A 57,671-nucleotide genomic window follows, 5' to 3' on the forward strand; every position below is an offset into this window, starting at 1 on the left:
AATTCCAGAGAATGCTCGATAGTATCCCTGAAGAAATAACTCAATTAGAAACTCAAGTTGAAGATTTAGAAAAAAAATTAGCTGATCCTAACCTTTATCAAAATAACCCAGATAAATTTTTGCTATTTTCTAAGGAACTTGAAACATCAAAACTTAGAATAGAAGAATTATTTGATACATGGCAAAAAATTGAGAACCGAAATATATAGTCATTTACAATGAGGTTTGAGCATAGAAAAAAGCGACAATAGCATCATAAGATTTACCAACAGGATATTTTATACGCAAACTTCATTGTAAATGACTATAGTAAAAACTTTCAAAACAATCTTTGATAGATACTCAAACAGGTGTAACAGATGTAGACTTAGATTTTATCTTATTGCTTCAAAATTTATAACTTTATACTCTAATTCATAGTTTTGAAAGATGCTAATTCATTTTTACCTTAATACTTTCTTAGTTTATTGTCTAACTTCTATATTTCTATTTTATTATAGCAAGATCATTATTGTATGAAATGAAAGTTAACTAATAAATTTGTTTAGATTTATCAACTGATCAATAGTTAAAGAATACTTCAATTTAATAGTAACAATTACTTGAAACTTTTTATTAAAAAATGGTAATGTCATATCTATCTCAGTATCCCCTTTGGTAATATTAGTGCTGGTAATTACATTTATTACTTCATCTAAATCTTGTTCATGATTTATAGTTAATTGCAGGTGTTTATCAAGATCATTTTTAATGGTTTCAATATCTTTAAACTCAGTAGCTACAATTCTAATACCACCTTCATCCTTGAAAACATCACATTGAGCTATCACTAATGATCCTATTTCTAATAGCGCTCCATACTTACGCAATATTTCTTCATCAAAAATTTTCACTTCAGAATTTCCACAACTATCAGATAATTTAATTATATTAAATTTACCTCTTGGCGACATTCTAGAATTTTTTTTCTGCACTATGCCAGCAATTTTAACTGCTGTACTTCCAGATTTTAATGTTGTACTTAAATACTTAGAATTAATGACTCCATGCTTAGCTAAGAACGATTCATATGGAGCAATTGGATTACAAGTCAGAAATGATCCCAATACTTCAAATTCTTTCATAGCTTTTTCATGCAGCGAATATTCAGATATTGGACTAAGCACGTCTTCTACTGTGCTAGTAATAAAACTGAACTGATGAATATGCTTTGCCTGTTTGCTAGCATAGTTGTTAATACGATCTATGCTAGCAAATAATTGGTGGCGGTTAACTGGTTGCTGAAAATCATCAAAACAGCCTGCATATATTAAGCTTTCAAATACTTTTCTACTAATAGAATAAGAATCAGTTCTTACAGCAAAGTCTAAAATAGTTTTAAATTCCCCTCTATGCAATCTTTCTTCAACTATTATCTTACCTATATTAGGAGTAACATTTTTAATTGCACCTAAAGCAAATATTATTGCATTATCTGCTGACATACTAAAATATTCTTTAGATTTATTTATATTTGGAGGTATAACCTTTATACCTAATTGTTTAGCCTCTTGAATAAATAAATCTATTTTATCTTGATCATTAATATCAAGGTTTAAGCAAGCAACTAAAAATTCTGTTGGATAATTTGCTTTTAAATATGCAGTTTGATATGAGATTACTGCATATATTGCAGCGTGAGATTTATTAAATCCATATCCAGCAAATTTTTCTACTTCAGCAAAAATACTTTCAGCTTGGTTTTTACTAATACCATTTTCTATAGCTCCATTAATAAAAATTACTTTTTGATTTTCCATTTCAGATTTAATTTTTTTAGCCATAGCCTGACGTAAAAAATCAGCTTTACTAAGGGTATATTTAGCAAGAACCCTTGCTATTTCCATTACTTGTTCCTGATAGATAATGGTTCCATAAGTTTCTTTTAAGATAGGCTCAAGTTTTGAGTGTAAATAATTAGGCTGCAACCTACCATGCTTACAATCAATATATGTTCGAAGATTATCCATTGGACCAGGACGATATAATGCACCGAGAGCAATCAAGTCTTCAATACAGTCTGGCTTCAATCTCTTTAAAGCATCTTGCATACCTGAACTTTCAAACTGAAAAACACCTATAGTATTTCCGTTAGAAAGCAGTTGATAAGTTAACTTATCATTAAAATTTAAATTGTTGATGTCAAAGTTAATATTCTTATTCTTTAATAATTCTAAACATTTAGAAATAATTGTAAGAGTCTGTAGGCCCAAAAAATCAAATTTGATTAGTCCAGCTGCTTCTAAATATTTCATTGAATATTGAACTACAGGAATCTCTGAATTTTTATCTTTATATAGAGCTATTGTATCAATTAAATTTTGTCTACCAATTACTATACCAGCAGCGTGTACAGAAACATGACGATGTAACCCTTCTAACTCTAAAGCTGTTTTGATAACATCTTGAATTTGAGCTTTACGATTACTAATTAGATCTTGATATTCATCATGCATTTGTTGAAATTCTGATGCTAAGCTATCTAAATTTAATTTTTGGCAGTAACTAATTACCTTCTGATAAGTAGATTCAGACTTGATGATATCTATATAATCTTGTATATCTTGCTTGTTATCAAGTTCCTTAATTAGATTTAATTGCTCACCTTTTATATTAATATTATTAAGTATTTGTTGAATTTTAATATAATTTTGACTTTGCCATTTATCTAAGAGTTTTAAATATCTAGTATCTACATTAATTAATGCTTCAAAATTATACAAATCATTTCCTGTATATGCATTATTAAGTTCATTAACTTTATCAATAGCTTCTTGTAATGTCACAGGACGTACTGCATTAAATGGAATTAATGAAGTAATATAATTAGCATAATTATAACCTAATCCTAGTGCACGAGCTACGTCTTTTACTACAGCTTTTGCTTGCAATTTCCCAAAGGTAATAATTTGCCCTACTTTACCCTCTCCATATTTTCTTCTAACATAATTAATAACCTCGCCCCTTCTTTCTTGACAAAAATCAATATCAAAATCAGGCATTGATACTCTTTCTGGATTTAAAAATCGTTCAAACAACAGACCAAATCTTATTGGATCAAGATTGGTAATTCCTAATCCCCAAGCTACTACTGAGGCTGCTCCTGATCCTCTAGGATTAACAGATATATTATTTTCTTTACTCCATTTTATAAAGTCAGAAACTATCAGAAAATATCCAGAAAAATTCATACTGCAAATAACGCTAAGCTCGTAATTCAGCCTATCAAAATATATTTTTTTTTTATCTTCAAATTCTGCAGTTGAATAATTTTGGAATTGTAGCTTTAACTTTTGAGATAATCCTTCTTCAGACAATTGTCTAATAAGTTTATTCTCTTCATCAGCATCTTTAGCAAATTTAGGCAATAATGGTTTTTTGGCCTCTAACATAAAAGATATACGCTGAGTTAAATATACTGTATTTTCAATAGCTTGAGGTAGATCCCAAAATGTTTCAATCATCTCATTCTGAGACTTAAAATAACATTGATTATTTATTTTAAACTTATCAATTTCAATATTTGGATTGCAAATCTTCATTAATACTTCATGTGTAGCGTACTTTTCTCCTTCATCAAATAAAATATTATTTGTTGCTACTAAAGGTATATTTAGTTTTTGTGCTAACTGAACATAGCTTTTTTCAATAGCATAGATCTGTTTGCTAGTAATTCTGTTAATTTCAAAGTAAAAGCGATTACCAAATATTGTTTTGAATTTTTTGGCATAATTTTCTGCTAATACAAAATTTTTTTCAAATAATAAATTGCCAATAATTCCGTAAAAATAACCAGATAGAACAATAATACCTTCGTTATAAGTAAATAAATCATCTAGTGTAACATGATTAATAGTAGTTCTATCATTTTTAATATAAGGAAAGCTTGCTAATTTAAGTAAGTTTTGATACCCTGCTTTATTTTGAGCAATTAACAATATCTCGCTATATTTGGGGCTATCATTCTGGCCATAATACTGAATATTTAATATTATACCATGAATTGCTTGAATACCTTCCTTTGCTGCTGCAAGAGCGAATTCTAAAGACCCAAATAAATTGCTCTTATCAGTAAGAGCAACTGCTGGCATTTCATATCTTTGAGCAAGAGATAATATTTTTTGTGTTGATAAAGTACTTTCCAACAATGAGTAAGAACTTTGTACTCTTAAATGAATAAACTTAGCATTCATGTTTCATTGACCCAGGATAGACTATATTAACTGTAATTCCATCCCCAGTTATTAAATCATCAATAGTAGTAAAATTAGTAACAATTGAAAAATCATTACTGTTGGTTACCAACTTCAAATCATCTACAAGATCACTTGGTAATTGCTGATAGCTATCACTATCATATTTTACTTGTAATAATGATATTGGGGCTTTTACTGATAATTTTTTTGCTGATTTTGATTTTCTTACTAATGTGAGAATATTAATAGCTAGATCTCCAGTAGTTAAAATTAACTCATCGTTATAAAAGTTTTGCGCCAATGGCCATTTATTACTGCTATGAATTGAACCATTGCATAAATTATTGGATTGATAGATAGCTGCATATAACTCTTCAGTAATAAAAGGCATAAATGGAGCAAAGAGCTCTAAAATAGTTTTTAATCCCCAAAATACACTATAAATTGCACTTTTTTGATATTTGCTGCTATGATCATATATTCTTGATTTAACTAGTTCAAGATAGTTATCACAGAAGTCTTTCAAGAAAAATTCTTCGATATGTAATCTAGCAGCAGCATATTCATAATTGTTCAACAAGTTTGATGTATTGTTGACTGTATCTTGCAATTTACTTAGCATCCATAAGTCAGTAGTACAGCTTATAACCTTTTTTTCAACGCAATACTTAGCTGATATCAAAAACTCTGCAGCAAGTTTGCCTGTAATATGCTGTAGAATAAATCTAGCAGCATTCCATAATTTATTTACTAATTTTTTACCAATGCTAATAACCTGCTCTGATACTATGCAATCATGTCCAAGTTGAGAAGTTAATGCCCAATATCTAACTGCGTCTGCTCCGTAACGTTGAATTAATTCAGTTGGTAGTATAATATTTCCTTTAGATTTTGACATTTTTTTTCTATCATCAGCTAAGCACCAACCACTTATCATAATTTTAGACCAAGGCAAGCTATTTTGATGTAAATAAGATTTTACTATAGTATAAAAAGTCCATGTTCTAATTATCTCATGAGCTTGAGATCTTAAATCAGCAGGAAATAGTTGATTATGTCTAGTTGAGTCAATAGTTAAATTAGATGAGATACCATGGCTAGATAGTTGTGGAGATAATGAGCTTGTAGCCCAAGTATCCATAACATCAGAATCTGGAATTACTTCATCTTTACTATACCCAGCTGGTAAATCATATAATGGATCAACAGGTAGTTGAGATATATCAGCAAAGATAATTTTGCCCTCCTCGCCTACTCTCTTTGAATACCATACAGGAAATGGTATACCAAAGTAGCGTTGCCTACTAATGCACCAATCCCATGCTAAACTATTAATCCAATTATCAAGTTTAATCTTCATGGATTTTGGATACCACTCTAATTCTTGTGATTTTTGTAGCAAAGCATCTTTATGTTCTACAACTTTGATAAACCACTGAGGAGCCATAACTATCTCTAGTATAGCCCCTGATCTTTCTGCTTGCTTAACAGTTTGAGATATCTGTTCATGTTTTATAATTAGTTGATTATGATGTAATAACTCCACAACTTTGTTTCTAGCTTGAGCAATTTTCAGGCCAGTAATTTGATTGTAATATTCTGTAAATTTTGCTTGATTTTGGCTAGTAAATGTAAAGTCTAGAGGTTTAACTTTGCCATAATAATCAATAATAATTCTAGTAGGTAGATTATGTTTTCTCCACCATGCAACATCTTTAGTATCACCAAATGTACAGCACATTACCAATCCACTGCCTTTATTTATATCTACTGTTTCCTCTGCAAGTATTGGCACTACTGACTTAAATAATGGAGTAATAGCAAATTGGTTATGCAAATGCTGATATCTGTTATCATTTGGGTTAAAAAATATAGCACAACATGCAGGCAACATTTCTGGTCTAGTAGTAGCAATTTGTAACTTTAGTTCACTGTTGATAACTGCAAAAGAAATGTAATACATTGATGTTATTCTTTCTTTATCTTCAACATCAGCTTGAGATAAAGCAGTTTGATCAATGCAATCCCACAATACTGGCTGATGATTGCGATAAACTTGATTTTTATTAACCAAGTCAAGAAATGACATTTGTGATATTTTACATGACAATGAACTAATGGTTTGATACTTTAATGACCAATCTACTGATAGCCCAATTGCATTTAAAAATTTACAAAACTCTCCTTCCTTTGCTGTTATAACTTCCTGGCACATTTTAATAAAATCTGGTCTTGCCATATTAGCAGCACGGACATTTTTTATTTTTTCAACAAATCTTTCAGTAGGTAAGCCATTATCATCAAACCCAATTGGGAAAAATATATTTTTCCCAATCATTCGTTGATATCTAACAATACAATCAAGTTGAATAAAATTCATTGCATGCCCAATATGCAAATCGCCAGAAACTGTAGGCGGAGGAGGATCTACAATAAATGTTTCCTTTTTTGAGATAGCAGGATTCCATTGGTATATTTTTTTTTTCTGCCAATCATTTTGCCACTTTGGTTCATTTTCTAGATAGTTGTAATTTGCTGACAATTCGGCCATAATTTTCCTTTACATTTGATAGATATGATAAATGACTACTTTTTTAAGGATAATATACCAATTTAATCTTTTAATAAAGCTATCTCGTTTAAACAATCCAGTTGGTATTTTTTTGTTATTTTTTCCATGTTGTTTTGGAATGGGATTAGTTCCATTAGAACAAGTCAAATATAACAGTTTAGTTATTTTTTTCATTGGTAGTATATTAATGCGCAGTTTTGGCTGCATAGTAAATGATATTGTAGATAAAGATATTGACTGTCGAGTTGCTAGAACTAAACTTCGTCCACTTGCAAACAATCAAATAGCAGTTACTAGTGCAGTGATATATCTAATAGTTATATCAATGGCTGCATTAATGCTGCTAATGCAACTATCAGATTTAGCAATTATTTTAGCTATTTTAGCATCAACATTAATCTTTATTTACCCATTTATGAAGCGTCTTACTTATTATCCTCAGGTTATTTTAGGTATTACTTTTAATTCTGGAGCTTTGATATCGTATGCTAACGTCACTAATAATTTAACTATAGCAAGTGTTGTAATGTATATTGGCTGTATTTTTTGGACTATTGGTTATGATACAATTTATGCCTTTGCAGATGCTGCTGATGATGAAAAGATAAAAGTTAAATCTTTAGCGTTAGTGCTTAAAAATAACAAGTATAAGCTATGGATTTTAGCATCACTATATCTTATATTTATCAGTATGTTCGTTGAATCAATATTATTATCTGCTTTTAAATTATCAATTTTTGCTGTGCTATTTATAGTTGCTGCTACATGCTTATTAATGTGGCAAATTGCTACATTAGACGTTACTCAACCACTGAATTGTTTAACACGGTTTAAAGCAAATACTATTGTCGGATTGCTGCTTTTTATAGCTATGATTTTGCTATAATAACACAAGTTTGATATAAGAAATAAGACTGCATGTAGTAACTCTTTATATTTTTTATTAAAGCTACTTCAAAATATCCTTTTTTAAAGCCCACAAAAGTTATTTCTATATTTCTTTTTTATCAACATATTAATATTTAACTAAAAAAACCCACAGCAAGATTTTTTTATAAGCATTAAAATAATAACATATCATAATATTATCTATGCTATATTATGATATGTTGGCTTTATAAAATAAAAATGGAAATGCTATAAATTAATAAAGATTTAAACATAAGACATTTCTACTGTTGCTGCTGTTGTATCCTTAGCACTGCTTCCTATGACTTCATCATATATAAGATCATGTATATTATCATGATGCTGATGAATTATCATATTATCGCCATTTGTACTGTCTTTTTCCATTAAATTACTAGGATTAGTATTTTCATCTATGTATTTTTTAACAACAACACAATCATTCTTTTTGCTTCTACAGAAAAAGAATACTATTAAAGCAGTAGCAATAACACCTACTGCTACTCCTGCCGCTGCTCCTGCCCCTGCTGCTATAGAAGTTTCTGCAGTATTTTCACTGTCATCCATCATATTTTGGATATTTTCTACTATCCTCTCAACATTGCAGTTTGGTATTATTTTACATGTACCTTCACTCCATTCTTGAAGTCTGTCATATAAACTATTATTATCTCTGGTGTTATTAAATAATCCAGTAACAACTATACCTTTACCATTTATTCCAGATGTAAGATCACCAGGTATGATTAAACTTGGATGGTCAAGACAAGTTTGTCTCCCGCAATTGCGAAGATGATATAAAACTTTAATATCCTTATTATTATAAGAATCTTCAGGAGGATAATTAACAAAAATAGAGTTACAAATTTCGTAATATTCCATAACCTTATTAGTGCTTTTAACAAATAATTGCCTAACTCTTGGACTAAGAAGACAAGTCCTTACATTAGAAAAATTACTTGTAATATTGTTAACAGTGCTTACTACGGCACTATAAATGTCTTTCATTGTAACCACCCTATAATTGAATTAAAAAATATACTAACTTTTAAGTGAGGGATGGTATACCAATATTTAATAAGTGTCAATGAGTTTATTTAGTTACGATTTTAATAGCGCTGTGTAAAGCATCTCTATATTTAGTCTTAGATTTTGACATTATTTTCCTATGTTGGTTTTTTCAATCTTTATTGTTAACAGAGCTAAACTATATAGTTATAGTTATTATTGTTGACCTTTTAATTGTTATATAATATGTTACTAAACAATTTTAATGTTTAAGTGTATTTAGTTGCACGCTTTAAAATATTCAAAAATAATTTTTAAAGCTTAAAGATCAATTTTAATAAAAATATTCCAATGCGTTTTATTATTCTTCTTTTTTCTTTTGTAGTTGCAAATATAAGCATTTGCTTTGCTGTACCAGATACAATAATTGATGTCATAGCACCAAGTTCTAAAGGTAGTGAATTAAATCTACAATTAATAGAAGATTACTTAGAATCTATAGGTGTAAAAGCTAATGTTCCAGAAAATATCTACAGTGATAATGAACCATTGTATTCTAATACAGATGAGTTTAGAGCTGAAAGTTTAGTTAAAGCATTAACTAATCCGAAGAGTATAGCTATTTGGTGTATTAGAGGAGGAAGAGGAGCTAGTAGGTTAATTCCATATCTGGAAAAGCTACCTGACGATGTAAAAAAGAAGATTGCGCAAAATAAAAACAGAAAAATTCTGATGGGATTTAGTGATATTAGTGTTTTACATATTTATTTACAAAATAAGTATGATTGGAGCACTTTGCATTCTCCAATGCTAGAGCAGATAGTAGACAATAAAATCTCTCAGGATTCTATTGATAAATTAGAACTATTAATCTCAGGATACCGCAATAATATCAAATTCAATCTAAAAATGATTGATAATGGTATTGAATTAAATGATGGTATATTAGAATCGAAGGTTGTTGGCGGTTCTATATCATTAGTTAGAGCTAGCATAGGCACATGCTGGCAAATAGATACAAAGGATAAAATCCTGTTTTTAGAGGAAGTAGAACCTGACCCAGCTCTACTAGAGCTCAGACTAGAGCATTTAAAGCAAGCTCATATTTTAGATGAAGTACAAGCCGTCATTTTTGGCGATATACTATGCACCAACGATGAACAGTTATTAGAATTAGTCAAGCACAGATTTGCTCAAAGCGTAAACTTTCCTGTATTTACACTAAATGGCATTGGGCATGCTCGTACTAATTACCCTTTACCTCTTAATACTCGAGCTGTCATTAATCATATTAAAGGCAATCGTTTCTCTATGACAGTAGATATGCCAGCAGAATGGCGTAGAAGATAAAGTATTGTACTAGAGGGTTTGTTCTTTTAAAAGGAATTAGGTCAGTTATTCTATGATTATGTTCTTTTTGATATCATGATTTTGCTTTTATAGCTTCTATTTCGTTTTGTAATTTTTTCCAATCATATATTTTTCTATTAATTTCATTACTTGTTTTCTTAAATCATACGGATATGCTGCTCCCATAGTTTTCTTCTATTCGTTTTATTTTTTCTTTACTATACATAACTATGTGAGGTTATATAGCAAAACTCTATAAGCCAATTATAATAATACAATGTTAAGATGTAACGAAAAAGTAATTAGTATGAAATATACTATAAATTTTTGGAAAAAAGGCTCCGAACAATAAAGAAAAGAGAGAAAATTAGTTTTGAATCAGTACCAAAACATTTTTGGATAGGAAAGAATACAGTATTTGTATCGAGTAAAAACTTTGATGATGAATACTACTATATTCATTAATTTAAAATTGAAGTAATTAAATAATAACTTATTAATTTTTAAAATTGGATTAAACTTATAGTCTGTAGTATAGTTTTTATTTAATAGCAAATACTTTTGTAACAATAAGAAATATTTTTAAGCAGCATTATCAACTATCAACATATATATTAAGATGTGTATAAAATTTTGTTGATTGAGAGTCATTATGATTTAACACTTTGCCAATTATAGTTATTGATATTCCAAAATTTGCCATCCAACTACCAACAGTTCTTCTAAGATCGTGTATCCTTAAATTTTTTAATCTAGCCCTTTTACGAGCTTTTTTCCATGCTATATTTATGTTCTTTAAATGTCTACTATTTCCTCTTTGTCCAGAAAGTACACAATCACTTTCTGATGAATATGGATACTGTTTTAATTTTTCTATTAGATCTCTTTCGAAACTGGTTAAGGTAGATCAAAATTATAAATGCCAGAGATCAAATTAAATCTATGATCGAATCTTTTACGTCTATTTCGATATTTGTCAGCAATAATTTTGAACCGTTTTAGCATACCAATAACTTTTTCATTGACAACTCTTTCTTCTTCTAATCTACGATTATTCTTTTTATCATTTTTAGTTAAAGGATTTTTCTTGTTTTTTTTATTTGGTAATTCAGAATTATTGTGAATTTTTTGTATACTTTGATATCCTGTATCAGTAATCACTTTAACCTTAGGATTGATAAGAATTTTGGATTTCTTAAATAATCTAAAGTCATGTTTTTTACAGTTAGAAAAATCTGTACATATTACTTGGTGGGTTTTCTTGTCTACCACTATTTGAGTTTTTAGTGTATGCCTTTTCTTCTTTCCTGAATAATAGAATTTTTGTTTTTTTAGGTCTTTCTATAGGCCTCTCAGTAGCATCAATCAAGACTACTTCATAATTCATATCACTCTTCATTAAAGCTTTACAACCTGGAAGAGCAAAGTTTGCGTGTTTAACTAGGGTGTCTTCTACCCATTTAACAGCTTTATATGCTGAACTTTCACTAATCACATAGTTCTGGCCTATATGGAAATAAGTACGGTATTCTCTAAGGTATTCTAAGACCATCAGCAACTGTTCCTACAAATTGAGCTTATTTTTACACCCACCTTTTGATTTCTTAAGACTATCAGCCTTCCTCAAAATATCTACCATCTTTGAAAATATCCACTTCCTTACTCTTTGTTAATCGTCGAAATTTTTCATCCTTTAACTCTTAACTCTTTAATCTGATCGAATTTCATTATTACTTCAAATTAGATTTTTATAACACTATTCTACATCATTGTCTGGTTTCAAAAGAAGTCTATTATATTAATCGACCTCTGTATTCAAGTCAATACATGCGCCATTAATTTGGTTACCACTATCAGTAGATGCATAATTATAGCATATAAATGAAGTTAAACTTGGGGCTGATGTTTCATACAGTGGACTTATTATATCACTGCATGCATAAACACTATAGTGTACGAATGACTGTAACCATTCTTCAGCATTTTTATGTTCTATAATAATACCATCGTTACCTGTAGAACTAACATTTTGTAATTTCTCTTCTTCAGAAGCATCTAATTCTACTATATCGTCACCCCAATGTTTTACGTCAACTACTTCACACTCTTCAAAATTACTCAAACCATGAGAATGAGCTGTTATAGATACTTTTTGAAGTAAATTAGATGCTTTGTTAATTGTGTTAGATACTTTATGAAATGCATACGATATTTTGTTAAATCCAAAACTAGAAGCTAGCATGTTTCCTGCTGCATCAAATGGCTTGCATAATTTTTTAAGATTATCTGCAGCCCAGCTAATATAACCATCATTATTAAAAACCTTTTTTTTTGGTATTACTAACTTTGGTGGTTCTGCAGCAAACTGATCATTAGCACTGTTTACAAGATTCGGCACTGCATTAAAAACTTTGCAATTCTTAGCCAATGAATAAATTTTTTCTCTATCTACAGTAGAAAAATATTTATTTTTAACTGCATACTCTACAACTGGATTTGAGCCTGGATTGTCAAAAGTACGAGATTCAATAAATTCAAGATTTCGAGATACAATCTCAGCCGCCGTTAAATCTGAAACCACTGCTCCAAGAGAATGACCGCTAGTGCTATATTTATAACCTTCTACACCAATCTTGGCGACTATTTTATCAATAAAAGCTTTCATTGGCTTTATCTTTGAAATATCACCATGCATATACACACCTTTTAGATCATCTCTCAGATCGTTTACATCTTTAACATCTGTACCTGCAGTAGCAACATGAATTTCATTGGTTTCTTCATTAAGAAAAGCTACTGCTTTGTAGCCATACATATTAGTATCTTTATAATCTGCAGAATTACATAATATCTTCCACCCTGTACCCTTAATTGCTGCTTCAGTTTCTTTAACTCTTTCACCATAAGTAGAATAACCAACTTTATAAGCAAGCCTAATAGCTGAGTTTATAAACTTATGATTACAAATTGTTGATTTTAAAGATTGATTAATAGGCATATTTTAAATAATGTTTTGTTTGTTAATAATTTAGTTATCTTATTACCCATATTACGAGTAATTCATAGTTTAATATCACAAGCGAAATATATCCATTATTTTCTTTTAAAATGAGTAAAAAAAACTTAATTAATGTATAAAAGTCGCATATGGTTCTTATGCCTTTAGGCTGGGTTTTTATCCATTAATTCTAATACTTCTGCCTTATTAAATCCTGAGTTTGATATTTTGATATAAGGAAACAGGTTAAAGTATATTTAGAATAACGATGACAAGAATAGATTAACACAGATACCGTATTAAGAATCAAGAAAAGAAATAATAATTTTATAAAAAAGATGTAAGTTTTTATAAAATTATTATTTCTGATGAGTTGAAATATTCGGATTAAAAGGATAATTGTTCTTCAAGACACCATAAATAATATGTAATAACATGATCTATAGGAAAAATTGGTCTTCTAAGGTAGATAGTATAAGTATGAAGATTTATATAGGTTTGGCATAAAAATTTTTTTCAACCTATTTTCAACCTTTTGAACAAAAATTTGATGGTAATTTGTAAAAAAATTATTTTCTAAAACACCTACTATAGCTGTATTTTTGGAGATGAAAAATGCGCCCTGTAGTATTCGATTTTTTAACTAATAGTTGTACTATTTTAAAAAAAAATAGTAACAATAATGACACAATATTTTATAACTTTATTGGAAATATCATTCCGCCAGAATGGAGAAAGCTAACTGGAGATAATGGAAAAGCGTTAAGCAAAACATCTAAACAGCTTTTATCATTTATAGTATTTAGACTACATATCTATTACAACAAAGATATAGATGAATTACATGAAAGTTATCAGCTTTATGAGGATAAGCTTAATGTTTGTCAAAGAAGAGTTAGGCAATGCTTAGTAGAATTAAGAGATGCAGGTTTTATTGAAGTTGAAAATAGGACAATAATTAAAGACAATGTTAAGTTACGTAATGTCCCTTGCATAAAAATTCTGAAAAATTTTCAGCACTATAGTGAAAAAGGAAAAGAAGAAAATATAGCCTTACCAGAAAAAAAATTTCGTCCCAACCTGAAAGAAATTTCAGGTCAACCTGAAACTTTTTTCAGGGACATATATAGATATATAAAAAAATCTAAAATATCTAGATCTACTGAAGGTGAGTTAGTAGAGAATAAAAAAAATGAAAATGAAGAACAAAATTTTCAAAATGTTGATGATTTTGAAAATGATATACGAATTTCAACTAAAAATTGTAATCAAGACATTGAATCACTAATAACAAAAATTCTCAAGTCTTCGAATGGTAAAAAAGAATGGTTCAAAAGGTACAGGCTAGAAGAGTTTTACCCACTAACACCAGAAGATGCAGTTGCACTGCAACACAAGTCTGATAGAGCTTTTAACATATATTTTATCAACAAATTACTATTAAAGCTAGCAGATCAATATTCGAATTATCATTTTGGCTGTAAGGCATCAGTTCTAAACTATATGGCAAAAGCGTTAGCGAATGAATTACGAACTACTGATCAGGCAAATAGTGACAACTTTAGATTTGATAACGTAGAAAAATCTAATAAGGAAAAATATCTTACTCAAATTGAAACAAGCGCAAATCTTAGTAAGGAAAGTCAGTTGAAGCATAAAATTGCTGGTTCTTTTGAAGCAGCTATGGCTTATCAAATTTTGACTTCTTGTAGTTTTGGGCCAGCAGTTCGAACTAGGTTTTTTGTTAAGTTGCTTAAAAATATCACACTAACAGAATGTGATAGATCAAAGATATTACAAGCTGTACAAGATGTATATGGATACGAAATTCAAGAATTGCAAGTTACACCATTTGAGCAACCTACAACTGTTTCACAGAAACAAATCAATGAAGAAGAGTATCTCTTGAATATCAGTAAACAACTGGGCTCTAACTCGACTTGGTACAAGGTACGAGAATCTTTGATTAAAAGTTACGGTCAAGCTATCGATAAATCATGGTTTATCAAATTAGAAGTTATAAATGAAGATAATGTTAGTAAAAAAATATTCATTAAAGCTAAAACAGAATTTGAAGATAGTTACATCAGAGAGAACTATCTGAAAGATCTTGAGTCCGCTTTTAAAGCTCAAGGATTTTCTTTTGAGTTAGTTAAGTTTAGTAATTTTAATAAAATTTAAAGGGTGATATGGAAAAAGATCTTGCAAAGATTGCTCCAAGTAATATTCAGGCAGAGCAAATGATACTTGGGGCAATTCTGATTAACAATCGTGCGCTATATAACATTAACGAATTTTTACTGCCGGAACATTTTTATGAACCATTACATGGTAAAATATACAAGTCAATTAATCTCATTATTAGTAAAGGAATTAGTGCTACTGTAATTTCGCTCAAAAATATGCTAGGCAATGAACCCTCATTTGATGAAATAGGTGGAGTAGAGTATCTAGCTAAACTTACAACTTTAGCATTAAGTATAGTTAATGTTAATGAGTACGGCAAAATAGTATATGACCTTGCGCTGCGGCGTTATTTAATTGAAATTGGAGAAAAAATAGTAACAAATGCGTATTCTTCTACTTTAGCAGATACAGCTATAACTCAGATCGAAACTGCTGAATCTCAATTATATGATCTAGGTTCAAGAGGAACTTTAAGTAAAGGATTTATAAAATTGCAAACTTCAATTGAAGAATCATGGACATCAATTTCATCTGCTATTAAAAATAAAAACTCTATTAATGGTATCAGTAGTGGACTACTTGACATTGATTCAAAGCTTGGAGGATTTAAAAATTCTGACCTAATAATATTAGCTGGCAGACCTTCAATGGGTAAAACTGCTTTAGGAGTTAACTTAGCAATAAATGCTTGTAAATATTTTTTATCATCATCTACTCAACAAAATAGCAAAGTTTCTAATATAACACCATCAGTTGGATTCTTTTCTTTAGAAATGTCATCTCAGCAAATCTCAACTCGAATTCTTTCTATAGAATCAGAAATTAATAGCTCTGCATTATTTAACGGTAAAATAAATGAACAAGATGTTGATAAGTTAAAGACTGTACAAGATGAAATACAAAAGTGGAATTTTTTTATAGATGATGCTCCGGCAATCTCGATATCTGCAATTAGATCTCGAGCTCGTAGACTTAAACGTACACATAATTTAGCAATATTATTTATTGATTATTTACAGCTAATAAAAATTGATAACAGAGTGAGTCAGTATAATCGAGTGCAGGAGATTTCTGAAATTACTCAGAGCTTAAAAGCTCTTGCTAAAGAGCTCAATATTTCAATAATTGCGTTATCTCAATTATCTAGAGCTGTAGAACAAAGGTCAGATAAAAAGCCTATTCTCTCAGATCTAAGAGAATCAGGCTCAATTGAACAGGACGCCGATATTGTAATGCTTATATATCGTGACGAATATTACTTGTCTAGATCAGAACCGAATCCAGGTACTCCAGAATACACAGAATGGGTTACAAAACAAAATAAATGTTATAACACTGCTGAAATAATTGTTGCTAAACACCGTAATGGGCCAGTTGGTACAGTGAAGTTGTACTATAATAGTAGGTATTCTAAATTTGGCAATATTGTTAAAAACTCTCAGCAATGTTAATAAACGCTAGATTATGCATAAGATGAAAAAATGCTTATTCAAAAAAAATTACAGCAAAATTTTACTCATTAACACCAGAGATATGTAACTCAAGATTGGTTTTTGGCATCGTGATAACTGAATTCAAAAAATTTATAATTTAATTTGCCTCTTTTCCAGTTTTTATCTGGGATTGGAGTATACAAAAAGTTTAAATTATGGTATAATTTATTAATAACCATTTGGAGGTGGCCAATGATAGATTTTTATAGTGAGAGCTTAATAAATAAGCTGTTCAGAACCAACATAAGATTTAACACCAAAATTGATCTTGATAAAGTTGAAAGAGCAATAAAATATGCTAAAAAATATCATGGTCAGCAAAAGAGAGATACTGGAGAACTCTACTACACACATCCATTGAAAGTAGCGTACATGGTATCAGACTACAGCTCTGAAACAGATACAATTATTACTGCAATACTACATGATACACTTGAAGACACAAAACTAACTAAAGAAAGAATAAGGTACGAATTTGGTGCTAATATTGCAGAACAAGTTTCAGACCTTACCAGAGTTAGGGATAATAAGAAAATCAGTGCTATGGAAATGATACAAATATTACGCAGCCAAAATAAAACAGAACTATTACTGATCAAGCTTTTTGATAGATTCCATAATATTACAACTATATTCATCAAACCTCCTCACAAAAGGCAAGAAATAATATTTGAAACGCAGCAAGAATTTATAGCTCTTGCTGAATACCTTAAACTACCAGAGATTGGAGAACGCTTAAGCGAATATTGTAAACTTCATGCTAGCTAATGAGTAAATAATTGAGAATGAAAGGATTAAATATATGATATTAAAATCTAAGACTAAGTATACCTTACATAGCGCTATTCAAGATGGTGATATTAAAAAAGTGAAGCAGCTTATTAATAAGGATATTACACTTGTCAATTCAAAATATAAAGATGGCACTACTGCTTTATCTGTTGCTTTGAAATATAAGAATCTACCTATTGCTAAGATTTTGTTGAACAATGAAGCTAACGTAAACGCACAAGATAATGATGGGCACACTGCTTTACATCTTGTTGTTGAAACAATTCAAGTATATTATGAATTTTTCGAAAAATATCCTACCTATTGCAATGATCATATAGCATTACTGCTAAAATATAATGCTGATGTAAATATCGAGAATAATCAAGGTAATACACCTTTATCTGATGCTGTTGAATGCAAATGTGTAGAACCTTTAGCAATTATGCTAAAACATAATTCTACTGGTATTAATAAAAAATATGATGAAGGAGAAACACTACTACATATTGCTGTTCGTAATAAAATCATAGATATTATAGAGCTTTTGATTGATTATGGTGCTGATATTGATGCAAAAGATGATAACGGCATGACTACTATAGATTATGCTGCTAAAAGCGGTAATGCAGATATATTCAACTTTCTAACGGAACAATGGGTCCCATGGTATTAGGTTTCAACAGATAGCTAATATGTTAATGCTAATAAAGAGAAGTTAATATGAATGTTTTGAAATCACTTTTACAACCGTGTTATGCTGTTATATTAGCATTCGTTGTATTATCTTCACCATCGATATGTACAGCGAATAATAATGTAAACTTCAATGCTTTCAAAGATAGTATTGATACTTCACAATTCTATATAAAATTTTCAACTGGTATTGCTACTAACTACGACACATTAGAAGCTGGAATTGGTTATAGATTAAATCGGCACAGAATGGATGTAAGATTAGGATTTATGTGTCATCACAACTGTAGAGATAACTTTGTTCAAGGAAATTATTATTACAATATAATTGAAGGTAACAAAGCATCAATTTTTGTTACAGGTGGCCTAGTATCAGTTCTCAAGTCTTATAGTGATATTGGAGTAGACTTGGGAGTTGGTACAACAATAAACTTATCAAGAGATACATATTTAGACATTGAATGCAGCACAATTGCTAACTATAGACCACTTCCTATTCATATACGATTTGGATTGCAGGTTCACATTTAATAACTAGCAAGTTTTATAGTTAGTAATGATTAGTTCATTAACAGGATTGCGTTGTTCATTGATTGAGTATACGACTGTAACGGTATTGATATTAAAATCTTTGTATAAGTCTCTAATAAAGGCAGTATTATTATTTGAGATCATAATCTTAACACCTTTATTTGTTAATTCTTGGACAAAATCCCGTAATCTAATTTGATCTTTTTCATCAAATGGAAGTCTAGTGTAGAACCTTTCTCCAGATTTATGGTAAGGAGGATCGAAATAAACAAAGTCATTTTGTTGAGGCTCTATAAATGAAAAATCTGTAGCATAAATTGATACACCATGTAGAAGGCTGCTGCATTGGTTTATTCTAGATGCAATGTGGAGTTTAATGTAGCATTCACCAGAAAATGTTTGAGCAGATTGTCCATTTTTGTAGACTCTATAAATTCCTCTAAAAGAATATTTATTAAGATATATAAATTTTGCGGTAATTTCATTCGGATTATTACTATATTTGTTTTTAACTTTATAATAATAATCCTTCGAATGATGTTTGTGATATAAACTCAGTAATCTATTGACCTCATTAGGATTATTTTTAACAGCATTATAGCTAGTAATTAAATCGAGATTGATGTCAGACAAAAAACATTGTTTAAAAAGATGCCTAACTTGAAAAAATAAAGCACCGCCACCAAGGAATGGTTCATAGTAATTATAGTGTGGACCTTGAGGAAGATGTTCTATTAATTTATTAACAATTCTTCGTTTACTACCAATCCAATGAAGAAAAGGCTTAGACTTATTAGCAACAGCTACTGACACATGAAGTTTAATTAATTTCTGTTAGTTGAATCTCTATTGAGATTATACCAGAAAACAGCTTGTAATGCTAGTAATAATAACGCTTACAAGACTTTTTATGTATCCTTTTTGAATAAGATTTATTATTGATTATAACCACAAGTAAGGAATGTAATAATTTTACATCAACATTAGATTATTATGCAAAAATTTAGCCTGTAAATTAAAAGATTTTAATAGACTAATAAAAATTATAATGCTACTCTATACCTTGTATTATCTAGGTTTTAGAACTTTGATAATACTAAGCTGAAGATTAAATAGAATAAAGAGTTGAACTTTTTACTTTAATCTTCAGAAACCATTTTTTACATAAAAACAGTAGGGGAATTCTATGTCTCTTGGAAACGAAGGTCAACAGAAAAATAAAAGTATATTTAATAAAAATATACAGTCAAAACTGTTACTAAGACATCTAGCAGCTGGTGATAAAGAGCTTTTAAAACTTACACATCAAATTAAAACACTAAACTTAAATATAATAGATGTATTCAAACAGCTCAAAAGTGAGTCAGAAGATGTTAGAACACTTCAGTCCGAAATAATAGAAAATAAAAAATCAACATTAAGGGAAGCCATATGTCATATACCAATCAGCTTAGCTAACAGTTAGCTAAGCTTGCTATTTTAAATTTCTAAAAAAACAAAGTTAATAAACTTAACCATAGGAGAATAATATGGAAAATAACAATATATATTTGATTCAATATATTAGGCATATAGTAAATAACTGCAATAAAACAAAGCAGAATATAGTAGAACTAGTAGGATATAAGCAAGATGCAATAGCAAAAATAACAGATACGTTAGGCTCACTTGATGAACTAATAAATCATCTAAATGATAAAATTTGTGTATTTAGAAAAAACATAGAATCAAAGAATGTAGAACTAGAAAATTTTAGCCTACAAACCTTTGTAACGGATGCTGTTGCTAGACTAAAAGCAATTGCTGAAGATGATAGAATAGATCTAAAAAGCAATTTTCAGGCTAATATAAAAGACAGTATTATTGGAGATAGTTTACGAATAAGAGCTGTACTAAGCCAGTTAGCTGAAAGTGCTATTATACATGGCACTAAATGTACAACGATTAATATTTGTGTTCATTTATTACCTTCTAAAGATGGAAAAACAGATTCAAAAGATAAAATATTACAATTTTTAGTACAAAGCACAGGCCCTAGCATTCAGAAAGAAAAATTGCAAAAGATGAATTCTGAACTAAGCAATTCGAATTTAACAAAACATCAAGAGCTAGGACAAGGGTTGGTGTTTATAAAACAGCTTACACATCAAATGAAAGGAAATCTCAAAATAGATCAAGGAAGTAACTACATATCTTCTTCGTTTGAAGTGCCAATTCAATTATATACCTAAATTAGGATGCAACTATGCAAACGGAAGCCATATGTGATATACCAGTCAGCTTAGCTAATTGTTAGCTAAGCTTGCTATTTTAAATTTCTAAAAAAACAAAGTTAATAAACTTCACCATAGGAGAATAATGTGGAAAATAACAATAATGATCTAAATGATAAAATTTGTGTATTTAGAAAAACCATAAAATCAACGAATGTAGAACTAGCAAAATTTAGCCTACGAAAAATGCTAAATGGTACTATTGCAGCAATCAGATTAATTGCTGAAGATGAAAATATAGAGCTAAGGGAAAAAATAGGAAATGACATATACGATATTATTACTGGAGATAGGTTTCGAATAAGAGCTGTACTCACTCAGTTAGTTGGTAGTGCTATTATGCATAGTACAAATAGCAAAGTTAGAGTTAGCATTGATTTTTTGCCTCCTAAAAATGAACAATCGAATTCAAAAGATAGAATATTGAAATTTGTAGTGCATAGCGTAGGAGCTGGCATTTCAAAAAACAAATTACAAGAGATGAACTCTGAATTAAAAAAACCACACTTAATTAAGCATCAAGCATTAGATTCAGGGTTAGAACTTATCAAACATCTTACATATGAAATGAAAGGAAGCATTAAGATAGAGAGTAAAGAAGGGCATTATACAAAGTTTTTAGTCAGCATTCCGATACAAACTAGTAATTTAAATTCGCAACATTAGTCAAATGGAGAATATTATGAAAAATAAAAAAAGAATATCAATACAACAAAAGACATTTCTCAAGATGTTTGGACAATTCATCTGCCACCTATTTCAATTAAGTTAGTATCTACAGCTAAGGAAAGAAATATTTATCTTTGTACCGAAAATATGAATGCAGATAACTATATTAAAATGAAAATAAAGCTACAACAAGCGGAAGATTATCTAGAGGAAGCTGAGTCAATGAAGCAATATTGTATAGATTTGATTCAAAAAATTAAATATACGTTTGATCTTACTACTGCTAAAATCCAAGATCTAGCAGATGATCTACTATGTTGGCAAAATGATTTCAAAGAAAAGGAATATAAAACTACTAGCTTAACAAGAATACTTAATTGTGTTGCTAACCTACAAGACTGCTGTAACAGTATAGTTTACTCACTTAGAGACCAAATTGAGCTTCAAAACGTACATTTAAAAAAATTTAGCATACAAAAACTATTGAAGGATACAATTAGTTCGCTGAAAGAAATTGCTGAAGATAGAGAAATATCGCTCAGTTACAATGTTCAGGACAACATAAATGACATTGTTATTGGAGATAGTTGTCTATTGCAAACTATACTTAGTCAATTAATAAGTGGAGCTATTAGAGTTAATAAAAGCTGTAAGGTTGATGTTATAGTTATGTTATTTATTGCACCGTATCGAAAGGAAAACGAAAAAGACAAAATATTAAGATTCATAGTACGTGATAACGGAAAAGGTATTTCACAAGAAAAACTACAAGAAATAAATGCAAAATTTACTGATTTGCATTCAATTAGAGTATCCAGAAATATTAGACTCGAGTCTAGGATTTACAAATTACATTGTTAACAAACTAAGTGGAAAATTAGAGATAAAGAGCGAGGCAAATAAGTTCACAGCTATTACTTGCGATATACCAGTACAACTTAATTAAAAGATATGGAAGCATTTTATGAGTCATACTATAAAATCTGGAGATTTTGGTATTCAAGCAAAAGTAAATAATACTATTAGAGCACTGAAGCCATTCACAGAAAATAAAGGAATAAATCTTAGCTGTAACTTCAAAAATGATATTAAAGATTTAATCATTGTAAATAGTACTCAAATACAGAAAGTACTAACACTATTAATTTGCAATGCTACTAATAGTAAATGCAGCGAAATTAGTGTTGAAGTTGATTTGCTGCCTTCTACAAATAAAAAGACAAATTATAGAATATTACAATTAATTGTTCGTAATAACGGAATTGGAATTTCAGCTGAGAAAGTGAAAAAGATAAATAATGAGCTCAGAAACTTACATATCAAAAGCTATGCAGTACTAGAATCTGAATTACTACTCGTTAAACCGTTTATACATGAAATGACTGGAAAAATTAAACTAGAAAGTAAGCAAGATCAGTATACAGCTTTCACGTGTAGTATACCTATAGAAGTTCGTTGAGAAACTGAAAATTAGAATTATTAATGGAGATGGAGGAAATAATGTTAGCATTTTTAAATTGTGAACATATCAATAAACTACTTGATAAGCTGGACTTGATTAATCATAGTTTTAATAAACGCATTGATCTTGATAAAGTAAAAAAAGCTATATTTTATGCAAAAAAATATCATAGCAATCAAAAGCGAGATACAGGAGAACCTTATTATATGCATCCATTAAAAGTTGCATATATGGTAGTAGAGTATAGTTCTGAAACAGATACGATTATTACAGCAATATTACACGATGTAATTGAGGATACAAAATTAACTAAAAAAAAGATAGCAATGGAATTTAATGATAACATTGCCGAGCAAGTTCTAGCTCTTACAAGAAACATAGGTGGTAAGAAAACCAGTTCCATGAAAATGATTCAAACATTAGTGAATCAAGATAAAGTAGAGCTATTACTAATCAAACTATTGGACCGATTGGATAATATTAAAACTATATTCATAAAGCCAGCCAAAAGAAGACAAGAAATCATACTAGAAACGCAGCAAGAATTTATACCTCTTGCTGAATACCTTAAATTACCAGAGATTGCTATAAAGCTAAATAAATACTGTGAGCGTTATGCTACCTAATAAACTAAAGTTTAATAGGTGGTTAATGTAGTGAATTGCAGAAATTAAAATTCAATAAGAGAATGTTCATGTAAGTTATTTTATTGTATAATTTAAAAAGAATAGAAAATATGAAAAATATATGCATTTATCAAGATTTCTAGATCCAAAGAATGATGTAGCATTTAAAAAGATATTTGGATCAGAAAAAAACAAGGACATACTAATACATTTTCTGAACGATATATTGTTGTTTGAAGGGAATAGAGAAATAACAGAAGTAGAGTTTTTAGGAACGATATTAGATGCAGACATAGCGTCCAAAAAAGAATCAATAGTAGATGTTTTGTGTAAAGATAAAAACGGTGCGCAATATATAATAGAAATGCAAGTAGATCCTACACAAGGATTTGAAAAAAGAGCACAGTATTATGCAGCAAAGGCATATGGCAGGCAACCAAATAGAGGGAAAGAAGGAAAATACTCAGACCTAAAGGAAGTTATATTTATAGCTATAGCAGATTATAAATTGTTTCCAAACAAAGAAGACTATATATCAAGGCATGTAATATTGGATAAAAAGACATATGAGCATGATCTAAAGGACTTTTCATTTACCTTTATAGAATTACCAAAATTTAAAAAAAATAGAGTGGAAGAGTTAAGTGATATAACAGAGAAGTGGTGCTATTTTTTTAAACATGCAAAAGAAACAACATTAGATGGATATAATAAAATAATAGGTGAAGATTTAATAATAAAAAGAGCGTATGAGGCATTAGATCAGTTTAATTGGAGTGAAGACGAACTAATAACCTATGAACAAGAGTTAAAGCGTATATGGGATAATAAAGCAGTAGAAGATTATAAACTCGAACGCGCTAAAGCTGAAGGAATAAAGCTTGGTGAGGCTAAAGGTAAAGCTGAAGGTAAAGCTGAAGGAATAAAGCTTGGTGAGGCTAAAGGTAAAGCTGAAGGTAAAGCTGAAGGAATAAAGCTTGGTGAGGCTAAAGGTAAAGCTGAAGGTAAAGCTGAAGCAAAAAAAGATTTTGCAATAAAATTATTGAAATCTGAATTATCAGTTGAGACAATTGCTGAATATACGGATTTATCAATACAAGAAGTATTAAATTTAAAAAATAGTGTAAAATAATAAGAAATATACAACACGAAATCTTACTTTTGATGTGTTGTATGCTACTTCTATTAGATGCTTTATATCACACTACAAGTTCTATACTATACTAAACATTGAGAAGCCTATTCTTTGGCCTCAATGTCCTTAACATGGCCGCACCATTCTTGACGAAAGCTATTCCATTTTAAGTCATGAAGGCGAATGTGGCGCTTAGTGTTTTCGTCTGGTTCAGAAGCAAATTTTAAAATCACAGCAGCTTTATTTTGCTGTTCTTTATCAAAAATATCTTTACCGATTGTAGTCCAATGATTCTGAACATTTTGATGTATAGTCATTTACAATGAAGTTTGAGTATAAAATATCCTGTTAGTAAATCTTATGATGCTATTGTCGCTTTTTTATGCTCAAACCTCATTGTAAATGACTATAGTCTATAATCTAGAATAATAAAACATTCTTAACTTATGAACATGTGACTCTGTGCCTTGATTCTAAAAATTAATCAGTTATGATGCGGAGATTGCTTTTTTAAATTTTTTTTTTGCAAGTTCATTTGCTAACTGGTATGCGTACACATTATCAGAATCATATTTGATAGCCAGGTTACAACTTTTTCTATTGCATTTCTACCTTTTTTAAAATATCTCTAATATAAGGTGCTATTAAACCTGGATTATACTTAATAGCTAACTCAAAATTCTTTATTGCCTTTTCACGTTGTCCTAATTGCTTCAAACTTTCTCCTTTATTAAGATAAGCTTCTGCAAAACCTGGTTTATACTTAATAGCTAAATTAAACTTCTTTATTGCTTCTTGATGTTGTCCTAATTTACTCAAAGCAACTCCTTTATTCATATAAGCTTCTGCCAGATCTGGTTTATGCTTAATAGCTATATCACAATTCTCTATTACTTCTTGATATTGCCCTAATTGGTATAAAGAAATTCCTTTATTATAGTAAGCCTTTTCATCATTTGGGTTGTATCGAATACCTGTATCAAAATTCTCTATTGCTTCTTGATATCGACCTAATGCATTCAAAGCATTTCCTTTATTAATATAAGCTTTTGCCAAATCTGGTTTATACTTAATAGCTATATCATAATTATCTATTGTTTCTTGATATCGACCTAATTCGTTCAAAGCAATTCCTTTATTATAGTAAGCGTTTACATCATTTGGGTTATATTGAATAGCTATATCATAATTCTCTATTGCTTTTTGATATTGCCATAATTGCATCAAAGTATTTCCTTTATTAATATAAGCTTTTGCCGAATCTGGTTTATACTTAATAGCTATATCATAATTCTCTATTGCTTCTTCATACTGTCCTAAGTCGTTCAAAGAGGCTCCTTTATTATTATAAGCTTCCGCCGAATCTGGTTTATACTTAATAGCTATATCATAATTCTTTATTGCATCTTGATATTGTCCTAATTGCTTCAAAGAAATTCCTTTATTAATATAAGCTTCTACCGAATCTGGTTTATACTTAATAGCTATATCATAATTCTCTATTGCTTCTTGATGTTGCCCTAATTTGTCTAAAGCAATTCCTTTATTAATATAAGCTTCTGCTGAATATGGATTACACTTAATAGCTAAATTAAACTTCTTTATTGCTTCTTGATATTTTCTTAACTGAAAAAATGAATTCTCTTTATTAAAATATTTGTCTGTTAGCATATCTTTACCCTAAAATTAAATAGTGTTATATGAGCAGATTATTTTGATGCAACAGATGTAACTGTATTAATAATACTGTCATATATTTTATATGATTTATAAAAATTCCCCTTTAAATTTTTGATTAGCTGTGATAATTGCTAAATCAAATGTGCTGTTACAAATTTTCTTTTTTACATCATTATTTTTAATACTATCAGAAATTTCATCAAAATTCTTTATTTTTTATTATTACCATCAGTTATGTTACTCTGAAATTCTTACTCTATATTTTCTATCAGTACTAATATTGCTAGCTGTGCATATAGTTTGAACTATTATCTAAGATACAAGCTCAAGTTTATACTGAACATTGAGAAGGCCATTCTTTAAGGCCTCAATATCCTTAACATGGCCGCACCATTCTTGACGAAAACTGTTCCATTTTAAGCCATGAAGGCGAATGTAGCGCTTAGTGTTTTCGTCTGGTTCAGAGGCAAATTTTAAAATCACGGCAGCTTTATTTTGCTGTTCTTTATCAAAAATATCTTTACCTATTGTAGTCCAATGATCCTGAACATTTGGATGTTGTGTTAAAGTTTCTTTTAGTGAAACAATTGCACCAAATAAAGTATTTGTTGGTAAGTGATCAAGATTAGCTTTAGCAAGTAATCCACCCATTTCGATAAGACGTCGAGTACGCATTTTACGTTCTTTAATTTTAAGGTTAACCTCATCCATGATTAGCCTAGCCTTTTTTTGTTGAAGAGTAATTTTTTTCTGCATAAGATTTGCCATGTTAGTAATTCAGAAAGATAAAAAAATCAGGCAAGAATATATCAAAATAAAATTCCAGTAAAGAAAAAAAACCGCGCCTACCAAACCAACATCAAATAATTATAGTCAAAAAAACGTGAATTCAAGGTTAGAAGCTTCATTAAAGAATAAGCTTAAGCGGGTAGGTAAGCGCAGAAGCGCTTTTCCTCCCAAAGAACCGTACAAGCGAATTACTCCGCATACGGCTCAAGCAATTTACAAACAGCTGCAATAAGTTGTCCGCGATTACTGTGTACTTGTCGATGGCAGTTTTCATGCAATAAGCACAAATTGTTAATATGGTCAGTGCCACCACATCTTATAGGTGTTATATGATGTACATGAACACTTTCACCATTATCTATTAAATCAAAACAAACAAGACATTTACCCTTTTGTCTACGCCAAAGAATCTGCCTAGATTTAAACAAATACTTAGGGCTATCAGCCTGACGTTTATGCCAATATTCTCTAAGTTTTGAATTATCAGGAGAAGATTTACCTTTAACAAGAATATGTCGTTTAATCGTTGTCCATTGTAATTTCCATAGATATAGATCTTTATTCATAAAGACCCAATTATCATTTCTGCCTTTAATGCGACCCCAATACTTTTTCTTAAGCCATTCCCAGGATTTTTTAGGATGTTTTCTACATACGAATCTTGCTTGCTAAATCCACATCCAACAGTCTAAATTGGAAAAAATTTTCTTGGACACAACTTTGTTGAAATAACTGCACCATCCAAATATTTTAGAATTTAGATTATCAATTATTCTATCAATATTCCATGAGAAACTTTTTTTCCATTCTATTGACATTCGTTTTTTAAACGACTTTATAGAGTCTTTAGACGGTTTAACTAGTAGAGCTACACCTCTTCTTGTACTATTGGTTTTATATTGTCGAATATTAAATCCAAGGAAATCAAAACCTTCATTAATATGAAGTATCCTGGTTTTTTCCTTTGACAATTCTAAGCCTCTAATACTTAACCAATCATTAATAATACTTTTGGCTCTGATACATGAGCTTTCTGACTTAGCGCAAACGACAAAATCATCAGCGTATCTCACTAAAGCATATTCGGATTTAGAATATAGGTGATCATACTTATTATAGATAATATTAAGTATATCACTCATTCCATGAAGAGTTATGTTTAAAAGTAATGGAGAAATTAATCCACCTTGTGGAGTACCAGCTGTTGTTTTGATAATTTGATAATCCTGCATTACACCAGATTTAAGCCATGCTTGAATCCAATTACGAGCAGGGAAATTTCCTATAATTTTCAAAAGAAAATTATGATCAATATTATCAAATGCTCCTTTAATATCAGCATCTAATATCCAATTTCTATTGGTTCCATGTCGAATAATACCAGATATTCTCTGTATTGCATCGTGAGCGCTACGTCCAGGTCTAAAGCCATAGCTGCAACCTTCAAACTTAGCTTCCCAATATGGTTCAAGTGCTGATTTTACAACAGCCTGTCTACACCTATCCAAAATAGTTGGCAAGCCTAAAGGTCTAGATTCGCCATTACTTTTTGGTATGTATACACGCTTAATCGGTTTTACAGATGATAGATTATTATCTGCTAACTTTTCCATCAACAGACTCCTTTCTTTATCTGTCTTAACAACTATTTTATCAATTCCAGGACTTTTTCGTCCTTTGTTGATTTGAGTAACACGTCTTATAGCAAGTAACCTATTTGCTCTTGATTTTAACATCAATCTTTGTAAGTTACGTACTAACTTCATATTACCATTTGCAGATGCCCTATAAATACGTCTACGAAGATTATTAACCTTTTGTATAATTTCTTTCCAGTCTATTGAATGCCAATAGATTTTCTTGAAATTATCTTTAGTCTCAATTGTTACATTTGCGTTTAGCATCCAACTTTTCCAATTAATTCATAATCTTGTTTACCTATTTAGGGTAAATCACCAGTCTTAAGTTAGCATCATTTCTGATTAGCATATAAATGCCTATACACTCAGTTATTAATTTCTGTAGTCTTTCGACTTAGTGTCATTTGCTTTCTAAGACCTCTCTTACCTACTATCAGTTGCCTAATAATAGGCTTACCATGTTTCACTCATCAGAGAGACGTTAAGTTGGTTATCTTCTTTATACCGAGGAGCTGGCATTTTTAAAGAAGGCTGCGTATTCCTTCTTACAGCTAAGCTTTTCAGCTTTATCCTTATAACAGAATTTATCTGGAGTATCTGCTTCTGCATTGACGATATTTTCCATACGAAGATTCACTTTCGTTTAACCAATTTTAACTTTACCTTGCCCCTATTTCCCATCCAGATTAGTACTTTAGTTAGGCTTTCTATCGCGCTTAGTACAAGACCGTTACCAATCTCGCACCGCAATAGCGGTAACTAAGGTTTAAATGCAACCTTGCTACATTTCTGTAGTCTCTGTTTGAGCGACCTCATGTCGCACTACGCAATATGCAATCGATAAAGATTGCTGCTAAAAAATGAGTACTCATTAACCGATTGAATGTTAAAAAAAAAGAAGTTTGTGCTAGCAAAATCAAAAAAACCATGCTAACTTAAAACTCAGGTGAGAATTGGTATTGAGATAGCTATACAGTTTACAAGGGTTGAATTTTTAAGTAGAAGTACAGGAGGTGATAGTTGTCGTAAGGCAGCGTATAATGCAAGAACTATTGTTAAAAATAAGCAAACAGGTATAAGGTATAACTTCTCTCGTAAGAAAGATAACGTATATCATACAGTGCTGATACCGGATTATGTAAAACAAGAATTCAAGAATATTCAAACATTAATGAATGAGGTAGAACGAACCGCAAAAGACCCAAACAGCCAGTTGTTGAAGGATATCGTAATAGCGTTGCCAGATGAGAAGGAGCTAAATTTAGAGCATAGAATAGAACTAACTCATCGAATAGTTGATGCAATGGAATGGGTGCAAAATGGTCTTGGAGTACAGATAGACATTCATAAGCCTCAAATAGGAGATAAAAACTGGCATGCACATATATTGCTCACTATGAGAAGATTTAGAAAAGATGGAACTGGTTTAGGAGATAGAGCAGTAGATTTAAACCCAAAAATCATAACAGTTAATGGCAAAAAGGTTGTTATTAAAGATTCCAAGATGATTCATGAAATAGCAAAAGAAGAAACTAATGCATATTTCGCTGAATTAGGCTTGCCATATAGAGTTGACGAGACAAGCAAAGTACCTGGAAAGCATATTGGACCTCGTAGAATTAGGAATTTTATTAATGAAGTATTAAATGAAAATGAGTTACGTAAAGAGGCTCATTTGAAGATTATTAATGATGCTGACGTAATAACAGATTCTATAACACATTACAAATCTATTTTTACTAAGCAGGATGTTGAAAAAGCAGTAAAAGATATACCAGATCCAACAGCAAGAGAACAGTTAGTTCAGCAAGTGCTTAGTTCAAATAGAATACTAGAGTTATACCATGATGATGGTGAAAGTAGCAAATATTTTACGACAATTGAGGTTCGAAATGAGGAGACGAGAATAATCAGAATAGCTAATAAAATCAATGATCAGGTTTATTACAACAACATTTACAATCTTAAAAGTGATATCGAAGGTCTAGCAAATGTTAGTGAGGAACAGAAACAAGCGCTAAGGCATATTTTGCTTAGCACTAGTGGAGTTAGAGTCTTGAGAGGAAGAGCTGGTACAGGAAAATCTTATGTTTTAGCAAAAGCGCATAAGCTCGCAACAAATCGTGGACAAAAAGTTATTGGTATTGCTCCTACTCATAAGGCAGTATCAGAGCTGAGGAGCAAAGGTTATACAGAGGTCTATACAGTAAAAGGATTTTTATATAATCGAAAAAAAATTTTTATGCAAGACAGCTTAATAGTAGTAGATGAAGCTGGAATGGTAGGTACTAAAGCTTATGCAGAGCTGTTTAGAGTAGTTAGAAACAATAATTGTCAACTGATACTTGCTGGGGATGAAAAACAGTTAGCTTCAATAGAAAGAGGCGGAATGTTTGAGATGCTGAGTAATATTTTTGGTTCACATGTTTTAGTAAATATTCGAAGACAAAGTGAAAACTGGAGCAGAGAAGCAGCAATGGAGTTTGCTGAGAGTAATATTTTAAGCGGTATAACCTTACTGAGGCAAAATAACTGCGTTAGGTTTGATAATACGTTGCAGGACTCAATGAGTAAGTTAATATACAACTGGAGTCTAAGCAAATTTAAACCACATGAAAAATTGGTAATTACAGTACGTAATAAAGATGTCGACATTCTTAATTCAAGTATTAGGTCTTTGTTAAAAGCAAATGGTACGCTAAAAGGCACAGAATATGAGCGTTCTATTGATGGAAGGAAAAAGTCATATATGGCAGGAGATAGAATCGTATTTCAAAAAAGCTATAAGGATTTACAAATACAAAATAGTGAATTTGCAACTTTAACTTCGGTTAGTAAAAATAAATTTATAGCTAAGACAGACACAGGAAAAGAAGTGAGTTTTGATCCTAGTGAAATACAATTTAAACATGGCTATGCAAGTACTGTTTATAAGGTCCAGGGAGCTTCTATAAAAGATGTATACGTTTTGCATAACGGAGTAAGTAATATAAGCAGCTCATACGTAGCTATGACAAGGCATATTAAGAGCTTAAAGTTATATTGCAATAATGAAGCTACTGGAAGCATTAACAGTTTAATAAATCAGCTCAGCAGACCAAATGAGAAATCAGCTAGCATAACTCTGAAAACTGCTCATGATTTTGAGAAAGAACGGACAAAGACAACTGTTTTTAGTAAAATTGAAAACTGGTTTAAGTCTATAATCAATGATATCAATGATAGATCTCATGTGAATAAAGAATATTATCATTTTACCGCCAAACCAGAGGAAGAAGCTAAAGTAGAAAAAGTCCAGCTCAAAGATATTTCTACTCCATTATTTATGCAGATCAAAGAACAAAGACAATATGATTATGATGTAACCATTCTGTCAGCAGAAGGAAAAACGATATCAAGTTTTCAGGAAGCTGGCATTGATAGCAGAATGGTATATAGCTCAAATGTAAATAATTTAAAGTATTATCAGCCATTTCAAGGAGAAAAGATTCTTATAGCTGCAAATAATGATAAACAAAATAAAGAATATGTAAGCACTATAAACGAGGCTGCAAAAGTACTGACAAGCAAAGGAGCAATTACTAGCATCGTAATTCATTCAGAAGGTGAAGATTTTAACGAAATGCTAAAAAATAAAGGAGCCACAGCTGTTAAGGAGCTTATGATACCTGAAATCATGAAGTTAATTAATACTCAGAACGTAAAAACAGAGTCTGAACAAGTGGTGAAAACTGACATAGCTCAAAAAATTGGACTTAGACGGTAGTGCTGAAGATTTGAAATTGAATGTAAGCTATTCATTCACAGGGCGAATTACAAAATGAGATAAAAAATGATAACCGAAAGCGATTTTTGTAATTCGCATTATGCCTTGCTAAGAGAATATTGGAAGCGCTGGAATTTTGAAGATCTGCATCTGTTAGAAAACTATCTCAATAATCACTTAGCAATAAAATTATAATTCAAACGGTAAAAATATCAAATATTTATACCACAAAACAATTTAGTGATGCGAAGGTGAGGTTTTATATGACTGACAAAATCAATGATTCAAATAATTTCAATAACATTCATAATTTAAAAACAGAGATAGAAAATTCTAAGGCTAACAGCTGGAACCACAACGTGGCTGTAAAGCTGACAAATGGTGATATTGCTGATGGCATAGTGCTACTTAGTGATAATAATAGCTTGAGAGCTGATAACACTCTAAAAGAATCAATAAACCAATTAATCAATGATTGGAAAAATAGTAAATTTGAGCTGCAGGATCGTTTGATAATTGCTGACCATAAAGAAGCTGAAAATATTAATCAACACATCAGAAACTACATGAAGGAAAATGGTGCTCTGAAAGGTCCAGAATACAGCATTTTAATTTCAGGAGCTGAATCAAAAAAATATGCTAACTACATGGCTGGAGACCGAATTGTATTTCAAACAAACGATAATGATTTACAAATACAAAACAGTGAATTTGCAACTCTAGTATCAATTGATGAAAATAAGTTTGTAGCTAAGACAGATACAGGAAACGAGGTAAGCTTTGATTTGAATAAAATAAGCTTTAAACATGGATATGCTACAACAGTTTGTAACCCACAAACAGCTGTCAAAAAAGATGTATATGTTCTTCATAATAATGGTGTAGGAATAGAAAGTTCTAACATAAGCATGATAGGGAATGCAGAGCAAGTACGGCTGTACTACAATGTGCAAGCTACAAAAAATGTTGCTAACCTAATAGAGCAGCTTAGCACAGCTAAGACAGACTCTATCAATTCAAAAGAGGAGAATAATGATGTTCAAGCAAATGAAGTAAGGCAATATCAATCTGCTCAAAACTATAGAAAAAACGATTATTATTCAAATAGCAAGGAAGAACTACAAAAATTGAGGGATGCAATAGCTTATAGAGCTGACACTATAGCTCGTGATATTCTTGGAGATCCAAATAACCGCCTATCTAAACACGGAAGATTACGTTGGGAAGACACTGGCAAAATACAAGTAACCACCGAGGGCAAGTACGCTGGACAATGGTATGACTTCAGCACAGGACAAGGTAGTAATTTATTATCTCTGCTTCAAAGAGAAAGAGGAGGCAGCTTTTTTGAGGCAAAGGAATATTTGAAAAGTATGGTTGGAATGTCTAATATTAGTCAACGGTATCAGAGACCGCCTAAGACTGACGATTCTCAACAATACACTCAACAATCTGAAAGTGTTAAAATCGCAAAAGTTCAAAACTTGTATGAACTATCAAGCAGAATACATGGTTATGAGATAGATACGAGCCCAAGCGCAGAAGTTGAAATAGTAAAAAAGTATCTTGAAAATCGTGGTATTACTTTTGACAAAAGCACCGCAAGTTCAGACTTAAAAGCAAGTATACTGTTTGATACTCAAACGAGAGAAAATTATCCAGCATTGACAGCATTTGCAAGAAATTCAAAAGGAGAAATTACAGGAGTACAGGCCGTATATCTAAATTCGGCAGGAGATAAGGCGAATATTTCAATTAACAGAAGATCTTTCGGTAAAATCAGCGGATCGTTCATAACAATCGCAAAGCGAAATGCGAATGACCCTAATATAACAATTATAGCAGAAGGCGCTGAAACAGCATTGAGCTTGCAGCAAGCAGGAATTAAAGGTAATATCATTGCTAGTGCAGAAATTTCGAATTTGACAAATTATTCACCATTTCCTGGTGAAAAAATCATCATTGCAGCAGATAATGATAGCAAAAATTCTCTAACTAATAATACTGTAATTAAAGCTGCAAAAATATTAGAAATGAAGGAAGCAATAACTTGTATAGTTAAACCACCAGAAAATGGTGATTTTAATAATCTGCTGCAAAGTTGTGGAGACCAGTCAATTAGAGACATTATAGAACCTGAAATTACTAAACTGACTAAGGCAGTTGAAACAACCAAACTTACTCAAACAGAAAATAATAGTATAGCAAAACAAAATGATATTACGAATGTTAAAGAATTGTATAATAAATCGTCATCTCTATACTACTTTAAACAAGAAGAGGAAGCTAAGGTGGAAACGATAGTTGTGAATAAATATTCAGAAAACCATACAGGAATTTATAGTTCAAAAATCTTTAATAATTCATAATTTAAGGGCAAATATGGTTTTTGATGAAGAGACTCAAAAATCCTGGCCTGCACTCACTATTTTTGTTAAAAATGACAAAGATGAAATTACTGGAGCTAAGATATTAGCTCTGAATTCAAAAACATGTAATAAAGCTGATGTAGCTGAAAAATCTGTTGGTACAATTAGTGGGTCATTTGCTGAAATTGCTCAACAGAATTCAAAATACTCACCTGTAACAATCATTACAAAGGATATTGAAACAGCGTTAACCATTAGGCAAGCTGGAGTCGAAGGAAAAATCTTATGTGCAATTGAAGCCGAAAATTTGCAAAACTATAATCCTGGCCCAAAAGAAAAGATCATTCTAGCAGTTAAAAATGACGTAAATACTGAAAAAGCTGAAAAAGTTCTGGAGGATAAGGAAGCAGTAGTCTGTACAGTCAAAAATGACTTCAATAATGTATTAAAAACTCAAGGATTATATGCTGTTAGAAATATTATCAGCCCTGAAATAAGAAAACTTAATGAAAAAATTGAATCAATACAAACTAATATACAACCAGGATTATGTCCGAAACACTAGGCAGAGTATGACACAGCATTTTTTATTTAAAAAACTATAGAGTGAAAAAATATGACAAAACAATTAAAGCATGATTCATTGGCAAAGACAATCATGAGCGATCCAGTTGCTGCACAAGAATTTCTAGAGTATTATTTACCAAGCGATTTCAAGAGTTTAATAGATTTATCACAAATAAAAGTAGAGCAAGAGAGTTATATAGAAGAATCGTTAAAGAAAAAATACAGTGATATCGTCTATAAAGTTGCAACCAAAAAACATGGCAATGCTTTTATTTATATATTAATTGAAGCTCAATCAACCGTCGATTATTGGACAGCTCTGCGGTTATGGAGATACACATTGTTATTGTGCGAAAGGCATAAGAAAGAAAAAACTAAATTACCATTAGTGTATAATTTAGTGATCTACAACGGCAAAGAAGTCTACAACGCACCTAGGAATTTGTGGGATTTATTTACCGATTCAATAATAGCTAAGCAATTAATGACTTCTGACTATCAATTAGTCGATTTGCAAAGTATGTCGAATGATGAAATTGTTAGGAAAAAGCATATCGGAATGCTCGAATATATGCTAAAGCACATTCATCAACGAGATATGTTAAAGCTTTGGGAAGAGTTTCTAATAAAGTTCAAACATGTTTTAATACTTGATAAAGAAAAAGGTTATGTTTACCTAAGATCATTTTTATGGTATACTGATACTAAATTACTAGAGAGTCAGCAACCAGAATTAGAGCAGGTTCTGGCTAAGTATTTATCTGAAGAAGAAAAAAGTAATATTATGAGAACTATTGCTGCAAAATATATTGATGAAGGTATAGAGATTGGTGAAACTAAAGGCATAGCTAAAGGCAGAGCTGAAGGTATAGAGATTGGTGAAACTAAAGGCATAGCTAAAGGCAGAGCTGAAGGTATAGAGATTGGTGAAACTAAAGGCATAGCTAAAGGCAGAGCTGAAGGTATAGAGATTGGTGAGACTAAAGGCAGAGCTGAAGGCAGAGCTGAAGGCAGAGCTGAAGGCAGAGCTGAAGGCAGAGCTGAAGCCACGCAAGGGCTTGCAAGGAACTTATTAAAAGCTGGCTTTTCAGTTGAATTTATTTCTGAAAATACCGGATTGTCAAAAGAAGAAGTGATTAATTTAAAAAATAACATAGAGTATTAATTTTTCGAATTAATACTCTACTAACTTAAGTTTTTTGAGCAATTTATATCCCCAAACAAAAGCTGTATTTAAGTTTTGTAGCTGCATAGTTAGTTTTGTGATAGGAAAGTTACCGGCAAGCTTTACATAACATGTAAGGTCTGGTAGGTTCATAATTTCAGATGGCATAACTAAAATCTTTTTACGCTCAACATTATTCATATTTACCCCATCTCGCATAGTATTTGATCCATATGACAAGTTCTCTTGAGTTTCAATTATCTCTTGCTCACCTAGTGTTAATGCTGATTTATAGGCTGTAACCTGATCGCTAACTCGAAAAATAAATTTACTATTAAACAAATCCAGCATAGAATCACATTCAGCAGCCCCATATATTGCTTCTAATTGATGAATGTTCTGCAATCCAGCAACAAAGCAGCCTCCATACTTTCTACTTTCAGCCAAAGCAACTGGTAAAGACGAAACTTTTTGTAGAGCTGGAAGTTCATCAAGTATAAACCACATGTTTTTGTTATCATGATTAGGATTTCTACACATCAAAGCCTTGATAGCTATGCTTATCCAAGCTGAAATAAGTGGGCATAAAGCAGCTCTTTGATTTGGGTTAGCTGTGATAAATAGCCAGCCAGTTTCATTTGAATTACTAAACCATTCTTTTATGCTAAAACTACCTCCAGGCTTTAAATATTGTAGCGAAGTAATATTCTTTCCAAGCGTAGACTGAATTCCTGCAGAAGTTTCAAGTGCGCTTTCGCTTATAATACCTGATACAGCAGTGTTTTTAAAAGCTTTTGCAAATTGTCTATTATCAGAGTAAATGATTGTATGAATTAGTTTTATGATATCTTTATCATCCTTATATAGCTTCAATGCTTCAGACAAGACTAATTCAGCATTTTTAGCAAAAAAGTCATCAAGTTTAGGAGTATAATTACTAAAACTACTAGCTATATCATGAAAATCAGCTGCTTCAAAACAATCATTCCAAGGCAACCATTGCTCACTATTTTTTTCCAAAGGATTAAGCAGCTTATCACATTTAGGATCAAAAAATCTATCAATAAAAGTTCCAGTTGTGTCTACAATTATTGCTCGATCCTTATGTAATCGAATTTGTGGTAGCAGTTCGTTAAGCATATTAGTTTTACCGGTACCTGTTGTTCCAGTAATCAGAATGTGTAATCTTTCACTATTCTTTACTAATGGTAAGCCTCCAAAACGGATTTTAGAGGCCTTTTTAGCTCTTTTTAGCATTTTGGCTAAGCATTTGTATCCTACAAAATCAGCACCTCTAATTTTGGCCTTAATAATCGTTTTTTTACCTTGAGCTGTAAAGAAAACAATTGAGATTATCACACCAATAGTAAAAACAATTAATCCTTCTAACAATGCTGAATTGATTAAGAATTCCCATAATTGCTGTATTTTAAATCCATGTTTGCCTGTATAAAACTCATGCAAAAAGTCTTGAGCATTGAGGTGCATCCATTTTTTAAACCTTAAACTATAAAACTTAATGCCTATTTGATCGATATCATAAAAATGCTCACCAATTGCTAGCTTAAGCTGCACATATCTTTCAATTGCAAAATAATACAAGCTGCTCAGAAAAACTTTTTGATATAATCGACATATAATCCAGAATATCGATAATCCTAGCCCAATCATAAAAACGTTGGTACTACCTTGCCCAAACATTCTTAACTTATGGGCAAATAACTGCGAGCCCCTGGTGAAATTTCCTTGATTCTGAAAATTCATCTATCTCAAGAGTATTTTTTCAATATCTGTAGTTTTTGCTCATACTCTTTTACTCCAGTAAAATTCTTCAATTCTGTTAACCTTTTTAACATTGTTTCATGTTCTGCAATGATATTAGGATTATATTTAATAGCTAATAAAAAATTCTCTTTAGCGCTTGAGTACTGCCCTAAGTTTACTAATGAAATTCCTTTTTCAAGATAATTTTTAGCAAAATTAGGATCATATTTAATTGCTATATCATAATTTTTAATTGCTTCTTGATGTTTGCCTAATTTCTCAAAAACCATTCCTTTGATATAATATGAATCTGCACAATTTGGATCAATTTTAATAGCTAGGTTACAACTTTCCATTGCTTCTGCATGTCTCTTTAATAGATTTAATACATATCCTTTATTATTATAAGCTTTTAAATCATTAGGATCGTATTTAATAGCTAAATCAAAATGTTCTATTGCATTCTGAAATTGTCCCAAAATTGCTAAAGTTAAACCTTTATTATGATATGCTTCTGAATAATTTGGTCTGTATCTAATAGCTATATCATAGTTTTTAATAGCCTCTTGAAATTGTCCTAAATTCATTAATACTGTGCCTTTGTTATAATAAGCTTCTGGATAACTAGAGTTATACCTAATAGCAATATCAAAATTTTTCATTGCTTCTTCATACTGTCCTAAGTTGTTCAAAGAAGCTCCTTTATTATTATAGGCAGTTACATAGTTAGGCTTATATTTTATAGCAAGATTACAAAGTGTTATAGCTTCTTCGTTTTTTCCTAATTTTCTATAAGATACAGCTTTATTATTATATGCTTCTGCAAAATGAGGTTTGTGCTTAATAGCTAAATCATAATTTTCTACAGCTTCTAGTGCCTTTCCAAGATCAGCTAAAGCTATTCCTTTACTATTATATGCTGTCGCATAACTTGGATCGTACTTAATAGCTATATTAAAATTTTCTATTGCTTCATGATATTTTTTTAATTTCAGAAAAGAGCTTCCAATATTAAAATATTCTTTAGCGAAAACATTTTCATCGTTACTGCTATTTTGTGGAATTAGCTTGTTTTCTTCTGCCGCAATAGCTGTATTTAAAAGCATTAGCGGTAAAATTATTGTTATAGCTAATTTATATATATTTTTCATAAATCCAACATATCTTTAACTTTTAACTTTTATCTTTATTAGTTATTCCAAAATTTTCCAGAGCTTGTTTACCAGCCCTTAAAATTGTTGAATCAGTAGTATCTGAAAACTTTTTCTGTATTTTTTGAGTCTTATCCTTAATACTATCAGAAATTTGATTAAGATTCTCTATTTTTTCGTTATCAACAAAAGCTTGTTCTATATTTTGAGAATGCATTTGATTGCTTTTATCATAGATAGCTTCTAATTGCTCAACATTTTTATAAAAATCTGATTGTAGATCTTTTTTAGTCGAAAAGTTACCATCATTAATATGATCATTCAAATTTTTAGGTACTTCATTGTTGATTTTAGCAACCTCAAAAGCAATTTTTTCTGCTTTAGCCGAGTGGTTTATTATCCATCTAGCTGCTTGCTCCTTGCTTCTTATTTCAGGATTTTGAGCAATAATTTCATTTAATACAAGTTCATTAATGTTACGATCAATAGTGGCAGAGTTTTGGAATACATAGTTCATACTATGAGTCAGTTGCTCCATTTCTTGTTTAGTTTTAGCTATTTCTTGCCCAACAGATTGTTGCTCAGAAAGGTTAGCACTAAGATTTTCACTTAATGACTTCACCTCACTATTTGTACTACTAAATTTTCCTTCTTGAACTGCGCTTTGAATTTTTGATAATGCTTCACTATGTGATTGTTGTTGATTTGCTGATTTTCCTTGGGTTTCTTCGTCAGCATTTCCTCCTAAAACTCTACTATTAACTCCCCACACCCCACCTCCAGCACTAGTACTAGTACCACTACTTTTACTGTGGCTACTACCTGTATGCTGACTGAAAGACTCACTATCGGAACTTACCTTTTGCAGAGCTTGGTATTCGCTCTCAGTTAGACCTATATACAGAGCTTCATCATGAGTTAACTTTTCAGCTATTTCCATGGCCATGGAGTTTCCTGTTGAAATAAGATTGGCCTCTTTTTGTGTCAGTGAATTAAGCCTGCTCTGAGAACTCACAAACTGGTTTTGATATCCAGTTTGTAGCAGTGCAGAAGAGCGGAAGTTTGTTTCCAATGAATGTACAGTTTGAATTACAAATTGCTCGCCATTATTTCCAGTAATGATTTTGTAGCTACCATAATCGATAATATTATCAGCCATATGTAATAAAGGAGCTAGGTTTTGTTGAGAAATAGTTCTATTGCCTATGCTGTAATTATCCATACTCAAGTTATTGTCGACTATATTACTTCCTAAGCTGCTAGCAACTTGTATAGGAGAGAATTGGCTGGCTAAGTTAGCTGTAGCATGAGCGCAAGCTTTTATCACTGACCAAGAAAGCATTGGTATTGATGATGCAAGCATTTGAAACGTCGCATAGCTATATAAAATCATCTCTGCAAAGCTTCCTTGCGATAGCATATTCAGACCATAATCACTACCGAAAGCTCCAGATTTACTGGATAAGCTGATCATTCCTAGACAATGGATTATTGTAAAAAATACTGGCCAGCTGCTGACCCATATTATTAATAGAATCCATGTTTTGAGTATGTTGTAACCACCAGGCAGTAAGCCCATTGGAAATACAATAAAGATCATTGAAACTACTAATGCAAAAAAAACAGATTGTAAAATAGGCATCATGTGAGCAGCCATTTCCCCAGCGACTAGATACGAAAATGATTGTTGAAAGAGCCCTCTGATTGCATGCATACTCACCAGATTAGGATAAATTCGTGATAATGAAAACTTCTCACGCCAGTCATCATATGACTCACGATTAGCATTAAGTAGCATAGCTTGCTTCATCCATTCATGAATGTCTTGTTGCTCTCTCTGTAAATATTTTAGTGTGTCGCCAGTCATGACTTTTAGTCTTTGACTTAACATGCTTGACTGATCAGATTGAACTCCAATCGCTGCTGCGAACTTTGTTAGAAGCCCTTCATTTAATTCTTTATGAATTGCTGCTTTAATCAATGGAGTAGCTTGTCTGCATGTCTTGAAACTAATACCTAAATTACTAGGCTCACGATAATAAATACCGAAATTATTAGGTATATTCTGCTCGATAAATCCTATAATGTCATTAGTTTGTTGAGCAGCTGCTTTTTTGCCTAGAATATTACCTATGATGTAAGGCTTCATAAAGCATTGTCTAAGAAATTCCTTAGTATTAGTTAAAGTTACTGGATCATGTATTTGCACATCTCGAATCTTAGCTACAGCCTTAGCTCCAAACATAATACCAGTTTTTCTGCTTGATAGTCCTTCATAAGCCGGTAAAAGATGATTTTCCAACATTTTGGACACAAAGTAACTCGTTTGCGATGAAAGAGAAGCAAACATTGCAATACCTATCGGAATATTATCAACTTTTACTGGTGCACTCATTGATACCTCATCCTTGAGCCAAACAGTAGCTTTGGGGGCAAATAACAGCGTAAAAATAAATATCGATGGAAAGAACCACTCCATAGCAAAGATGCCGATATTTCCTCTAAAAATAGCCCTAGTAGCAGCCCATATGCCGCCAATAGTCAAGGCTAAGTGGCCTACTGGAGTGAAGTATTCGCTATTTGAAGCAAAGACTCTGCCTATGCCGTTAAACACATGCCATAACAGATCTCCACCACCAAATGTGTATATTACGTAATCCATTAACTTTTCTCCTTCGCTATTAAATGCTGCTCTATTAATCTAGCCCTTTTATCTATTCGACTTGCATCTGTTTGTAGGCTAGTCCATTTCTCATTTGCAAAAAGTTGTACCCGATTCAATTCCTTCAAATATCTTTCTAAATGTTCATTCGAAACTTGCTTAGCACCTAGTGAAGTAACGGCTCTACGTATTTCGGTGATTACTTCCTTCAAATGCTGAACTAATGTATAGCTAGCTATTAATTCTGATGAGCTATCTAAAATTGTGACTCCAGAAATATATTCTAATATGATATAATCATAAATCGGAAATATATCTCCAATCGAAGATAAAAAGGCTATTTCATGGTTACTAAATTCAGTATTATGATCAAACTTATTTTTTAGATTAGTAAATTGTTGTTTAGCTTTACCTGCATAAGACTGCTCTGGTGATATTGTGATATTTCGTCGCAAGCGTTGAATGCAAGCAACTGACATTATCACAACTGTAAATCGAGGCTGATTCTCCGCCTTTTAAATGACTAATCCAACTTTTTTCATCCTGAGCTAATGAGTCATAAAAGTGTACATTATTGTTTGTAACCACGATAGTGCCAGTCATAGACATGATTGAATCATGCATATTTGATGGTATTCCAACCTTTGCTGCTGCTTTAGTGAAGATGTTATAATCATCAAGCATTAACTCTGAATCCTTGTTTTGTGCTTGTCGTAGAGCTTGTTTTTGATCTAAATAATTACGACATTTTTTACCAGCGGCAAAATAATCAAACCCGCTTTGTGACTGTATATCACGGCAAACAGCTTCTCTCATAGCCCAGTTCTTTGGTAAAGCTGTAGCAAATAATGCTTTTGTTAATTCACAATCTCCTTTGGCAAATTGATTCATCTCCATTGCTAGATTACGCAAGTCCTTAAGAGCATTTTCGATCTGTGGAGCAAATGTTTTTAATCCTAATGAAAATGCATAAACTTTAGCTTGAGAACCAATGTTTTTCATTAGTTGAACTAATTCTTCTCCAGAAATAACAGAGAAGCTACCAAGATAGGCGTCAATACCGCTACAGCTCATGTTTAAAGATGGTGGAGTTATAGCAAATGGCTGAAATGATGTTTGGCTTGTTCTGGCAGATAATCCGCCAGCTGCATAATATCCAGCCGCTTGATCTTGATATGATCCAGATCTAGTAACATTAACACTCATTCCTTGAAATACGTTTTCGATATTCCAAGCCAGTGACACTGGAGCTTGTAGCGAAAATAATGCTGCAATAACATAAACTCTAATTCTGATGCTCATCTAGTCTCCAATTTATGATAATATCTATCTATTGCTAGAATATTGTCGATAATTTTATTCTCAGAGATTATGCTTCTAGCTACTGAATATATTTTTTTACCATCGCTAGCTACTAGATATAACACAGGTACAATATGCTTAGGGTTTAGTTTATTTAGCAACTCATTATTCTTACTGACAGCTAGCAACTGAAATGCATATTTATTAGCAAAGCCCTGAACAATAGAGGCATAAAGGCCTTACAGAGCAAGCAATCTTCTTTAACTTGCAGAATCAAGCCCCAGTTTTTAGCAATGTTTTTGAGTTTTAAGTCGTTTTTCTGCTCTGATTTTTCTTGATATAGCTTTCTATGTAAGCTATTAGATGGCTCATGAGCATTAATCAGTTGATAATCAAGTAGAGTAGCTAATTGCCACATAGTAGCAAACTTATGCGCCTTCTCCATGATTTGCTTCTGCAATCTTTGGGCTGTAATTACATTTTCGAGCGTTGGATTATCAAGCGCTATACGCTGAGCTCGATTAAATTGCTCCTTTAATTCCTCGATTCTATGGTCATGAGCTCTCCGCATCAATTTAGAAGTAGAGTCATCAAGCTCATGACCATGTTTATCATTGTACCATAAAAACCCTGTTGGCAAAGAGTTAGCAGTAGCTAATTCTATCGATAAGTAATTAAGTAGCCCCATAATTAGCATTATTGCTAATGGATTCATTATTGCATTATTTTTATATCTATCTAAAATGAAGTTTACTCAAAGAAGAGAAGCATGACACAATCAAAGATTGCTGAAATGCTTCAACTATAGTTATTATCTTATTTGTGATAATACTAGTTACTACAAATCTAAGAACATAACAAATCAAAACAAAGCAACTAAAAATAGATGTCGTCAAATCTTAAATCATTTCATGAATACTGTCCTCTCCCAACGGTACTTTACGTTCTTCGTTAAGCTGTTGAAATGCTCCAAAATCATCATCATCCAATGTGTCTAATATCTGCTCAGTTATGTTGATAGGTAACTCACGCCACTTTTCCAAAAATTTATCAGCATCGGTTTTTGCTGAATCGGGTTTTAATTTTAATATCTGCTCCTTATTTTCCGCTATTATTACCAGCGAGTTATTTGCGACCTTTATTTGCCCTTCCCTCCATAATAGCCTTTTCTCTTGCAAGTGCTCTGCGATTTTATGCTGATCATGTTCAATAGCTAAAGCTAAATCTAAAACTGTATAACCGTCTTTATTTTTCAAATTAAAATTAACATTATTACTTGACAAACTCTTTATTAACTCTGTTGAGCGATATGAAATAGCTACATTACTATTCTTTCTTAGGTATTCTTCATATCTTACATGTAAATCTTTAGGATGATATAAAATAGCCAAATGTAAAGCAGTTTGACCATCATTATTTTGTATGTTTGTATCTACTCCTCTATTCAACAGCATATCTGCTGTATCTATAAATCGCTTGTCATAATCATCTAAATCACGCTCGTAAGAAAGAACAGTACTAAGAAGATTAGTAGGAAATTTTTCAAAGCTATACTTAGCAATTAAATGTAAAAGAGTTTGACCATCATTATCTTGTGAATTTATCATATTAGGATATGTATATATATCTAAATCTAACAAAAACTGTACTACATCTTTGAAGCCATTTCCAGCAGCTAAATGTATTGGAAATTTCCCGCTCTTATCTTTTATATGAATATTAGCATTCCTATTACACAAAAACTCTACTAGATCTTTGCTGCCACTTCGAGCAGCATAGTGTAAAAGAGTTTTACCATAATCATCTTGTAAATTAATATTAGCTACACTATTAGGCAGAATCTGCATTATTATATCATTATCATTATCATTCATACCATGGCAAGCAGCGACATGTAGAGGAGTCCTACCATCCCTATTTTGTGCATTAATATTAGCATTTTTATCCAATAAAAGATATATCATATCTACACGGTTATACCAGATAGCAATATGTAAAGGGGTGGCACCATAAACAGTTTGCTCATTTGGATCAGCTCCACTATCTAACATAAGCCTCACTAGATTTATATCATCATTTCTAATAGCCTCATGTAAATCAAACCCAATACCATATAATGCATTGATAATGTCACCAGCATTATATTGTGCTAGAATCTGCTTTACCCTTTCTACATTACCCACTGCGGAGGCATAACGGAATTCAAGCAATAAATCATTATTATTCATTAGTTTTTCACCATATTTAATATACAATAATCATACACATTTCATGTATTTTATTATTATACATTAAAAAAAAATTAATATAAAGTAATATACAATACAATAATTACTAATACAATTAGTAATTATTGTATCTACTACTCTGCAAGTTCAATAAGTACCTCAATAATGTTGTATTTGTTGTATACGATGAACTTTATCTTTGATTCCTGCAATAATGTCTTTGTTCATGCTGTTTTGAGCCTTAGTGAGTATATCACCAAATAGTTCATCCATATTGATTTTAGTGAAATCAACTTTTTGTAATTCCTTAACAGTAAGGCCTCTACACTTTGGACATTCAGGTGTTCCAAAGTCTATTTTTAGCTGTTTTCTTGCTTCTTCCTGAAAAATTCTAGCAAGTTTCGACTGAAAGCAGCAATAAGTAGACTTTCTAGCTAAGCAAATACCTAATATCGGAATTCTTGAAGAACAGTATGTTCCAATATAGTAGCAGTAACCTTTTTTTCTATATAGAGCTAATTCTTGTTCCTTAGATTTGCATTGCGATAAGCCTATATCACGCCCCCAGCCAGTCATTGAAGAGCAGCAATTCAAAAAACTAAATACATCTTTTTTGCATTTGCGATGTTTACCTGAAAATACAGAAACGGGATTTGTTTTAATGTCTTTGCTCATCTGATTTAGCATAGCTAGATGAGCTACTTTAGCTATATCCCTGTTTGGTATAATAGTTGGAGTATTGCAATTGCCTCCTAAACAAAAGATTGAGTTATTACGCAATGATGAGTGTAGCATTGTTTGCTTCTCAGTTGAACAGCTGTAATCGTGCTGCCATAGTAAACAAATATTTGCTACTGATTTTTGGCAAGTGCTGTTTTTTAATTCGCAATTTTGAATTTTAAGGTGTTTGCAACCATCTTTTGGATCGCTAGTACAAGAAAAAACAATCTTTTGTTTCCAATATGGACGATTGACTTTAAACTTGTCAAAAAATACTCTATCACCACCATCATAGTTGATTCTATTGACCTCATAGCATTCGTTACTTTCTGTTAATTGCTCAAGTTCAGGGTTTAAAACTTTCCAATATTCTGCTACTTCCCTTAGTTCTTGAGTCTTATCTCTGTAGTCATAGTGAAGTATACATATTTTTTCATTTACTTCTAATAAAAAATTTCTACCAATATTGTGTATAGATGCACCAAGCCTATTAGCAATAGCCCATTTCATTTGTTTTACAATTGCTTCGGGATCATCTGCTAGGCAGTATATTTGCGCATCTAATTCATCATCATAGACATCGCTACGACTATTAAGCCAATTACTATGATTCTCCTTTATTTCTTCTGTTGCAAATTCCATTTGCCGGCTTTGCCATGGAAGCCATACATTCTCTAATTTGCACTCAACGTTTAATTCTCGAATAAGTTCAATATTGAACTTACTGCCTTCAGTACAACTTTGAATGATTTCAGTATTAGTTGTACTTGTCTGAGTTACGAAATTACTGCTATCAAGGGCACTTAAAGGATCAGATTCAATTCTCATTGAATTAGCTATCATATAATTTTGATCGTTGATATTATGTTGAGTTAAGGCATTGTTTTTACTGTTTTCAGCTTGAAATAACATTGCTCCACTTTCTGTACCAAGCTGATTACGGCCATGGTAGGTTAAATCCTCATCATTATTAGGATAATTAACATTACTACCTTGATGAAATAATTCTTGTGTATTTGAAGAATTTCCAAGATTTACATTATAGTTGCTAGCTTCATTATAACTGCTTTGCATTGAAGCTAAACAACAATTGATGTTCAATATTATCAAAACTAGTACTATAAGTTGCTTCATGGAGTATTCTCATTCATAATTTCTAATGCTGTTGCTAAAGGAATATGGCCAGTTAATTTCTTGGTTAATCCTCTTTTTTCATCATCTATTACTATCACTGGTACAACATCAACCTTATATTTCTCAAACAAGCTAGGATCTATATCGAAGCTAATATCAAGCTCCATAGTTTTATTCTTTGTTTGTGTAAATGAGTTATTAATTAACCCACGCATAACTAATTGAGCTCCGACCTTTTGAGACTCAGCAAAATAGCTTTTTAAAGCCTCATCACTCATTGAAAATGAGACAAAAATAAAAGTTTTTTGCTTGTCCAAAAAAAAAGCATTAGCATTATTAACAAATAATAAAACCATCAACATCATTACTCGTATAACCATATTCCTCTCCAAGCTTTATAAATCAAAGCAAACAACAATCTCTTTTTCGCCAAATCAAGTAACCAAAATCTTCACCATTAACTGGAAATTCTCTACCAGCTTGCCATATAGCTTCTGTTTGACCTATGCTCTTGCAGGATTTTGTTTCTGGAATTGGATAAGTCATTTGTAGTCGATACTGACTTTTCTTGATAATAGGCATTGGATACTTACCACATAGGCCTTTATAACCATAATATCCCCATAACATCAGTTGCCTATGCATTTTAGCCATAAACTTACTTACCATTAATACAGATGTTCCAACTCCACCATTATGCGCTGCAGCTGTTCCAGTGAAAGGGTAAAGCATTCCTTGACATCCAGCACACCAAAAAGCATAATCGCTTGCTAATAAACCAGCGCTACAACTGATGCAATCAGCTATACATGCTTGATAAGCAGCTACATTTTGAAACAACAACGTTTCTGGATTTAAAATCGCAGATTTTGCATCGTCACTCCATAATGGATCAAACTCTGTTAAATATGCTATATCGACTGCAGCCATTTCCAGACAAATAAAATCAAGCAAAATTTCCAGCCAGTAAATCACGGGATAGACATACCAATGAATGTGGTAAAAAGCACTTCCTTCAGCCTCATCTTTCATGCCTTTTTGAGTAGCAGTTCCAAATGACAAACCTCCAAGACTTACCATACACATTGGTGACTTTGTAACGTCTACAAGGCGTACTGGCTCCCAAAATCCTACCGGAATACCAGGTATAGGCACTGGAATCCCTGGCTTAGGACAAAGACATATAAGTCTACCAGAAGCATTAGTATCAGGCATTGAACTGCTTACTACCTTAAATCCAGCTATAGTAATTGGAAACAAGCACTTCCAACATACATCTGTTATAGGATTTACAAATCTTCCAACACACCCAGCAGCTGCATAACAGTTATTAGCTGTTATAGACATTACTATCGCTAACAAAATTACCAGTTCCTTCACTCACTTTGCTTGCATTGATGAAATTTTACGAAGAAGTTTTGGATATCTATTTCCTGGAATTAAATATAAAGTTTCACCACCTGGATTTACTATCTCTTGTATTTCACCTCGTAGCGTATTATTAACTATTTTAACTAGATCTTGTTCTAATTGCTGTAATTTCCAACTTTTCATATAAAACCTTCTTTTAAGTTGAATCTAATAGTATATTGAGTTATACTGCTTACAGCATATTATGTAACTTCCAACGTGCGTTATATGCTTTTAATAGGTGCTTACTTCGCTAATTTTAAGCACAGTGTTTTCTTGCTCTATTATGGCTGGCACAGCTTGTATTTTAAACTTCATACTCAAAAAACCCAATTGATCGAAGAATACGTGCCGGCCTAATAGATTGCTAAGTTCAATAGGATTTCCATTAACTAACACTATCTTTCCTGGTCTTGATTTTGCCCAAGCAACCTGATCTTCATCATCTCCATCAATTAATATTAGTGGCTCACCCCAATGTATCATCTCCAAAGGATTTATTTTAGTTCCTCCCTTTACTATTATTATACCATTTTTTGTCTTAATGTCATCCTTTTGAACATAGGTAGAATCATATATTCGCGTTTTATTTTCAGTAGCTTTACTCAAATTTTTTACTGGAACTGGTCTCATGATTTTTTGCCTAACTTTTTCCTGAAATTCAAGCTGCATTTGATTCAACAAACCACTTTTTGATGCAGCATTAAGTTTAGCCATAATCACCTCCAGTAATGATTCCTCAATGATTGGAAAAACATGCCCTCTAGTTCCATAATCCTTAATCTCAACACCTATATCAGCATTTAATAAATTGGCCCTTATATCGCTTACTTGATAAGCAACAGCGAATAAAGCAAAGAGTGTGCCTATACCAATTACTACTCCTTGCTTCATGGAATTATTTTCCGCTCTCTTATCACATAATTAATTGCCTCACTGACATTCATACCTTTAGCCATGTGATCTTCTATTGCTTGATAATCTCTAGCATTCGTCGAAGTTAACAGCAGAGTAAATGGATCAATCATTAATCTGCCTACAACACCTGAAACATTAGGGCTGTAAATAGCTATTTCACTATAATACGGAGGATTTGAATGTACAGATTGCAGTAAATTTAGCTTCCAATCCTCATCAACAAAGCCTGCAAGCTTAGGATTAGCTCGCATTGCCTTAAATGATTCAGAATTTTGCTTTAAGATTATCTTATGTGATGAATTCTCAAATGCTTTTTCAGACGCAGAACCCTCTTGACGAAAGTAATCCGTGAGTTGCTGAGTTGCTAAAGCAATCGATCCATTATATTTTCGAGCTATTCGACCTGCTTCTTCAATAAACTCTCCTGAACGCTTTCCAGCTAATAGCTTCCAAGCTTCATCTATCATAATTAAAAATGGTCTACTTCTATCTCCCTTAACCATTGTTTGATTAATATGAACAATCATAATCTGTACAATCACAGCTAATAGCTCTGGTACAGAGCGTAGATGATCAGTTTCAATTACCACAATATCAGAGTTTAGAGATAATTGCGCCTTACCGCTAAAAAATCTTCCATGTTGACCATCTTTAGTAAAAGGAAAGAGCATATTTCCAAGCTCTTTAGCATATGATTCTTCTCTATTTGATAACCAGTCTGCAATATCCGTGATTTCAGCTTTAGCTCCCTTTTTTTGCCAGACTGATATCAAAGCCCTCTGTAGCATTGGTTGTTGTAAATCGCTTGTTCCATACTGTGGAGCAGCCATAGTAGCTAAAATGGATGGAAAGTTAGATAAAAAATCCGATCTAGCTTCTATAGACTTTGCGCTGTCATCCTCTGGCACCTCTGAAAATGGATTAATTGATACAGGATTTTTCATGTCGAATTCTATGTATCTACCACCTAGAATCAAGCATGTACGCTTAAATGATCTTCCATAATCAAGAACAAAAACTTTACCACCAACTCCTAGAACAGATAGCATTAATTCTTGCATAAAAACAGATTTTCCAGAGCCTGGAACTCCAGCTATACAAAGGTTAAAGTTCTCATTTGGAGCTACTCCATGCTTATTTAATGCAGGTAATAAAGCTCCACCAAAAGGAGACCAATACATTATTTGTCCTCGTCTTCCAGCTAGCAACATGCCTGGAGAACTTAAATCACCTTTCCATTCACCGATTATTGGCAATAATACTTTGCTCTCTACAGAAACAGTTTTTATGCCTCGACCTAAGCTAGAAAGCGCTACTCCAACTCCTGATGTTTTATTTTGACCCAATACACCTTTTGGGCCTTGTTCAACTAATTGCATTGGTAGGGCAGCTAGTAACACAGCTACATGATCATATTTACATGGAACAAAATACCATCCACTGCGTCTTAACATCGAACAAAAGGCTGATGCAGATTGCTTAGCCTTTTTTGTTTTATCAAACATAATAACGTTGAAGTGAATATTAACTACTCTATCACCACTCTGCAGAGCAGCCACTACACCGGCTAAATCAGCAGCTTCTTGTTGTATATCAGGAAAAAATTTACTCATTCCTGCATTAATATTTCTTTCTAGCGCTTCTCTTTTAGTTATGGCTGCAGTCCTTTCCATCGCTTGATTTGGTAAAATTTGCAGACCAAAATGAATCAGGAAATTTGATTTTATATATTCATCACGACGCATTTCATTGCCTAAAAACAGATCCATGGCAGATAATTTCCATTCTGCAGGTCTTTTGCGAGCTTCTAGGCTGATAAATATTTGATCATCATTTACATTTATACAATCATCATTCTCAAATAACGAGAAATCTCCACTTAAAATTTGTTCAGACAATATTTCATACTGGTTAATATTTGAATGTTCTTCTTCAGGCCAGCCAAATATTACTCTCAGGAACTTTAATAATTGCTGCGCATTCACATTTTCAGTGCTTAATCCAATTGACCTAAACGTATCTTTTAAAGCATCTCGTCTGCGAATCATATCATCGATATTTGCATTTAAATTAGGTATAGTAACTGAAATTAACAATACTACATCCTTTATAGAACCTACTTTTTGAGCTTGATCACGTAAAAATTCTGTTCTTTTATTTGCTAACTCAATAAATATCTCTCCTTTACGATATGACTGCCAGTTGCTTAAAAAATTCTCTATATTATTACTACCAAGCATCAAGACTTGCAGGCTACTTTCAGCAGGTAAATTTTCATCGCTTTTCAGAAATTCAGCAATTTCATTTTGAGCAGAAACACTAGCTCCAACTAATGGCCATGCAAGCAATACAAAACCTATTGAACCACGATTAAAGAATAGCTGAGTCTCATCATCATATGATTCATAGACAAAGTGTTTAGAAAATCTTTCTCGATCAAAATCCTTATGTATGCTTGCGTTCACCTTGACTCTGTTTTGATTTAAATAAATTAATAAGATATTTTTTTGGTTTTTTCGGCGACTTGTTAACAACATCTAGGCCTTGAACTGCTTTAGCTTGCCTGTAGCATAGAATACAACGTCTTTTTGATTTAGTTTTTGATGTTTCAACTTTCTCAAGATTATCAATATCAAAAGCGCCTTGAGCAACCATATTCTTTATTTCATATAAAGACTTACATTTTAGCCCTTTAGGAATTTTACAATCAAAAGTACTTCTGTAAAAGAAGCTGGTTAAGCTCATACAGCCCAATAGCAATAATAAAAACTTCATTATAAATGCTCCTCTAACTTTTGTGATTGATCGAATTTATTATGCAAATTAACTTTTTCATTGTTAGTTGATTGTGAATAAGTTAAATTATGTGGCTTCTTCTTGGGCTCACATAAGTCAAAACCTTTTTTAAATACAACATCGATGACTCTACCTGACGCAATAAGAACGACTGGGCTCATAGAATCAGCTCGTTTTATAGCAAAATCAGCTAGCTTATCAAAAGCATTGCTAGCTCCAGCGTAAGCTCCAGACTGAAGCGCATCTCCAATCTGAAACTCTTGTTGTTGGCCTCCAGCTACTAGGTTTAAAGTTGGTAGCATATCAGGTTTAATAGCCTTAGATTGCAGAAACTTAGCTATACTGCTAAATACTCCATTTAATGCAGCCATGCTTGCTATGTTAGACGATTTATCTACCACGATTCCTTTAATTCCAGAACGTCCGTCTTCGCCTATCAACCAGCCTTCCACCTTTTTTTCGATAATATCTCCTTGGTTATTGACTACTGAAAGAGTTTCGATGCGACATTTAGCTCTCTCTGAGGACATCTCTCCGTTACAGGATCCAATTAAAATTGCATTTTTGATTTGATCAGTTTTATATTTATTATAAAGAATTGCTGTATCAAGCAACTGCAGAACAATTGGTTCTGGTGATGAAGAGCTGTTTGTTCCAGTACCTACAACGACTCCAGTAAGTAGCACAGCTCTAGCAGAACTACCGCTAGTAACATAGTTCTCAACATTTTTTTTTTGCTCAGATTCAGCTCTCCTAAGATTGACAAATGATTGTACAGGAGCTTGCTCTGTTTTGTTATCATGTGGTGAATTTGAAATATGATGATTAAGATCAGAACTAAATTCATCACTATCATTATTATATAGACTCTGCTTAGGCTGATTCTCCAATATCTCAAGTTTTTGGTTAAAATTATTAATTTGGGCTGTAATTTCTAAATATCTGCTGTCTATTACACTTTCAAATCTATCTTTTAATGTTTTGACTTCATTAAGTATTTCTTCTGTCCATTTTGCTCTCAAATCTACAGCTTGTTCTATTCCAGAAATCGCTTCTCTTGACTCACGATTTTCAATAAAAATTATAGATTCTTTCGTTTTACCACTTTCAGATAAAAAATATGAAACAACCATTATTGTGATGCTTATAAAAGTTAAGGCAATTACTGGCTTTCTACGAATGATATTTGTTAATTCTGATAACTTGCTATTAGGCCTAACAGATTCAGCCTTTGGTTTATCATTTAGCTCTAAATCTTCTTCTTTTGTATTATTATTGTCTGAATTGTCCTGTTCCACTATTCCTCCGCTTTTTGAATGTTAATGTTTCTACCTTATCAATTAATTTTCATACCACCGGCAATCCAATCTAGGTAAAAGCCTAAAATAACACCAATTGCTACCATTACTCCGGCAAGCTTTATATTGCCTCTTGCTACAGCCCAAATCGATGATAGAATAGTTGCACTTGATATACCTATTGTTTTTAGTTTTCCACTAAAAAGTCCGTCTATTTTATTAAGCTGCCCTTCAAGAGTATCAGCTAATGCTGGCTCAAAAGAAAAAACACAAGCAGTAATTATAATAATTAACAGCCCTACAACTACATTATTCCACTGTATTCCAAATGTAGGGTTTAGCATATTTAGTCGAGATTTTTGATATATGAACATTTTTATTGCTTATTAGTAAATTTTGCATTATTCTCCTAGTGCTAGTGAATTCCACGTTGAATGAAATTTTACTTTGAAGAGAGTTTCAGATACCCTACCAGAACTTTAAGGCTTTGAAGTAAAAACTAGCATTTTAAGCCAGTTTTATTTTTCCTTAGTATTTCTACTTTGTTTTTTAGAAGGTTTTGCTGTTAATTCTTTTGTATTAACATCATTACTGAACAAATTGGTGAAGACACATTTGAGCCTTTAACAAATTGCATATGAACATTGTTATTGCTTATTAGTAAATTTTGCATTATTCTCCTAATGCTAGTTAATTCCATACCAGTGAAATTTTACTTTGAAGCGGTTTTAATTAATAATCTTTGTAGAACTTTAAGTCTTTGAAGTAAAAACTAGCACTTTAAGCCAGTTTTATTTTTTTCTTAGTATTTCTACTTTGTTTTTTAGAAGGTTTCGCTGTTAATTCTTTTGTATTAAGGTCATTACTGAACAAATTGTTATTGTTTTGTTTTGAATTATCCTTTTCCTCTATTTTTGTAGCAGCATTAACAAGCATTATAGGGCTTGGAGTTTTTGGAGTAAAAGTTAACATTAAATCCTGAATTGTTTTGTATTCTCCTATTACTGTTAAATAAACCTTGTTTCCTTCTTCTCGTGGAACAATAAACAAAAATCCAGACTCATGAACTACAACTTCAGCTGCATTTTGAGGATACATAAAAATATCATTAATTTTTTCATCTTTAAGATTAATTCTTGTTGGCCCACTATCAGAAATCTCAAGCTTTAGTAAATTGTCAGCTTCTAACTCATATTCTACTGCATATATATTATTAACGTTTACCAAAGCAATAAACCATATGATAAATCTCAAAAATCTAATACTCATTTTTTTATTCCATTCTCTTTAACACCAGTCAACAATAAAAGGTAATTAGGAGTTTGCTTGTAAGTCAAAAGGTAAGTCTTATCGACAGCTATATCTTTACTATCGCTAAACCAATAACGAAGCGTTCCACTAATTAATACTCCATCCTTTATCACTTCAATCTTTTTTGGAAAAAAGACTGAAGATACATTTGAGCCTTTAACAAATTGCAAATGATCATGAAAAAATTTATTTAAAGATTCAGTATTACTAGATGCCACTTTCATGTCTGCTATTTGTCTTTCTACCTCATTTGGAGAAGTAGTAAATAAGAGTTTCGTCACATAAATTGCCCATTCCTTTAAATAGGTTTCATGGTAATTTTTTGATGAAACCATCATTTTACGATCAGGCTCCATTGCTGGAATTAATAACCACTTTTCTTCTTTGGTAATTGCAGCCATTATCGCAATTATATTAGCTGCAGCTAGCAATATAGTTACTGAAAGTAAGCATTTATTATATTTAACCAGCTCTTGTATAGCATTTTGCTTAAAGAGATGATTCATTATTTGCCAACTTTTTTGCCCAGCAATCTTGAATATCCTAATGGAGCTGGCAATAAACCTTTAGCTACTAAAAAACTTTTTAGCAAAAAATTCTCCGATACCTTCTTAAATTTCTTAAAGCAATAACATAGAGCAATTCCTCCAACCATAAATGCTAGGCCTAATTTAGCATGCCTGCTGTTTAGTAGTACAATTCCTGGAGCTACTCCAGCTAGCACTACTCCCCATTCATCAATGCTCAAACCCATATACTTCAACGGCCTCGATAATGCCCAACATAATTTTTGATTTTGCATAATCACCTTTAGCCGCAATTGTAGCATGAGATTTCTCATTCTGCTACTATAATGTTTAAATTAGCTAAATATCTTCAAACATAGATTTTACCTGCAATAATTAGTTTGCATACATGCATGTGCGACATGAAGTCGCACTATTCTTACCACAACGTTTTAGTCAGATAGTATTATAAAATATTATAACTTTGCATATATCCACTAATCATTTGTGTAACCTTAGACATATACTCTCTTAGTAACTCTGTACTAACTATACTATAATCACTTGTTGATTCAAAATTAATATGATTCAATGCTGCACGAATTATATACTGACCTGCACCTATATCTGACAGACAACTTGCAAACGTCCTTCTTAGATCGTGTATCTTGAAATTTTTTATGCAAGCCTTTTTACAAATCCTATTCCATGCTTCATATGGCTGTTCTAAGTGTCCGCTTTTGCTATTATCACTTGGTAGCACCCATTTACTTGTAGATGTTAATTTCCTTGCTTGCAATATTTTTATCATCTCATTTGTTAATGGTATATTTTGCGCCTTTCCGTTCTTAGTTTTTGGTATATGCCATATTTTTCTTACAAAATCTATATTGTCCCATTCCATCTCCAACACATTACTTTTTCTAGCTCCAGTATATAACGCTAATAATGCAAAATCTCTTATCAACGTATTTTTTTCTCCACATAATACTTGTAAAAATCTACCAATTTCATCGTAACTTAGACGTCTTTCTCTTGCTTGCAGTTTATGCAGCTCTATCCCTAGAGTAGGATTGTTTTCTATTAATCCCCATTTTTTTGCCTTATTAAACATAGTGCGTAAGGTTACTAAAAATAGATTTGCTGTAGCATATTTCTCCTCTTTGCTGATATCATTGAATATTTGTTCAATATCATTCCTTTTAACCTCGTTTATCTTTTTTAAAAATAACTGTTTCCCATAATTATGTATTCTTGCAGTACTCCCCTTCGAGCTTGTATTATATATTTTGCTATACTCTTCACACTTATCACACAGCTGTTTGAATGTAATATCTTGTCTTGCTTTTAGACGTTTCTCATTTTCTTCTATCTGTTGTTTACGTTTTACTTCTCTTGGATCTATTCCTTTCGCCATTAATGTCTTTAATTCTATTGCTTTTTTTGTAGCTTCTTTAATAGATACATATGGAAATTCTCCTATCGTTATTTTTAAACTCTGGTTTTTAAATTTTTGTTCTAAAACCCATGTTTTTCTTACTCTTCCTCCACAGACTACACATGAGATTTTCAGTTTAAGT

Annotated in this window: 49 protein-coding genes and 5 pseudogenes (2 of these 54 only partly in view); 20 read left to right on the top strand and 34 right to left on the bottom strand. The window is 31.7% G+C overall.

Features of this window, described 5'->3' with window-relative positions:
* Positions 1-209 carry the 3' portion of an ABC-F family ATP-binding cassette domain-containing protein gene (locus tag DK405_RS02440; protein WP_045912519.1) on the top strand. The gene continues 1,597 nt to the left of window position 1, outside the view, so 209 of the gene's 1,806 nt are visible here — the last part of the coding sequence; the start codon falls outside the window, past its left edge; the stop codon is at positions 207-209.
* 318 nt (positions 210-527) lie between these two features.
* Here the strand turns inward: DK405_RS02440 and dnaE (DK405_RS16035) are convergent, their stop codons facing one another.
* From dnaE (DK405_RS16035) to DK405_RS02450, 3 genes and pseudogenes are all read right to left on the bottom strand, one after another.
* Entirely contained in the window at positions 528-2,762 is a 2,235-nt protein-coding gene (gene dnaE / locus DK405_RS16035) for a DNA polymerase III subunit alpha (RefSeq protein WP_458692997.1), read from the bottom strand.
* Between the two features lie 9 nt (positions 2,763-2,771).
* Positions 2,772-4,232, bottom strand: a pseudogene (gene dnaE / locus DK405_RS16040) (DNA polymerase III subunit alpha); the annotation flags it as partial.
* Positions 4,222-6,786, bottom strand: coding sequence for a valine--tRNA ligase (locus DK405_RS02450; protein WP_045912521.1), 2,565 nt, complete (start codon positions 6,784-6,786; stop codon positions 4,222-4,224). The gene DK405_RS02450 and the pseudogene dnaE (DK405_RS16040), both read right to left, overlap by 11 nt.
* Before the next feature lie 31 nt (positions 6,787-6,817).
* Here DK405_RS02450 and DK405_RS02455 point away from each other — a divergent pair, with 31 nt between their 5' ends.
* A complete protein-coding gene (locus tag DK405_RS02455) occupies positions 6,818-7,693 on the top strand; it encodes a 4-hydroxybenzoate octaprenyltransferase (protein WP_045912522.1) in 876 nt (291 codons plus the stop codon).
* Between the two features lie 269 nt (positions 7,694-7,962).
* Here the strand turns inward: DK405_RS02455 and DK405_RS02460 are convergent, their stop codons facing one another.
* Positions 7,963-8,724, bottom strand: a complete 762-nt coding sequence (locus tag DK405_RS02460; protein WP_045912523.1) for a hypothetical protein — start codon at positions 8,722-8,724, stop codon at positions 7,963-7,965.
* A gap of 351 nt (positions 8,725-9,075) precedes the next feature.
* Between DK405_RS02460 and DK405_RS02465 the strand changes: the two genes are divergently transcribed.
* Complete coding sequence (locus tag DK405_RS02465) at positions 9,076-10,074, top strand: LD-carboxypeptidase (RefSeq protein WP_045912524.1); 999 nt, start codon at positions 9,076-9,078, stop codon at positions 10,072-10,074.
* Positions 10,075-10,669: 595 nt separating this feature from the next.
* Here the strand turns inward: DK405_RS02465 and DK405_RS02470 are convergent.
* The 3 genes and pseudogenes from DK405_RS02470 to DK405_RS02480 form a co-directional block, all read right to left on the bottom strand.
* Positions 10,670-10,951, bottom strand: a complete 282-nt coding sequence (locus tag DK405_RS02470; protein WP_080946451.1) for a tyrosine-type recombinase/integrase — start codon at positions 10,949-10,951, stop codon at positions 10,670-10,672.
* Positions 10,952-10,971: 20 nt separating this feature from the next.
* A pseudogene (locus tag DK405_RS02475) lies at positions 10,972-11,774 on the bottom strand (IS5 family transposase); the annotation flags it as partial.
* 98 nt (positions 11,775-11,872) lie between these two features.
* Positions 11,873-13,072, bottom strand: a complete 1,200-nt coding sequence (locus DK405_RS02480; RefSeq protein WP_045912526.1) for a hypothetical protein — start codon at positions 13,070-13,072, stop codon at positions 11,873-11,875.
* A gap of 615 nt (positions 13,073-13,687) precedes the next feature.
* On the opposite strand from DK405_RS02480, the gene DK405_RS02485 reads away from it, so the two are divergent.
* From DK405_RS02485 to DK405_RS02505, 5 genes are all read left to right on the top strand, one after another.
* Positions 13,688-15,253 carry a DnaA N-terminal domain-containing protein gene (locus DK405_RS02485; RefSeq protein ID WP_064613080.1) on the top strand — a complete coding sequence of 522 codons (1,566 nt, stop codon included), beginning with the start codon at positions 13,688-13,690 and terminating at the stop codon, positions 15,251-15,253.
* An 8-nt stretch (positions 15,254-15,261) separates the two neighbouring features.
* Positions 15,262-16,710, top strand: a complete 1,449-nt coding sequence (locus DK405_RS02490; protein WP_064613078.1) for a replicative DNA helicase — start codon at positions 15,262-15,264, stop codon at positions 16,708-16,710.
* A 234-nt stretch (positions 16,711-16,944) separates the two neighbouring features.
* A complete protein-coding gene (locus DK405_RS02495; RefSeq protein WP_064613076.1) occupies positions 16,945-17,520 on the top strand; it encodes an HD domain-containing protein in 576 nt (191 codons plus the stop codon).
* 34 nt (positions 17,521-17,554) lie between these two features.
* Complete coding sequence (locus DK405_RS02500; protein ID WP_064613074.1) at positions 17,555-18,199, top strand: ankyrin repeat domain-containing protein; 645 nt, start codon at positions 17,555-17,557, stop codon at positions 18,197-18,199.
* A 47-nt stretch (positions 18,200-18,246) separates the two neighbouring features.
* Positions 18,247-18,750, top strand: coding sequence for a hypothetical protein (locus DK405_RS02505; protein WP_064613072.1), 504 nt, complete (start codon positions 18,247-18,249; stop codon positions 18,748-18,750).
* A 3-nt stretch (positions 18,751-18,753) separates the two neighbouring features.
* Here the strand turns inward: DK405_RS02505 and DK405_RS02510 are convergent, their stop codons facing one another.
* Positions 18,754-19,563: a DNA adenine methylase gene (locus DK405_RS02510; RefSeq protein WP_045913641.1), complete on the bottom strand. Its 810-nt coding sequence runs from the start codon at positions 19,561-19,563 to the stop codon at positions 18,754-18,756.
* 373 nt (positions 19,564-19,936) lie between these two features.
* On the opposite strand from DK405_RS02510, the gene DK405_RS02515 reads away from it, so the two are divergent.
* The 7 genes from DK405_RS02515 (at position 19,937) to DK405_RS02550 (ending at position 24,912) form a co-directional block, all read left to right on the top strand.
* On the top strand, positions 19,937-20,215 hold the full coding sequence (locus tag DK405_RS02515) for a hypothetical protein (RefSeq protein ID WP_045915527.1): 279 nt from the start codon (positions 19,937-19,939) through the stop codon (positions 20,213-20,215).
* A 64-nt stretch (positions 20,216-20,279) separates the two neighbouring features.
* Positions 20,280-20,981 carry a sensor histidine kinase gene (locus DK405_RS02520; RefSeq protein WP_064613070.1) on the top strand — a complete coding sequence of 234 codons (702 nt, stop codon included), beginning with the start codon at positions 20,280-20,282 and terminating at the stop codon, positions 20,979-20,981.
* Positions 20,982-21,110: 129 nt separating this feature from the next.
* The gene (locus DK405_RS02525; protein WP_064612799.1) at positions 21,111-21,689 is read left to right on the top strand and encodes a sensor histidine kinase; all 579 of its coding nucleotides are present in this window, start codon (positions 21,111-21,113) and stop codon (positions 21,687-21,689) included.
* Positions 21,690-21,863: 174 nt separating this feature from the next.
* Positions 21,864-22,553: a histidine kinase gene (locus DK405_RS13720; protein WP_231967601.1), complete on the top strand. Its 690-nt coding sequence runs from the start codon at positions 21,864-21,866 to the stop codon at positions 22,551-22,553.
* A 103-nt stretch (positions 22,554-22,656) separates the two neighbouring features.
* Positions 22,657-23,151, top strand: a complete 495-nt coding sequence (locus DK405_RS02540) for a sensor histidine kinase (RefSeq protein ID WP_109455797.1) — start codon at positions 22,657-22,659, stop codon at positions 23,149-23,151.
* A 41-nt stretch (positions 23,152-23,192) separates the two neighbouring features.
* Entirely contained in the window at positions 23,193-23,780 is a 588-nt protein-coding gene (locus DK405_RS02545; RefSeq protein WP_109510576.1) for an HD domain-containing protein, read from the top strand.
* Positions 23,781-23,901: 121 nt separating this feature from the next.
* A complete protein-coding gene (locus DK405_RS02550) occupies positions 23,902-24,912 on the top strand; it encodes an Rpn family recombination-promoting nuclease/putative transposase (protein ID WP_064613239.1) in 1,011 nt (336 codons plus the stop codon).
* 91 nt (positions 24,913-25,003) lie between these two features.
* On the opposite strand, the pseudogene DK405_RS02555 reads toward DK405_RS02550, so the two are convergent.
* The 6 genes and pseudogenes from DK405_RS02555 to DK405_RS14935 all read right to left on the bottom strand — a co-directional run.
* Positions 25,004-25,232 (bottom strand): annotated as a pseudogene (locus DK405_RS02555) (conjugal transfer protein TraD); the annotation flags it as partial.
* 280 nt (positions 25,233-25,512) lie between these two features.
* Entirely contained in the window at positions 25,513-26,586 is a 1,074-nt protein-coding gene (locus DK405_RS02560) for a tetratricopeptide repeat protein (protein WP_045915951.1), read from the bottom strand.
* Between the two features lie 321 nt (positions 26,587-26,907).
* The gene (locus tag DK405_RS02565) at positions 26,908-27,363 is read right to left on the bottom strand and encodes a conjugal transfer protein TraD (RefSeq protein WP_064613237.1); all 456 of its coding nucleotides are present in this window, start codon (positions 27,361-27,363) and stop codon (positions 26,908-26,910) included.
* A 209-nt stretch (positions 27,364-27,572) separates the two neighbouring features.
* On the bottom strand, positions 27,573-27,950 hold the full coding sequence (locus tag DK405_RS13290) for an HNH endonuclease (RefSeq protein ID WP_052691740.1): 378 nt from the start codon (positions 27,948-27,950) through the stop codon (positions 27,573-27,575).
* A 102-nt stretch (positions 27,951-28,052) separates the two neighbouring features.
* Entirely contained in the window at positions 28,053-29,288 is a 1,236-nt protein-coding gene (gene ltrA / locus DK405_RS02570) for a group II intron reverse transcriptase/maturase (RefSeq protein WP_197709767.1), read from the bottom strand.
* Positions 29,289-29,523: 235 nt separating this feature from the next.
* The gene (locus tag DK405_RS14935) at positions 29,524-29,649 is read right to left on the bottom strand and encodes a hypothetical protein (RefSeq protein WP_269459331.1); all 126 of its coding nucleotides are present in this window, start codon (positions 29,647-29,649) and stop codon (positions 29,524-29,526) included.
* Between the two features lie 321 nt (positions 29,650-29,970).
* On the opposite strand from DK405_RS14935, the pseudogene DK405_RS16045 reads away from it, so the two are divergent.
* From DK405_RS16045 to DK405_RS02590, 5 genes and pseudogenes are all read left to right on the top strand, one after another.
* Positions 29,971-31,509, top strand: a pseudogene (locus tag DK405_RS16045) (AAA family ATPase); the annotation flags it as partial.
* Positions 31,510-31,992: 483 nt separating this feature from the next.
* Entirely contained in the window at positions 31,993-32,790 is a 798-nt protein-coding gene (locus DK405_RS16050; RefSeq protein WP_458692998.1) for a conjugal transfer protein TraA, read from the top strand.
* A 263-nt stretch (positions 32,791-33,053) separates the two neighbouring features.
* The gene (locus tag DK405_RS15660; protein WP_410522030.1) at positions 33,054-35,159 is read left to right on the top strand and encodes a toprim domain-containing protein; all 2,106 of its coding nucleotides are present in this window, start codon (positions 33,054-33,056) and stop codon (positions 35,157-35,159) included.
* Positions 35,160-35,172: 13 nt separating this feature from the next.
* A complete protein-coding gene (locus DK405_RS15665; RefSeq protein ID WP_064612769.1) occupies positions 35,173-35,724 on the top strand; it encodes a hypothetical protein in 552 nt (183 codons plus the stop codon).
* A 51-nt stretch (positions 35,725-35,775) separates the two neighbouring features.
* Positions 35,776-36,891, top strand: a complete 1,116-nt coding sequence (locus DK405_RS02590) for an Rpn family recombination-promoting nuclease/putative transposase (protein WP_064612991.1) — start codon at positions 35,776-35,778, stop codon at positions 36,889-36,891.
* A gap of 9 nt (positions 36,892-36,900) precedes the next feature.
* Here the strand turns inward: DK405_RS02590 and DK405_RS02595 are convergent, their stop codons facing one another.
* From DK405_RS02595 to DK405_RS02680, 20 genes and pseudogenes are all read right to left on the bottom strand, one after another.
* Positions 36,901-38,655 carry a type IV secretion system DNA-binding domain-containing protein gene (locus tag DK405_RS02595; protein WP_064612989.1) on the bottom strand — a complete coding sequence of 585 codons (1,755 nt, stop codon included), beginning with the start codon at positions 38,653-38,655 and terminating at the stop codon, positions 36,901-36,903.
* 5 nt (positions 38,656-38,660) lie between these two features.
* Positions 38,661-39,806: a tetratricopeptide repeat protein gene (locus DK405_RS02600; protein ID WP_064612987.1), complete on the bottom strand. Its 1,146-nt coding sequence runs from the start codon at positions 39,804-39,806 to the stop codon at positions 38,661-38,663.
* 22 nt (positions 39,807-39,828) lie between these two features.
* Positions 39,829-42,468, bottom strand: a complete 2,640-nt coding sequence (locus tag DK405_RS02605; protein WP_109510577.1) for a conjugal transfer protein TraG N-terminal domain-containing protein — start codon at positions 42,466-42,468, stop codon at positions 39,829-39,831.
* The gene (locus DK405_RS15340) at positions 42,468-42,923 is read right to left on the bottom strand and encodes a conjugal transfer protein TraH (RefSeq protein WP_331828114.1); all 456 of its coding nucleotides are present in this window, start codon (positions 42,921-42,923) and stop codon (positions 42,468-42,470) included. The genes DK405_RS02605 and DK405_RS15340 overlap by 1 nt, the downstream gene beginning before the upstream one ends.
* Positions 42,877-43,770, bottom strand: a complete 894-nt coding sequence (locus DK405_RS02610) for a conjugal transfer protein TraH (RefSeq protein WP_331828115.1) — start codon at positions 43,768-43,770, stop codon at positions 42,877-42,879. Before DK405_RS02610 ends, DK405_RS15340 begins: the two co-directional genes overlap by 47 nt.
* Positions 43,767-44,467 (bottom strand): annotated as a pseudogene (locus tag DK405_RS02615) (conjugal transfer protein TraF). Before DK405_RS02615 ends, DK405_RS02610 begins: the two are co-directional and overlap by 4 nt.
* A gap of 202 nt (positions 44,468-44,669) precedes the next feature.
* Positions 44,670-45,998: an ankyrin repeat domain-containing protein gene (locus tag DK405_RS02620; protein WP_064612719.1), complete on the bottom strand. Its 1,329-nt coding sequence runs from the start codon at positions 45,996-45,998 to the stop codon at positions 44,670-44,672.
* A gap of 159 nt (positions 45,999-46,157) precedes the next feature.
* Positions 46,158-47,852, bottom strand: a complete 1,695-nt coding sequence (gene traN / locus DK405_RS02625) for a conjugal transfer protein TraN (RefSeq protein ID WP_109510546.1) — start codon at positions 47,850-47,852, stop codon at positions 46,158-46,160.
* Positions 47,849-48,232 carry a type-F conjugative transfer system pilin assembly protein TrbC gene (gene trbC, locus DK405_RS02630; RefSeq protein ID WP_064612696.1) on the bottom strand — a complete coding sequence of 128 codons (384 nt, stop codon included), beginning with the start codon at positions 48,230-48,232 and terminating at the stop codon, positions 47,849-47,851. Before trbC ends, traN begins: the two co-directional genes overlap by 4 nt.
* 22 nt (positions 48,233-48,254) lie before the next feature.
* A complete protein-coding gene (traU, locus tag DK405_RS02635; RefSeq protein WP_174197559.1) occupies positions 48,255-49,232 on the bottom strand; it encodes a conjugal transfer pilus assembly protein TraU in 978 nt (325 codons plus the stop codon).
* Complete coding sequence (locus tag DK405_RS12985) at positions 49,233-49,406, bottom strand: hypothetical protein (RefSeq protein ID WP_174190469.1); 174 nt, start codon at positions 49,404-49,406, stop codon at positions 49,233-49,235.
* Between the two features lie 90 nt (positions 49,407-49,496).
* Positions 49,497-50,156 (bottom strand): type-F conjugative transfer system protein TraW, encoded by a 660-nt coding sequence (gene traW, locus DK405_RS02640; RefSeq protein WP_109510578.1) that lies wholly within the window; start codon positions 50,154-50,156, stop codon positions 49,497-49,499.
* Positions 50,153-52,645 carry a TraC family protein gene (locus DK405_RS02645; protein WP_109510579.1) on the bottom strand — a complete coding sequence of 831 codons (2,493 nt, stop codon included), beginning with the start codon at positions 52,643-52,645 and terminating at the stop codon, positions 50,153-50,155. The genes traW and DK405_RS02645 overlap by 4 nt, the downstream gene beginning before the upstream one ends.
* Positions 52,626-52,955 carry a hypothetical protein gene (locus DK405_RS02650; protein WP_064612735.1) on the bottom strand — a complete coding sequence of 110 codons (330 nt, stop codon included), beginning with the start codon at positions 52,953-52,955 and terminating at the stop codon, positions 52,626-52,628. The genes DK405_RS02645 and DK405_RS02650 overlap by 20 nt, the downstream gene beginning before the upstream one ends.
* Positions 52,955-54,274 carry a TraB/VirB10 family protein gene (locus DK405_RS02655; protein ID WP_109510580.1) on the bottom strand — a complete coding sequence of 440 codons (1,320 nt, stop codon included), beginning with the start codon at positions 54,272-54,274 and terminating at the stop codon, positions 52,955-52,957. The genes DK405_RS02650 and DK405_RS02655 overlap by 1 nt, the downstream gene beginning before the upstream one ends.
* A 38-nt stretch (positions 54,275-54,312) precedes the next feature.
* A complete protein-coding gene (locus DK405_RS02660; protein ID WP_081420583.1) occupies positions 54,313-54,648 on the bottom strand; it encodes a hypothetical protein in 336 nt (111 codons plus the stop codon).
* 406 nt (positions 54,649-55,054) lie between these two features.
* A complete protein-coding gene (locus tag DK405_RS02665; protein WP_064613303.1) occupies positions 55,055-55,543 on the bottom strand; it encodes a hypothetical protein in 489 nt (162 codons plus the stop codon).
* A complete protein-coding gene (locus DK405_RS02670; RefSeq protein ID WP_045912835.1) occupies positions 55,540-56,091 on the bottom strand; it encodes a TraE/TraK family type IV conjugative transfer system protein in 552 nt (183 codons plus the stop codon). The genes DK405_RS02665 and DK405_RS02670 overlap by 4 nt, the downstream gene beginning before the upstream one ends.
* Positions 56,091-56,426, bottom strand: a complete 336-nt coding sequence (locus DK405_RS02675; protein ID WP_041621693.1) for a hypothetical protein — start codon at positions 56,424-56,426, stop codon at positions 56,091-56,093. The genes DK405_RS02670 and DK405_RS02675 overlap by 1 nt, the downstream gene beginning before the upstream one ends.
* Before the next feature lie 131 nt (positions 56,427-56,557).
* Positions 56,558-57,671 carry the 3' portion of a tyrosine-type recombinase/integrase gene (locus DK405_RS02680; protein ID WP_064613282.1) on the bottom strand. It continues 107 nt past the right edge of the window, so 1,114 of the gene's 1,221 nt are visible here — the last part of the coding sequence; its start codon lies off the right edge, out of view; the stop codon is at positions 56,558-56,560.

Origin of the sequence: Orientia tsutsugamushi (assembly GCF_900327275.1) — a bacterium.
GTDB classification, from domain to species: domain Bacteria; phylum Pseudomonadota; class Alphaproteobacteria; order Rickettsiales; family Rickettsiaceae; genus Orientia; species Orientia tsutsugamushi.

Coding starts and splice junctions, on each gene's coding strand:
- DK405_RS12985 (WP_174190469.1), bottom strand. CDS start 49,406: ATGAAAAGTTGGAAATTACAGCAATTAGAACAAGATCTAGTTAAAATA.
- DK405_RS02460 (WP_045912523.1), bottom strand. CDS start 8,724: ATGAAAGACATTTATAGTGCCGTAGTAAGCACTGTTAACAATATTACA.
- DK405_RS15665 (WP_064612769.1), top strand. CDS start 35,173: ATGGTTTTTGATGAAGAGACTCAAAAATCCTGGCCTGCACTCACTATT.
- DK405_RS02595 (WP_064612989.1), bottom strand. CDS start 38,655: ATGAATTTTCAGAATCAAGGAAATTTCACCAGGGGCTCGCAGTTATTT.
- DK405_RS02485 (WP_064613080.1), top strand. CDS start 13,688: ATGCGCCCTGTAGTATTCGATTTTTTAACTAATAGTTGTACTATTTTA.
- DK405_RS02480 (WP_045912526.1), bottom strand. CDS start 13,072: ATGCCTATTAATCAATCTTTAAAATCAACAATTTGTAATCATAAGTTT.
- DK405_RS02495 (WP_064613076.1), top strand. CDS start 16,945: ATGATAGATTTTTATAGTGAGAGCTTAATAAATAAGCTGTTCAGAACC.
- DK405_RS02620 (WP_064612719.1), bottom strand. CDS start 45,998: ATGAATAATAATGATTTATTGCTTGAATTCCGTTATGCCTCCGCAGTG.
- DK405_RS02610 (WP_331828115.1), bottom strand. CDS start 43,770: ATGAGCATCAGAATTAGAGTTTATGTTATTGCAGCATTATTTTCGCTA.
- traW (WP_109510578.1), bottom strand. CDS start 50,156: ATGAAGCAAGGAGTAGTAATTGGTATAGGCACACTCTTTGCTTTATTC.
- DK405_RS02500 (WP_064613074.1), top strand. CDS start 17,555: ATGATATTAAAATCTAAGACTAAGTATACCTTACATAGCGCTATTCAA.
- DK405_RS15660 (WP_410522030.1), top strand. CDS start 33,054: ATGACTGACAAAATCAATGATTCAAATAATTTCAATAACATTCATAAT.
- ltrA (WP_197709767.1), bottom strand. CDS start 29,288: ATGCTAAACGCAAATGTAACAATTGAGACTAAAGATAATTTCAAGAAA.
- DK405_RS02675 (WP_041621693.1), bottom strand. CDS start 56,426: ATGAGAAATCTCATGCTACAATTGCGGCTAAAGGTGATTATGCAAAAT.
- DK405_RS02590 (WP_064612991.1), top strand. CDS start 35,776: ATGACAAAACAATTAAAGCATGATTCATTGGCAAAGACAATCATGAGC.
- DK405_RS13720 (WP_231967601.1), top strand. CDS start 21,864: ATGAAAATAAAGCTACAACAAGCGGAAGATTATCTAGAGGAAGCTGAG.
- DK405_RS02515 (WP_045915527.1), top strand. CDS start 19,937: ATGTCTCTTGGAAACGAAGGTCAACAGAAAAATAAAAGTATATTTAAT.
- DK405_RS02545 (WP_109510576.1), top strand. CDS start 23,193: ATGTTAGCATTTTTAAATTGTGAACATATCAATAAACTACTTGATAAG.
- DK405_RS02650 (WP_064612735.1), bottom strand. CDS start 52,955: ATGAAGTTTTTATTATTGCTATTGGGCTGTATGAGCTTAACCAGCTTC.
- DK405_RS02520 (WP_064613070.1), top strand. CDS start 20,280: ATGGAAAATAACAATATATATTTGATTCAATATATTAGGCATATAGTA.
- DK405_RS02665 (WP_064613303.1), bottom strand. CDS start 55,543: ATGAGTATTAGATTTTTGAGATTTATCATATGGTTTATTGCTTTGGTA.
- trbC (WP_064612696.1), bottom strand. CDS start 48,232: ATGGTTATACGAGTAATGATGTTGATGGTTTTATTATTTGTTAATAAT.
- DK405_RS02560 (WP_045915951.1), bottom strand. CDS start 26,586: ATGCTAACAGACAAATATTTTAATAAAGAGAATTCATTTTTTCAGTTA.
- DK405_RS02490 (WP_064613078.1), top strand. CDS start 15,262: ATGGAAAAAGATCTTGCAAAGATTGCTCCAAGTAATATTCAGGCAGAG.
- DK405_RS02605 (WP_109510577.1), bottom strand. CDS start 42,468: ATGGATTACGTAATATACACATTTGGTGGTGGAGATCTGTTATGGCAT.
- DK405_RS02600 (WP_064612987.1), bottom strand. CDS start 39,806: ATGAAAAATATATATAAATTAGCTATAACAATAATTTTACCGCTAATG.
- DK405_RS02450 (WP_045912521.1), bottom strand. CDS start 6,786: ATGGCCGAATTGTCAGCAAATTACAACTATCTAGAAAATGAACCAAAG.
- DK405_RS02455 (WP_045912522.1), top strand. CDS start 6,818: ATGACTACTTTTTTAAGGATAATATACCAATTTAATCTTTTAATAAAG.
- DK405_RS02660 (WP_081420583.1), bottom strand. CDS start 54,648: ATGTTCATATATCAAAAATCTCGACTAAATATGCTAAACCCTACATTT.
- DK405_RS02565 (WP_064613237.1), bottom strand. CDS start 27,363: ATGGCAAATCTTATGCAGAAAAAAATTACTCTTCAACAAAAAAAGGCT.
- traN (WP_109510546.1), bottom strand. CDS start 47,852: ATGAAGCAACTTATAGTACTAGTTTTGATAATATTGAACATCAATTGT.
- DK405_RS14935 (WP_269459331.1), bottom strand. CDS start 29,649: ATGGAAAATATCGTCAATGCAGAAGCAGATACTCCAGATAAATTCTGT.
- DK405_RS02540 (WP_109455797.1), top strand. CDS start 22,657: ATGAGTCATACTATAAAATCTGGAGATTTTGGTATTCAAGCAAAAGTA.
- DK405_RS02465 (WP_045912524.1), top strand. CDS start 9,076: ATGCGTTTTATTATTCTTCTTTTTTCTTTTGTAGTTGCAAATATAAGC.
- DK405_RS02670 (WP_045912835.1), bottom strand. CDS start 56,091: ATGAATCATCTCTTTAAGCAAAATGCTATACAAGAGCTGGTTAAATAT.
- DK405_RS02505 (WP_064613072.1), top strand. CDS start 18,247: ATGAATGTTTTGAAATCACTTTTACAACCGTGTTATGCTGTTATATTA.
- DK405_RS13290 (WP_052691740.1), bottom strand. CDS start 27,950: ATGAATAAAGATCTATATCTATGGAAATTACAATGGACAACGATTAAA.
- DK405_RS02550 (WP_064613239.1), top strand. CDS start 23,902: ATGCATTTATCAAGATTTCTAGATCCAAAGAATGATGTAGCATTTAAA.